The sequence below is a fragment of the Acidobacteriota bacterium genome (assembly GCA_016208495.1).
GTDB lineage: Bacteria > Acidobacteriota > Blastocatellia > Chloracidobacteriales > Chloracidobacteriaceae > JACQXX01.
In genome coordinates, this window is record JACQXX010000068.1 from 1 (window position 1) to 48,800 (window position 48,800).

At 51.0% G+C, this 48,800-nt stretch carries 37 protein-coding genes and 2 tRNA genes; 23 read left to right on the forward strand and 16 right to left on the reverse strand.

The features are described 5' to 3' along the window. Positions 1-130 precede the first annotated feature (130 nt). The 8 genes from HY774_12360 to HY774_12395 form a co-directional block, all read right to left on the reverse strand. Entirely contained in the window at positions 131-3,376 is a 3,246-nt protein-coding gene (locus tag HY774_12360; protein ID MBI4749277.1) for a lantibiotic dehydratase, read from the reverse strand. Positions 3,377-3,747: 371 nt separating this feature from the next. Then, on the reverse strand, positions 3,748-5,964 hold the full coding sequence (locus tag HY774_12365) for a peptidase domain-containing ABC transporter (protein ID MBI4749278.1): 2,217 nt from the start codon (positions 5,962-5,964) through the stop codon (positions 3,748-3,750). Then, entirely contained in the window at positions 5,957-8,167 is a 2,211-nt protein-coding gene (locus tag HY774_12370; protein ID MBI4749279.1) for a GAF domain-containing protein, read from the reverse strand. The genes HY774_12365 and HY774_12370 overlap by 8 nt, the downstream gene beginning before the upstream one ends. 187 nt (positions 8,168-8,354) lie before the next feature. After that, positions 8,355-9,638, reverse strand: coding sequence for a lanthionine synthetase C family protein (locus HY774_12375; protein MBI4749280.1), 1,284 nt, complete (start codon positions 9,636-9,638; stop codon positions 8,355-8,357). A 631-nt stretch (positions 9,639-10,269) separates the two neighbouring features. Further along, positions 10,270-10,341 (reverse strand) — tRNA-Gly (locus tag HY774_12380). A 161-nt stretch (positions 10,342-10,502) separates the two neighbouring features. Continuing rightward, a tRNA-Trp gene (locus tag HY774_12385) sits at positions 10,503-10,572 on the reverse strand. 203 nt (positions 10,573-10,775) lie between these two features. Next, positions 10,776-12,008 carry an SDR family oxidoreductase gene (locus tag HY774_12390; protein ID MBI4749281.1) on the reverse strand — a complete coding sequence of 411 codons (1,233 nt, stop codon included), beginning with the start codon at positions 12,006-12,008 and terminating at the stop codon, positions 10,776-10,778. A gap of 221 nt (positions 12,009-12,229) precedes the next feature. After that, positions 12,230-13,225 carry a hypothetical protein gene (locus HY774_12395; GenBank protein ID MBI4749282.1) on the reverse strand — a complete coding sequence of 332 codons (996 nt, stop codon included), beginning with the start codon at positions 13,223-13,225 and terminating at the stop codon, positions 12,230-12,232. A 369-nt stretch (positions 13,226-13,594) separates the two neighbouring features. Between HY774_12395 and HY774_12400 the strand changes: the two genes are divergently transcribed. After that, entirely contained in the window at positions 13,595-16,042 is a 2,448-nt protein-coding gene (locus HY774_12400) for an ABC transporter permease (protein ID MBI4749283.1), read from the forward strand. A gap of 337 nt (positions 16,043-16,379) precedes the next feature. Then, positions 16,380-17,588, forward strand: coding sequence for an NAD(P)/FAD-dependent oxidoreductase (locus tag HY774_12405; protein ID MBI4749284.1), 1,209 nt, complete (start codon positions 16,380-16,382; stop codon positions 17,586-17,588). A 37-nt stretch (positions 17,589-17,625) separates the two neighbouring features. Here HY774_12405 and HY774_12410 read toward each other — a convergent pair whose 3' ends face one another. Further along, a complete protein-coding gene (locus HY774_12410) occupies positions 17,626-18,402 on the reverse strand; it encodes a prephenate dehydrogenase/arogenate dehydrogenase family protein (protein ID MBI4749285.1) in 777 nt (258 codons plus the stop codon). A 185-nt stretch (positions 18,403-18,587) separates the two neighbouring features. Next, positions 18,588-19,241 carry a pseudouridine synthase gene (locus HY774_12415; protein MBI4749286.1) on the reverse strand — a complete coding sequence of 218 codons (654 nt, stop codon included), beginning with the start codon at positions 19,239-19,241 and terminating at the stop codon, positions 18,588-18,590. Positions 19,242-19,308: 67 nt separating this feature from the next. Between HY774_12415 and HY774_12420 the strand changes: the two genes are divergently transcribed. Beyond that, complete coding sequence (locus tag HY774_12420) at positions 19,309-19,746, forward strand: hypothetical protein (GenBank protein MBI4749287.1); 438 nt, start codon at positions 19,309-19,311, stop codon at positions 19,744-19,746. Positions 19,747-19,936: 190 nt separating this feature from the next. Continuing rightward, a complete protein-coding gene (locus tag HY774_12425; protein MBI4749288.1) occupies positions 19,937-21,718 on the forward strand; it encodes a sigma 54-interacting transcriptional regulator in 1,782 nt (593 codons plus the stop codon). A gap of 69 nt (positions 21,719-21,787) precedes the next feature. Here the strand turns inward: HY774_12425 and HY774_12430 are convergent, their stop codons facing one another. The 4 genes from HY774_12430 to HY774_12445 all read right to left on the reverse strand — a co-directional run bounded on the left by HY774_12430 (position 21,788) and on the right by HY774_12445 (position 26,062). Beyond that, positions 21,788-22,660 (reverse strand): glycosyltransferase, encoded by an 873-nt coding sequence (locus tag HY774_12430; protein ID MBI4749289.1) that lies wholly within the window; start codon positions 22,658-22,660, stop codon positions 21,788-21,790. Positions 22,661-23,058: 398 nt separating this feature from the next. Beyond that, positions 23,059-23,994 (reverse strand): glycosyltransferase, encoded by a 936-nt coding sequence (locus tag HY774_12435; protein MBI4749290.1) that lies wholly within the window; start codon positions 23,992-23,994, stop codon positions 23,059-23,061. A gap of 4 nt (positions 23,995-23,998) precedes the next feature. Then, entirely contained in the window at positions 23,999-25,063 is a 1,065-nt protein-coding gene (locus HY774_12440) for a Gfo/Idh/MocA family oxidoreductase (GenBank protein ID MBI4749291.1), read from the reverse strand. A 204-nt stretch (positions 25,064-25,267) separates the two neighbouring features. Then, positions 25,268-26,062 carry a carbon-nitrogen hydrolase family protein gene (locus HY774_12445; protein ID MBI4749292.1) on the reverse strand — a complete coding sequence of 265 codons (795 nt, stop codon included), beginning with the start codon at positions 26,060-26,062 and terminating at the stop codon, positions 25,268-25,270. A gap of 688 nt (positions 26,063-26,750) precedes the next feature. Here HY774_12445 and HY774_12450 point away from each other — a divergent pair. The 10 genes from HY774_12450 (at position 26,751) to HY774_12495 (ending at position 36,625) form a co-directional block, all read left to right on the forward strand. Next, positions 26,751-29,231, forward strand: a complete 2,481-nt coding sequence (locus HY774_12450; GenBank protein ID MBI4749293.1) for a TonB-dependent receptor — start codon at positions 26,751-26,753, stop codon at positions 29,229-29,231. A gap of 125 nt (positions 29,232-29,356) precedes the next feature. Then, positions 29,357-29,566 (forward strand): hypothetical protein, encoded by a 210-nt coding sequence (locus HY774_12455; protein MBI4749294.1) that lies wholly within the window; start codon positions 29,357-29,359, stop codon positions 29,564-29,566. 416 nt (positions 29,567-29,982) lie between these two features. Then, entirely contained in the window at positions 29,983-30,162 is a 180-nt protein-coding gene (locus HY774_12460; GenBank protein ID MBI4749295.1) for a hypothetical protein, read from the forward strand. Continuing rightward, positions 30,131-31,033, forward strand: a complete 903-nt coding sequence (locus HY774_12465) for a hemin ABC transporter substrate-binding protein (protein MBI4749296.1) — start codon at positions 30,131-30,133, stop codon at positions 31,031-31,033. Before HY774_12460 ends, HY774_12465 begins: the two co-directional genes overlap by 32 nt. After that, positions 31,030-32,112 (forward strand): iron ABC transporter permease, encoded by a 1,083-nt coding sequence (locus HY774_12470; protein ID MBI4749297.1) that lies wholly within the window; start codon positions 31,030-31,032, stop codon positions 32,110-32,112. The genes HY774_12465 and HY774_12470 overlap by 4 nt, the downstream gene beginning before the upstream one ends. Positions 32,113-32,264: 152 nt before the next feature. Further along, the gene (locus tag HY774_12475; protein ID MBI4749298.1) at positions 32,265-33,140 is read left to right on the forward strand and encodes a heme ABC transporter ATP-binding protein; all 876 of its coding nucleotides are present in this window, start codon (positions 32,265-32,267) and stop codon (positions 33,138-33,140) included. Then, positions 33,109-34,158, forward strand: a complete 1,050-nt coding sequence (locus tag HY774_12480; protein MBI4749299.1) for a hemin-degrading factor — start codon at positions 33,109-33,111, stop codon at positions 34,156-34,158. Before HY774_12475 ends, HY774_12480 begins: the two co-directional genes overlap by 32 nt. A 103-nt stretch (positions 34,159-34,261) precedes the next feature. Beyond that, entirely contained in the window at positions 34,262-34,930 is a 669-nt protein-coding gene (locus tag HY774_12485) for a TetR/AcrR family transcriptional regulator (protein MBI4749300.1), read from the forward strand. Between the two features lie 324 nt (positions 34,931-35,254). Continuing rightward, positions 35,255-35,707, forward strand: coding sequence for a DUF4281 domain-containing protein (locus HY774_12490; protein MBI4749301.1), 453 nt, complete (start codon positions 35,255-35,257; stop codon positions 35,705-35,707). Positions 35,708-35,830: 123 nt separating this feature from the next. Continuing rightward, a complete protein-coding gene (locus HY774_12495) occupies positions 35,831-36,625 on the forward strand; it encodes a hypothetical protein (protein MBI4749302.1) in 795 nt (264 codons plus the stop codon). A 120-nt stretch (positions 36,626-36,745) separates the two neighbouring features. Here HY774_12495 and HY774_12500 read toward each other — a convergent pair whose 3' ends face one another. Next, on the reverse strand, positions 36,746-37,213 hold the full coding sequence (locus HY774_12500) for a GNAT family N-acetyltransferase (protein MBI4749303.1): 468 nt from the start codon (positions 37,211-37,213) through the stop codon (positions 36,746-36,748). A gap of 494 nt (positions 37,214-37,707) precedes the next feature. Next, positions 37,708-39,159 (reverse strand): PLP-dependent aminotransferase family protein, encoded by a 1,452-nt coding sequence (locus HY774_12505; protein ID MBI4749304.1) that lies wholly within the window; start codon positions 39,157-39,159, stop codon positions 37,708-37,710. A gap of 165 nt (positions 39,160-39,324) precedes the next feature. Between HY774_12505 and HY774_12510 the strand changes: the two genes are divergently transcribed. From HY774_12510 to HY774_12550, 9 genes are all read left to right on the forward strand, one after another. After that, positions 39,325-40,317 (forward strand): EamA family transporter, encoded by a 993-nt coding sequence (locus HY774_12510; protein ID MBI4749305.1) that lies wholly within the window; start codon positions 39,325-39,327, stop codon positions 40,315-40,317. Positions 40,318-40,361: 44 nt separating this feature from the next. Beyond that, positions 40,362-41,141 carry a PhzF family phenazine biosynthesis protein gene (locus HY774_12515; GenBank protein MBI4749306.1) on the forward strand — a complete coding sequence of 260 codons (780 nt, stop codon included), beginning with the start codon at positions 40,362-40,364 and terminating at the stop codon, positions 41,139-41,141. Between the two features lie 23 nt (positions 41,142-41,164). Continuing rightward, a complete protein-coding gene (locus HY774_12520; protein ID MBI4749307.1) occupies positions 41,165-41,530 on the forward strand; it encodes a nuclear transport factor 2 family protein in 366 nt (121 codons plus the stop codon). A 392-nt stretch (positions 41,531-41,922) separates the two neighbouring features. Continuing rightward, complete coding sequence (locus HY774_12525) at positions 41,923-42,597, forward strand: hypothetical protein (GenBank protein ID MBI4749308.1); 675 nt, start codon at positions 41,923-41,925, stop codon at positions 42,595-42,597. 264 nt (positions 42,598-42,861) lie between these two features. Next, a complete protein-coding gene (locus HY774_12530) occupies positions 42,862-43,452 on the forward strand; it encodes a Spy/CpxP family protein refolding chaperone (protein ID MBI4749309.1) in 591 nt (196 codons plus the stop codon). A gap of 223 nt (positions 43,453-43,675) precedes the next feature. Next, positions 43,676-45,631, forward strand: coding sequence for a histidine kinase (locus HY774_12535; protein ID MBI4749310.1), 1,956 nt, complete (start codon positions 43,676-43,678; stop codon positions 45,629-45,631). Between the two features lie 51 nt (positions 45,632-45,682). Continuing rightward, positions 45,683-46,012, forward strand: coding sequence for a nucleoside triphosphate pyrophosphohydrolase family protein (locus HY774_12540; protein ID MBI4749311.1), 330 nt, complete (start codon positions 45,683-45,685; stop codon positions 46,010-46,012). 91 nt (positions 46,013-46,103) lie between these two features. Next, positions 46,104-46,721 (forward strand): hypothetical protein, encoded by a 618-nt coding sequence (locus HY774_12545; GenBank protein ID MBI4749312.1) that lies wholly within the window; start codon positions 46,104-46,106, stop codon positions 46,719-46,721. Positions 46,722-48,193: 1,472 nt separating this feature from the next. Then, positions 48,194-48,643 carry a hypothetical protein gene (locus HY774_12550; GenBank protein ID MBI4749313.1) on the forward strand — a complete coding sequence of 150 codons (450 nt, stop codon included), beginning with the start codon at positions 48,194-48,196 and terminating at the stop codon, positions 48,641-48,643. Positions 48,644-48,800: the final 157 nt, after the last annotated feature.

The following is a 48,800-nucleotide window of genomic DNA, read 5'->3' on the forward strand; positions in this document are numbered from 1 at the left end:
ACTGGAGAGAACGAACCTGTTCCCGGTGGTAGCTCCCAAAACCTCGCAACCACCGGCTATCCGAACGGCAGCCCTCCGGGATGCTCAATCCAAATGCCTGATTCCCAAAAGAAAACGGGAAGTTGATTTTTTACAGTCCCTTAGCGTGTTTGGTGCGTGTTCGTGCCAGTTGGGATTCATAGAACCGCGCCAGGAATTCATAGAGCACCAGCTCTTGTGGACGCTGTGCCGAACGAAGCAGACGATTCACAAACATATGAACATAACTCCTGACCAGTCCGACAATTGGAATGGACAACCGCCCAGCCTGTTCCGCCTGTTTCAATTCAGCCATGAGAGGTTTCAACCCGCCTGACCAGTCACGCAAAATGGCGATTCCGTCACCCAGCGGACCTTCCAGACTTCGGGAAGTGAGCAAACTTTCCAGATTCCTTTTTTCCTGCTGATAGTTAGCCCCAAGTTGATGTTTGAGCCCGGTTGTATCGGCTTGAAACTCCTCGCCAAAGGCTTGTCGGCTTTGCTTCATCACCCATTCTTTTTGGTGGATATCCAGTCCAAAATCCGTCAAAAGCTGGTCAATGCCACATACTGTAAGCTTCCATCTGACGTCGGCGCCTTCATCTCCAGAGAGGAGTTCAAGGAGCTTTAACACGGCCTGGCTTTCGACACCAAAGATTTGCTCCGCCAGCACCATTCCTGTTGGCCCGCCATATCGGTCTACTTCCCGAACATAGGTATCCAACTGAATCCGCCAAATACGGCCATCCTCCACCAGTGGGTTGAGTGCTTGCTGCAGTCGAGGGAAGGCTTCGGTCAAAAGCTGATCTGGACGGCCATGGAATCGAAGGCGCAAATGCCAGTCCGGATCGCCGTACCGAATAAAAAACCACCGGTCAATCACACCCGACTGCGTCAACTGGCAAACCACGTCCCGAAGGACCTCATTCAAAATACGATCAGCCGTGGCCGTTCCAGTATAGAGTTTGAGATAGAGCCATTCCGACCCAGGCGGGAAACGATATTGAATATCCATCGGAAGCGTTTTCGGTGCAGGTCTTTTGGGGAGCGCTGCTTCTGGACGACGCACAAAAGGAATGATCAGTTCGTTGGTAAAAGCACCCTCTGGCCCCCTGACTGATTGATTTTCCGGACCAGCCAGCATCTCAATGATTCTTGCACTGGACCGCTTTTTCACCAGGTGGATAAACGTCTCAATGCTGAGGATATTTTCCAGGTCAATGGGGAGTTGATTATCTCCATCTTCCAGCAGAATCAGGCGTGGAACCTGGCGTTTGGCTCGCCATCGTTGCACGGCCAGAAAGAGCTGGCTGCCTTTGTGCGGTGTCAATTCCTTTAACTCTGCCTGAGTGACAAGCCATCGGGCCTTTGAAAGAACCAGTCGCCCGATTGAAACCCGTGGCAGGAATGAAGATTGCTCTAAAATGCCCCAATTCCATCCCAAATAGGGTGTGGTGCTCTGGGTTTGAAGTAAACAGAGAAACCGATAGACCCCCAGGCCCTGTGAAAAATTATGGGCACTGGTCAGTCGGGGGATTACTTCACGCCCAAGCTTTTTAGAGCGCAAAATGACCCGCCCGCCTCTCACGGTCACGACAAGGTCCGTTACTGGAATCTGGTCGTCAGTTGGAACACCGGATTGTCCGAGGTACGGGATTTCATACTGGCGCAAAACAGGACGCGAAAGAATATTGCCCAGTCGTCCTTCAGGCAGGTGCACAACTTCGGCCAACACTGCATCCGGTCGTAAAGCTTCTTCAGCTCGAAGGTGGTCTTCGACAAACTGGTGCAGCACCGGGTCGGCATGACAAAACCGGCCCAGCATCCTGGCACCGGACGGGCCATAAGCGCCGTTTAACACAAGCTGAAAATCTCCCTGCTCGACCGCTTCGCTTGAAGCTCCCATCAACGTCACCATGACCGCAAGTGCATCCGGGAGGTGAGCCGGAGTCCGGGACTTGAAGTGTTCAAGATCGCTGGGTTTGAGCACAATTTCTTGTTTCCCCTGTGCCAGTGACTGCTCCACCATTCGGAGCAAAAACCCGTGTCGGTTCCGCCATTGGACGGTTTCACTGTCAGCCATTGGAGAAAGGATCAAATTTTTGAGAAGTGGCGCCGCTTCGGCTTTCGGGTTGTGTGCGGTTTGAAAACTGATGCCCAGTTCTTCGTCCAGTATTTCGAGCAACGGGATTTCCTGTCCTTCTTCATATCGGGCAGTAAATGCAGTTCGAAATTGAGCCAGGGGATCCTGCGCTGGTGGTTCCGCCATTCGATGCAAAAGATCAATTGCGCTGGCCACTTCGTCCAACACATTTTGCCCCAACCTCAAGGTGGTTGAGGGCTTCACCATATCAACTTGAAACAGTCTCGGCAGATCAACTTTGGCCGGAAGCACTTTCAGTTCACTGGCAATCGCCTGGTATTGCTTCGAGTCAACGCCTAAACCATCAGCATCAATCTGGTTTAACTGGACCTGTACCCGCTCCAGACATTCGGCAATATAGTGGGTAACCGGGTGCTGACGAACCTGATCCATCAAGCTATACATTAACTCAGGTCCGGTGATGGTGGGGCTCAGTTGCGAAACAAGCAACTGATTTTGAATGAGTTGACGGATGTACTCCTGGGCTTCTTCAACCAGAATTTCCGAATCCAGATCAACAATGGTTTGAGCCAGAACGTCAATCGTGGCGCCTTCCCTGGCTTTGGTGAGAACCGCCTCCAGATAGTCTGAAGTCTCAACCGCAACCAGAAAATAAGAGCGCACCCTGTTTTCCAATCGGGTTTCGGCATATCGGATTCGTCCTGCCAGCGAGTAGAGACTTGAATTCGGGTAGTACCGAAGGCGGTCAGCCAGTGCCGGATCACGTTCGAGTTCCCCAACCAGGGTATACAAATAATCCATATCCAGTCGGGTGTGCCGGTGATAGGTCGCCTGGCTGTCCAGGTACAGATGGGTTTCCTCCCCGATGGTGCCCACCGAACACCCGGCAAACAACCCAAATGGCGTGGGGCGACAGGTCATGCGCGAAAAATATCGGACCAGGGCACGTTCGATGCCCTGTCCTTTTTCACTATCCGGCGACTGAAGCCAGCGTTCATATGCCTGATCCATATTTGGTGAGGCGACAAATAACGCGTCGCGAATTTCCGGTCGTGCATAGACTGACTGAATTTGCTCTCTGAGTGATCGGCGGTCAGTCAACAGTGCCTGCTCCAGTTGACTCAAGTCCTCAGTTGATGCCGAGGCCGTCACTTTCTGGCTCCAGGAGAGGAATTCATCAAATGGCAACAGTGGGGTTCTCATGGCAAAGAACCCGGAATGGGCATAAGAAATTTTTGGTGTGGGTGTTGTCATAATATCAGTTTGTAGTCAGTAGTCAGTAGTCAGTAGTCAGTAGTTCACTAAGTACAAGTCCCCATAAATAAAGGGTGGAAATTCGGTTACTCCGAATTGGTTTTCGCCCGGATGGGCGCCGGAGAATAGCCGGTGGCAAGTGTCGCTTTGGACACGCGGCCACCGGAAAGAGTCGCCATCAATGGGTCGCGCCCGGATGGGCGCTGGAAGCTGGTTCGGGTCTCGGTTCCCGTTGGATTTTAGGTTTCTCGCTCAGCAGTGTGGTCCAGCGCCCATCCGGGCGAAAACCAATTTTCTCCCAGCGGGCGGTTGAATTTCATCCCTCTTTTATGGGGAGTTGTACTAAGTTTATTTGATTGAACTATGAGCGCTTATGCGGCTTCCTGCTCCATTTGAGCAGCAATTAATTGACTATAAATTCCTTCCTGGGCAAGGAGCTGTTCGTGTGTCCCGTGTCCCACAATTCGGCCCTGGTCCATCACCACAATCAGGTCGGAATCCATAATGGTACTGAGTCGGTGGGCAATCACGATTCGAGTGCACTTGAGCGTAGCCAGATTCTGGTGGACCTGACTTTCGGTGATGGTGTCGAGTTCGCTGGTGGCTTCATCGAAAAAGAGAATTGCCGGACGATTGACCAGGGCCCGCGCGATGGCGATGCGTTGGCGCTGTCCACCGGAAAGGGATGTGCCTCCATCCATGAGCAAGGTTTCGTACCCCATCGGCATCGCCAGAATATCATCGTGAATACAGGCCAGTTTGGCAGCTTCCATAATGGCCGGGAGGGGGAGGGTCGGATTGGCAATACCGATATTGGATCGAATTGAATCTCCAAAGACATAGGGACGCTGGGTGATGATTCCCAGTTGATTGCGAACCGAATGCAGATCCAGTCCTGAAAGGTCAGCTCCATCAAACAGAATGTGGCCTGAGGTAGGTTGGTAGAGCCCAAGCATCAATTTGGCAAGGGTTGATTTCCCAGCTCCCGAACGTCCAACCAGAGCTACTTTCTGTCCAGCTTGAATGTTGAGTGAAACGCCATCAACCACCAGCGGCGAGAGTGACCCATAGCGAAAGGAAACATTTTCCAGCGTGATGCGCCCGTGCAAGGCCGGTGCTCGCACAACCTGACTGAAATCCTGCTCGGGAGAGGTCTTGAGAACATCTTCGATTCGTTCGATATAGCTTCCTAAAACCTGAAACTGCAAACAGGTGGAAATCAAGGTTGAGAGCGGCCCCAAAAATCCAATCGCCAGTGCGTTGAGTGACAACATCGTTCCCAATGTCATGTGCCCATTCAAAACCTGCCCGCCGCCGACCCACAGAATAATCATCGGAGACGCTGTCCGGAGCGTGTTCATCAATGAGTCAACGGTCGCGCTAAATCGTCCGCGTTCGAGGGACACGTTCATTTCATCAACAAATAAATTTGACCAGCGTTCAATCGCCCGGTTTTCAACACCACTTGATTTCAAAGTTTCAATACCAGCCAATATTTGGACCACATACCCCTGGGTTCGAGCCTGCATCTGCAAATGTTGGGTCATCAGTTCCTGAGTGCGGTGGCGGGAAAACCAAAAGACCCCGACCTGCACCAGCCCCAGAGCCAGAACCAGCGCCCCCAGGGTTTGATCCGCAGTGAGCAGGATAATCAGGTACAGACTGACCAGGGCGCCATCCAGGGCGCCAGAAAGGGCTCCTGACGTCAGGATTTCGCGAATTGTGGCATTGCTGTTGAGCCGCATCATCAAATCGCCGGCTGATCGGATTTGAAAGTAGGCAAAGGGCAATCGAACCAGATGGTCAAGAAATCCAACTGTCATTTGGGTATCCAGGACCGTTCGCAGGTTCAGGAGCAAATGAGCCCGGATCAAGGACGATAAAAACGAAAAGAGAATCACCCCGCCCAATCCGATTCCGAGCACTTCGAGGAGATACCCATCACCTCGTGGGATGACCCGATCCACCAGAATCCCGGTGATGAAGGGTACCGCCAGGGCAAAAAATTGGATTAAGAGTGAAGTCACCAGCAACCTCGAAATCAGCCCGGAATGTCCCAAAACCCGGCGCACATATCCCCAAAAAACATTTGACTCCTTTTGCGAGGTCTGGAACTCATCACATGGTTCAAACTCAAGCACCACGCCGGTAAAAGATTTGTTAAATTGTTCCAGTGGTATCCGGCGTCTCCCCGAAGCTGGGTCAATAATATCAACTCCGGTTGTGCGCAATTTTTCAAAGACGACAAAGTGACTGAATTCCCAATGCAGGATCGAGGCAGGTTTTAAGTAGTCAAGATCTTCCACCTCAACTTTGACACCTCGACCACGCAACCCATACCAGCTCCCAGCTTCAATAATTGCCTGAGCATTGAGCCCATCCCGGTCAACCCCGGTGGCTTCCCGAATCTCATCAACCGATATCTGTTTGCCATGATAGCCAAGTACCATGGCCAGACAGGCCGCTCCACATTCAATACCCGTCAATTGCTGGATATAGGGAATGTGTTGTGGCTGAAACATTTGGCCAAGTTTGAGCAGGGCCGGGTATTGTGCTTTGAGTGAATCAACGGACTGAGGTTTATTCATGTGAGTTGTCAAAGAGGTTTTTGAGCCACGGGGCCAGGGTAAAGATGATCCGCTCCGTCCGAACCGGAACTTCCACCACGCCCTGCATGCCGTCATAGTAATCATAGATTTTCCCATCGGTGGTAAAAGTCGCTGAGGGAATCTGCCCACGAACCAGAATGACTGGTCCCTTCATTTCCAGGGTGTCGGCGATTTCCTGGCCCAGATAGCGCTTCATTTCATTGGGGCCGATGACTTCATCGCTGATGGATTCAATGGTGAGGTACTGATAGGCGTATTTGTAGCCGCTCGGTTCAAGCCGAAGGCTCGTGCCAGTTTTGAGCAGCGGGCGGAAATGGCCGGGTAAAATGGCAATCACCGACAGGCCCGGTTTTTCATCCGAAAGGGTCAAGAGTGATTCACCGGGTGACAGATGCTGGTTTGGGCGGACCCGAATATCGCGAATCACACCCGACCGTGGGGCTTTGACCAGCCGCGCTTCCAACTGACTTTCAATTGATTCCTTTTGAGCCCGAAGTGCGGTTAATTCCTGCTGAAGCGCTGGATTATTCGGTTCGCTCAGGCTTTTGGCCAACTGGACCTGGTATGTTTTTTGAACCTGCTCAAGGGCTGCTGCCTCCTGGTCGTCATAAAACCGCACCAAAACCTGATGGGCTTCCACTTTCTGGCCAGGTTGAACCTGAATGGATTTCACCATGCCGGCTGAAAGTGCGGTCAGATCCGTCCGGTTGTTGACCCGAACAATCGCTGGGCCCGTTGCATATTCATTGATTCGACCAACCGAGAGATATCCCACCCCGGTCAGAAATACCGTTACCAGCAACCAGTACACCCAGCCTACCCAGGCGGGTGACAATCGGAGAAGACTGCCCGTGTCCTTCATGCCTGCCGCATGGGCTTCAAGTGCCTGCTTCCGAAAGATCTCTTCAGATGGTGAGGTGGCATTTGACCGCCGGCGGGCTGAAAACGCCTCAAAGCGATTCTGGAGCATGAGTTGGGTACACATCGGCGCCAACTGGCTTGCCAAAAGATTCAGGATTTGAAACTGGTCATCCGTAAAGGCTGGTCGGTTTTCATCTCGAATCGCCACCAGTACGGCCAGAACTTCCCCTTGAGCATCTTTTACCGGTTCAGCTAAAAACGATTCCGTTCCTTTGCCCTGTGGATCATCCAGTTTGGGGTAATAGCGGGCATCACTCCGAACATCTTGTGTCAGGTGGATGGCTAACCCGGTTCCAGCAACATACCCAATCAACCCGATACTGGAGTCCCAATTTTGGGCATCACCTTCTCGCTGACCTGGAGCAGAGAGTTTTCGCTCTACGGCCTGATACATCCAGCACGCCGCCCGGTTGGCCTCAAGGAGTTCTTCAATCGCCTGAGTCGCCACCTGGCACAAATCTTCGGCACGGGTTTGCCGCATCAACCGCTGAACATGTGGTGCAATGTTCTGCATCTTGACTGCCCGCCGAACGAGGTCCAGTTCAAGCTGAAAATCAGACAGCACTGTTTTCCAATAAAACTTCACCGCACTGGCGACAATAGTCAAAAAGGTATCTGGCGCACCTGTATTCCTGAGGGTATAAAAGATTTTTCCCAGCTTTGCTTCAGCCATACCTTCTGAGGTGGAGTCATCCACAAGCAGAAGTTTGACCTCTCGATTGACCGGTGAATTGGCGCCATTCCAATGGGCAATACCGGAGTTGGAATGTTCCAGGCTGGCCTGATCAACAATGACAAGTGTAACTTCGTTGTTTTGGAGGATTTCTCCTGCCTCCTGAAGTGTTTGAATTGTTATCGGGAAATACTGATCCTTGAGGAGATTTCGAATCCAGGCCACCGTATCCAGATTCTCACTGACAACCAGAACTTTCGGCGGGTAGCACACCAAAAGCGGCTCAAGGTTTGACTCCTGTGATTCGTGATTGAGAAATTGAATTCCGGCCAGATGATAGTGAGGAACATCTGGTGAATAAATCCATCGAACAACGGCATTCAGACAAATTTGATTGGCAGCGAAGGAGCAATGATAGGTAACGGTCAGATTTTGGAGAGGAGTAATCTGAAGTTCGTCCTCAACGGGGATGGCGAGCACCATCCCTGCCCGGCTGATATTCCAAATCAAACCGGTGAAGGACTGTCCTTCTGAATCAATTTCAATCTGACACCTTAAAAGGCTTGAAATTTCAGGCCGCGCAATCATTTGTTTTTACTTTCAGATCAATATCGTGGGAGCGGCAGATTGACGCCGCTTTCACTCTCACCGATTTACGATTGAATCTCTGTTATACCAGTTTGTAGTCAGTAGTCAGTAGTCAGTAGTTCACTAAGTCTATTTGATTGAATTACTTGACTATTTTCTAATGCAAGGATTCCATTCCAAAATGGTATTACTTCAACCGTATAGAACCTCGTGGGGGAACAGACGCCAGCAGCAGGCGATCCCAGTCAGGTGTGACCGACGTTGTGGCCGCCAGCAAGGCCAGGCCAATTCCACTTGCTCCAGTCAGAAAATTTGGATCGGGGATCAACCCGAACTCACCATTTTCGGCTGGTAAGTATGAAAAGAACCCGCCAATTCCTTCTCCAGGCTGCCGCAGATGCAAGGTATGTTTAAACCACTGGCAGGCAGCCTGTTTTAGCCGGGTATTTCCCGTGGCCTGGTACATTCGATTCAACAAATGTGCCAGTCCAGCCGCACCATGGCAAAGGCCGGCATCTATAACGCCTGACTGGTCATAGGTCCGATTGGCGGCCTGTAAAGCAATTTCAATGGCCTGGTGCTCCCAGACAGATTCATCAACACTTCGAGCCGCCAGAAGCAAGGCGGTTGCAATTCCTAAATCGCCATAACACCAGGCAGTTCGGACCGGAGCTGCGGGTTCACCCGGTATCATCCACCCTGGAAAAATGGATTTTGATTGATCAGCCAGTTTCTGAGCCAGCATCCACTCCACGGCACCATCGAGTAATCGCTTTGCTCTTTTGACCTGATTTCCGGACTGACAGATTTGTCCAAGCAATCCGATTACACCAGGGACACCATGCGCAACTCCCAGATTGTAATAGCCTTGTGGATAGAGTTTCTGCTGGTTGGCGGTAAGCATTGTGGGTGTTGTAAACCAGGTAATTCCCTGGGGTGAAACCTGGGCCAGTCGTTCTAAATGACCCAGGATCAAATCGAGGCACTCCAGAGCAACCGGGCGTGATCCCCGCTCAAGGACATAGACGCCCAGGCCAACCAGCCCGCCAATCAAATCATAGGTCTTGTGCCAGTCGGGTTGGCTGAGATATTCAAGCAGTACCTGGTCAATTTCTTCATTGAGATCGGCGTCATTTTCAAGGCCAATTCCAAGATTCTGAATATGTTCCGCAACCCAGGCAACTTCGGTGAAACCACCATACAGTTGTTCGGTAAGTGTTTGAGTCGCTAAAATATCAATAGATTGGTCCAGCCAGTCCAACGCCAGTGATTGATTGGTCTGACTCGGAAATGATTTCGTCAAATACGCCAGAAAGAGTGCACTGCCCGCCTTGCGTGAAAAAGAACTTCCCTGAGACGGGGCAATCTGCGGGGCGGTCAGGTCAGCCACAATGGATTGGATGGCGTCCTGTGCCTGGGCATTGAGTTCCCCGTCGAGTATTGGCAGCCAGGTTTGGGTTAAGGTTTCCATAAGTAAAAAAGAATCAAGATTGTAATAAATCGGCGATTTCATGAGGCTGGCGGTAACAAAAATGTGCCACCAATTGGGTGGGCGGCTACCCTGCCAGTTCGCAGCTCAGGCTTGGAACGCACTTCGGCTTAACCAGAAACACGTATGACGGGTTCCCACCCACCCTGTTGTCATTAATTTTGCTTTTCCCTGGGTCCGGTTTTAGAAGGTTCCGGGGAAGCAATTTTCAGTGCAGAGAATAAGTGTATTGCACTCACCACAATAGCTAGGACAAGTCTCCGTTTCATGCGGAACACAAGTCTGACGAGGCGTGGTTCCACCACCCGCAACCTGCTTTAATTCAGAGCTTTGAAGTACTTTGATGGTTTCTTTTTTCAGGTGCAGCTTTTTGACGGTGTTGCGGGACTGGTTATTGGTATCGTTCGAATGCATGACAAGAAAACTCCTTCATAATGGTTAGATTGATGTGAAAATGACGTGAAAATAAACTAAGAGTGTTTTTTCATCGCCTGGCTGAGCGTAAGAGCTTTGACCGGGTCTAAGCCCTGTCTTTTCTCTGCTCGCCACTCAGTGACATCATTTCCGGATCCATTACAGGAAATTTTTAATAAATTCTCTTGCCTTGAAATGAGTGTGGCGGCGGGAATCGAACCCGCATCTCCAGCTTGGTGAACTGGTGCTCTACCTGTTGAGCGACGCCACTGGCGGCGGACCGAGTCGAACGGCCTCTCCCGGTATAGCACACCGGCCTCTTCCGTAGAGGTACACCACCATAATCTTTGATTTGTTTGCAGGGTGGCGGCGGGAATCGAACCCGCATCACCAGCTTGATGAGCTGGTGCTCTACCTGTTGAGCTACGCCACTGGCAGTGGGCCGAGTCGAACGGCCTCCTCCAGTTTTGGAGACTGGCCTCTTCCGAAGAGTTACACCACCAATCGCAAAATAAACGCTCAAATGTGTTTTCACAAGCCTTTTGATTTAAGGGAGTCGGATGGAAATATCATACCACCAGGGCTCAGGGCTTGGGGCTGAGGGCTGAAGACTTCGGGCTGAAAAATTGGTTTTATTTCATCCCTCATCCTTCATCCCTCATCCCTTCAATTGCCCCGAGCTTGCGAGTCTTCAGCCCCGCCTCATCACCACGGATGTTCTTTATAATCTTTGAGGAATTTGCCTTTGATTTTTTCTCCGGTGAGTTCAAAGGTATAAATTGGATCACAAATCCGGGCGGCGGCATCAACCCCATCAAGCGACGGCCCCAGGTCGCGCTCCTGCATCTCCATCGCACGTTGGAGCGGCTGCTGGAAGCTTACCCAACCGGGATCAACGGCATTCATCAAAATATCGCGACTGGCATATTCTTTCGCACAGGTTTTGGTAAACATATTGAGCGCCGCTTTGGCCATATTAGTGTGCGGGTGCTGGGCGCGTTTTTTTGGATGGCTGAAATTGCCTTCAACCGAAGTGACGTTGACGATGTATCTGGCTTTGGCCGGGCTGGCTTTGAGGAGCGGCTTTAACCGGCTGCACAGCAGAAACGGCGCCATGGCGTTGATTAAGAAAACTTCGACCAGTTCGACTACCGACACTTGATGATCCAGCAATTGCCAGCTATTGCGGCTTCTGAGATCCAATCCCTGTTCTGGGAATTCTGATTTATCCAGGAGTTCAGGAATTTTGGTTTCACTGTCCATTTTTTCATACAACTGGAGAATGGATACCAACCCTGAATTTGCACTCACCAGCGGGCCAAACATTGAATTGGGAACTGAGGTCATTCCGGTGGGGTGCTCTATCTGATAGACCAGATGGTTTGGGTGACCAGTCATTTTTTCCACTGTGAGCACCTTTTGGATTTCGGGTGGCAGGTCTGAATTTGGAAGGCACTCAAGTTTGAGTAGCGGGCGATACTGTTCGGGGTCCCGGCGAACGGTTTGAGCCGCGTTGTTTATGAGAATGTCCAGGTGCGGTGTGGCTTCAAACAGTTTGAGCAGAAGCCATTCGAGACTGCTCAACACCCGAAAATCAGCTCGCAGGATTCGCAACCGGGGAGACCATTCCTGAAAATCCGGCTCCAGGGCAAATTGCTGGGCGGCATTCCGGGTAAACCGGGTTGTTCCGTAAACGGTGGCGCCGTCACGGAGCAGTTTCAACGCCACCTGACGGCCAATTCCCACCCGCACACCGGTTACGAGTGCAATCCGACCCTGTAAATCAGCCCGCTGGTTACGTTTGGAAAGATTGAATTCGCCGCAAGCCGGGCACATCCGCCGGTAAAAATGGTGGATTCCAGCTAATGGGTTTCGGCAAATATAACAACCTGGAAGCTTTGGAGTTTTGTTATTTTCAGTTGGTTGATGATCTTTCAATGAAAAGACTCCTTGAATTCTGAATGACATCGAACTCATTTTCCCAACTCTCATCTTGACCGGGCAAGCCTTAAAACCGGCATCTGGTTTATGAAAAGAAGAAAGCCAGCCGACAATCTGTAAAAATTGCCGGCTGGCTTTTCGTTTCTCATCATTCGTCTTACAACTCACCTGCTCAGGCAGTGGTTCTGACTACTCGCTATTCGCTACTTCGCTGATTTCTAATTGCTCACCGATGGCGTGTCTTCGGTGTCAATCCCTGGAATGAGGTTTTCAACTCCCCAGTTGGTGCCATCAAAGCGGCGGATATACGCCCGATAACTGCTGTCGCCCTTGTAGGTGATATACAAATCTTTCCCCAGCCGGAACAGGCACGGGCCATCTGATGAATTCCCATCTGAAATGACCGCTTCTGATGTCCACTGGCTGCCATCGAGCCGTTTCCAATAGAGCCGCGAAGAAGAATCGCCTTTGTAGGCCAGAAAGACCTTGCGTTTATAGCACCCAAGTGTCGGTGAGCTATTGGTTCGGGCTTCTGGAACTTCGGTCTCTTCTGTCCAGTTTGTGCCGTTAAAGCTGCGGAAGAAGATGCGCCCCGAGGAAACGCCCCGATGCGCCAGATACAGGATGTTGTTGCAGACAGTGACCGATGGAGCCGCAAGCGAACCAGCGTCTGGAACCCGGTTTTCACTTGACCAGTTGGTGCCGTCAAACGTCCGGTAATAAACGTTGGTGCTGGACTGGCCTTTGTAGAAGATCATGAGTGTTTTTCGAAAAACCACCAGGGCGGGTGAATCACTGGTGGCGGCATCCGAAATACCCACCTCGGGATACCAGAATACGCCTTCTTTGTAGCGGAAGAAAACTTGATCGGAGTTAGTGCCTTTATAGGCCAGATAGAGTCGGTCACCCAGCGGCGCGACGTCAGGTGCCACATCGGTCAGGGCATCGGCCACCGGTTCGCTGGCGGACCAGAACGAGCCATCCCAGGTGGCGACTTGAACTCGCCGCTCAACCACCGGTTTATAAGCCAGATAGACACGGTTGACTTTGGATAGTGCGGTATCGTCAGGGCCTGGTTCATGCTCCGTTTGGGCCAGGGCCGGTGTAGGAACCGCCATCAATCCAACAATCAAAGCGGTCGCCAGAAGGTGAAGTTTTTGTTTTGAGGAAAAGGGGTTGAAAAGGGCCGAAAAAAAGGCGGCAAGGTGAATCATAGGTCAAACTCCAACGTGTTTTGATTGTGGCGGAAGGGAAAATCAGACCAACTGGATAGGTTTCAGATCCTAACGCCTGAGTTGCACAGGAAAGTTTTCCAGGATCCCGGCTGCAAAATAGGGGCATTTTGTCACCCTGTCACCCTGTCACCTTGTCACCCTGTCACCTTGTCACTTTCGCGTCCCTGGTTTGAAACAAAAGCATCCCACAACCGAACATTTCGTTACTGGCATTTTTTGACAAGCATCCCACCAGGCCGAGACTGTACTGGTTTATTGCGATCAGGCACAGGTGTTGCACAATACTCACGGCTTCCAAAACCACCTCACTCCTCAATCACAATCCCAATCTTTTTTGGAGATCCCGCCATGCACACCCTTTGGAGAGATATTCGCTACGGATTTCGCACGCTTCTCGCCCGACCTGGTTTTTTTCTGGCCGCCATTGTCACCATTGGCCTTGGAATTGGGGCCAACACGGCGGTTTTTAGTGTCATCAACGCTGTTTTGCTGCGCTCTTTACCCTACCCTGAGCCGGAACGACTGGTCATTTTGACTGAATCAACCGGGGCGGATGCCAAACCCGTGGCTTTTCCAAATTTTCTGGATTGGCGGAAGCAATCACAATCCTTCGAACAACTAACGGCTTATTCCGCGACCGACTTCACACTTTCAGGCATTGAACAGGCCGAACGGATTGATGGTGAACTGGTTTCAGATGGGTATTTTGATTTGCTGGGGATGAAAGCCGGGATCGGTCGAACTTTTTCACCCGAGGAAACCACTGTTCGAGGTACGCATTCGGTGGTGTTGATCAGCTACCAGAGCTGGAAGAACCGGTTTGGCGGCGATGTGTCCGTGCTTGGAAAAGTCATCAAGCTCAACGAAGTCCCCCTGACCATCATTGGCGTGATGCCCGAAAGTTTTAAAGGTTTTTCAGGTGCGGCTCAGGTCTGGGTGCCGATGATGATGCGGGATGCACTCTGGCCACAGGTTGCCAAATATGACTTTCTCGGCAATCGCGACATCCACTGGCATCGTGTGATTGGGCGATTAAAGCCTGCCGTGACAGTTGAGCAGGCTCACGGCGAAATGGAGCGAATTGGTGTTGGTCTGGCTCAAGCCTATCCAAAAGAAAATGCCAATCGCGGGATTTTTGTTTTTTCAGCCAAGGAACGGCTGATCGGCAATATCAGGCCAACCTTGTGGATGCTCTTCGGAGCGGTTGGATTCATCCTCTTGATTGCCTGTTCCAATGTCAGCAATTTGCTGCTGGCCCGGGCGGTGTCTCAAACCCAGGAAACAGCAATTCGAATGGCGCTGGGTGCCGCCCGAAGCCGGATTCTTCGGCAAATCCTGACTGAAAGCCTGATGTTATCGCTGGTCGGAGGCAGTTTAGGCGCCGTGATCGCCTATAGCGGCATTGATCTCCTGATCAAATATTTGCCGATTGAATTGCCGAAGTTCGCGGCGGTGCGGGTAGACTGGCAGGTGTTAGGCTTTACTCTGTTTGTTTCAACCGGCATCGGGCTGACCGTTGGTTTGTTTTCGTCACTGGCCCAGTCAAATCTCAACCTGACACAAGCCTTGAAAGAGAACCTCCGTGGGACCGGAACCGGCTCTCACCGACACCGGGTACGAAACATTCTGATTGTGGGTGAAATCGCGCTGGCGCTCATGCTCACGATTGGCGCTGGATTGTTGTTGAAAAGCTTTCAACAGTTGCAATCCACCAAACTCGGATTCAACCCCGATAACCTGGCGTTACTCAGGTTTGATGTGCCAGCCGAGGCTTACAAGGGAGATTCACGGCCCCTAGTCGGTCAGCGATTATTGGAGGCAATCAACCAGGTGCCGGGCCTGGAGTCAACCGCGATTACCTTCACGGATTTGTTTTTGTGGAATGGGATCAATCGGGGGTTTACCATTGAAGGAAAACCGGCGGTGCTTCCAAGTGAAGCCGACACCGTTTATTTTCATGACATTAGCCCAAACTTTTTCAACACCCTGCAAGTTCCATTTGTCGCTGGCCGGGATTTCACCCTGCAGGACAATCAACAGCAGCCGCTGGTGGCCATCGTGAGTGAATCATTTGCCCGGAGGTATTGGCCGGCGGGTGATGCGCTGGGGAAACGCGTGAAGTACGGTCCGGCTGATTCGAAACAAGCCTGGATTTCAATTGTGGGGATCGTTAAAGATGCCAAATATCAAGACCTTCGTGAAAATCCAGCCGAAAGTCCGGTGGTCTACGTCCCGTTATTGCAAAGCGAAGTTGTGGTCAGTCTCAATCTTGTCGCCCGAACTAAAGGTGACCCGGCGGGCGTGATGGCGGGCCTCAAGGAAGCCATTCGTCAATTTGATCCAAATTTGCCGGTGTACAATTTCACGACGGTTGAAGCCCGAATTTCCGATCAGGCTGGTGAAACCCGAGCCTACGCCTTTTTGATGAGCGCCTTTGCTGTGGTAGGCGTGGCACTGGCATTGATTGGAATTTATGGACTCGTCGCCTACGCCGTCACCCAACGGCAATATGAAATCGGGATTCGGATGGCCCTTGGGGCACAACGCAGTTCAGTGCTAAACCTCATTTTGACCAGCGGATTGCGATTATCGGTTATTGGGATTGCCATTGGAGTGGTGGGCGCCGTCCTGCTGTCTCGATTTCTCGCTACCTTGTTATTTGAGGTCAGTCCAACCGATGTGGGGACTTACGTGTTGCTCTCGGGTGGATTGATTGTGTGTACGGCCCTGGCCTGTTTGGTCCCAGCCTTGCGCGCCACCCGGATTGACCCGCTGCGTGCCCTCCGGTGTGAGTGAAGATTGAGGGGTTCGGGGTTCGGGGTTCGGGGTTCGGGGTTCGGGGTTCGGGGTTTCGAAAGGGATCTGGTTCAAAGCAACGGCGACTCTACACGATCTCGGTCCCTTTCGTCCTTTTCGTCCTTTTTGTCCTTTTGTCTTTTACCCTAAACCCTAAATCCCATTCGCGCCCGGATATTGGCGTGCAAATCAAAAAGTCCCCTGAATTTGGTTTACCTTGTGTTTTGAGTTTGTTTTCCATATTTTACGAATGCCTTTCCGTTTTCTCTGCCGTTTCCGAATCCTTTCGTCTCTATAAGCTCACACCATAACTCAAAACCCTGAGGTGAAATCCAGCATGTCAGCTTCAACAGATCATTACAAAATAGTCATTGTCGGTGGCGGTAGCGCCGGCCTGACCGTGGCTTCCCGTCTATCAAAAAGTATTGCGGGTCACACCGATCATCCCCAAATGGCTATCATCGAACCTTCAACCAAACATTATTACCAGCCACTCTGGACACTGGTTGGAGCGGGCGTTTTTCCAAAGGAAGTCACCGAACGCGAGGAGGCCGATTTCATTCCGCCAGGGACAAAATGGATTCATGACGGGGTGGCGTCCTTTTATCCTGAAGAAAATTATGTTGTGACCCAGAATGGAAAGCAGGTTGGATATGACTATTTGATCGTCGCTCCAGGTATCCAGCTTGATTGGGAGAAGGTAAAAGGCTTGAAAGAAGCTGTCGGCAAAAATGGAGTGTGCAGCAACTACTCTTACGGAACGGTTAATACGACCTGGGAAAACATCAAAGCGTTCCCAGGAGGCACGGCGATCTTTACCCAACCGCCACCGCCGTTTAAGTGTGGTGGCGCCCCGCAAAAAATTATGTACCTGGCCGATGATTATTTTCGTCAGTCGGGCGTCCGGGACAAAACAAAGATTATTTATGCCTCAGCCGCAGCAACCAGTTTTCAGGTGAAAAAGTATGCTGATTCAATGGATCGAGTCATTGCCCGCAAAGGCATTGAGACCAAATATCGTCATAATCTGATCGAGATTCGATCTGAGAAAAAAGAAGCGATCTTTCAGCATCTCGATACTCAAGAAATCGTCACGATGCACTATGACATGATCCACGCGACCCCGCCGCAATCAGCTCCGGATTTCATCAAGCGCAGTTCGCTGGCCAACGAAGCCGGCTGGGTAGATGTCAACAAAGAAACCTTGCAGCACGTGCGCTATCCCAACATTTTCAGTTTGGGTGATGCCAGCAGCCTGCCGACTTCAAAAACCGGGGCGGCCATTCGGAAACAATCTCCGGTTCTGGTGCGCAATCTGATAGCGATGATGCGTGGAAAGCCACTGCCTGCCCGGTACACGGGCTATACCTCCTGCCCACTTGTGACAGGCTATGGCAAGCTGGTGATGGCTGAGTTTGATTATGATCTGAACCCTCAGGAGAGCTTCCCCATTGATCAATCCAAAGAACGCCTCAGTATGTATCTCGTCAAAAAGTATGTGTTACCCGAACTCTACTGGCACGGGATGCTCAAAGGGCGGGCGTAATGAAAGTGGGCTGAAGCATTTGGATTGATTCAATTCTTCAGGCTTCATTCTTCGGGCTTGAATCAATCGAAGTGACAATCTCAGTCAGGCTTTTCAGAAAATCCCGGCGGATGGCTTCGGCAAAAGGATTCTCACGTTGGATGGTTTGAAAAAGCGCCTCGGAATCATTGCCAAGCAATTTTTCGATGTCCAGCAAATGGCGATAGGCAACCGTTTCAAGTTCGAGCTCAGGGATTTTGAGTGCGTGCATGGTTTTCCCAACCAGGTGGGTCAATGCCTGCACATACGCCATTGCCTGGTCATGCGCTTCGGGGCTTGTTTCAATCACTTGCAAGCCAAGCTGAGTCGAAAGGAACTCAGTAAAACAGGTAAATCGAGAGCTGCGCACCGGACAGCAGGCAATCTGCAATCCCTGAATTCCATGTTTTCCACTTTCAGGACCAAAGAGCGGGTGGGTGGCAATAATTTCAACCTCTGGGGGAAGATAGGACCTCATCAACTCAACTGGTTTGACTTTGACGGATGACACATCAAAGACCAGTGTCCCCGGAATAAAATGCGACCTGATCTCGTTGAGAACTCCCTCAAGAAACTGGACTGGTACGGCCAGACATACCAGCTCCTGAGCCAGGGCTTCCTCACGGGTTCCCCATCGAATACCCAATGAATGAGCCACCTGGGTCTGATCGGCTATGTCCCAAACTGAAATTGAAAAATATGGAGACAAGGTCCTGGCCATAAATTGACCAAAACTGCCAAAGCCAAGAATCCCAAGTGTGGTTGGGTGAGGTGAATGATCAGGATGATTGTTCATTGAAAAATCCCAGGATGTGGATTGAAGTCAGTCGTCAGTCGTCAGTCGTCAGTCGTCGAGTGTTGGGATTTTGAATTGCCTGTCAAGTGTGTTTGGTTCTATGTGTGTTATGCCACTTTGGAATGAAAGACTCGTGTTAGAAAACAGCCAACTAATTCAGCTAAATGAACTTAGCGAACTACTGACTACAAATTTTCAAGTTCAAGCCGGGTGGTTGGGCAAGTCACCTCCAACCACTCTCCCGGTGCCAAGGTTCCAAGCGACCAGGGGCCGATTTGGCTCCGGATCAACCGCAAGGTTGGCAACCCGACCGCCGCTGTCATTCGCCGCACCTGCCGGTTGCGACCTTCGCAAATGGTCAGTTTGAGCCACGAGGTTGGAATGTTTTTTCGCTCCCGGATGGGCGGCACGCGTGGCCACACCTCCGGGGGAGAAATCGCTTCAACCTGCGCCGGTCGCGTCATCCCATCCTTTAACCAAACGCCTGACCGTAGCTTTTCAATCTGCTCATTCGTCGGAAGTCCTTCCACCTGAACCAGATATGTTTTGGCCAGTTTATTTCTGGGATGTGCAATCAGGTGCTGGAGCTTCCCCAAACTGGTCAGGATCAACAGACCTTCGCTGTCATAATCCAGCCGCCCCGCTGGATAAATGTCGGGAATGGACAGGTAACGAGCCAGGGTCGTCTTCCCTGTATCATTTGAGAACTGGCTCAGGACCTGAAATGGTTTGTTGAGCAAAATCAATCGGGCTGAGGCGGGTCCACCCTTTTGAGGATTGGATCGAACTTGAGCCTGGGGAACTTTCATCCTGGATGAAACGGGTTTGCGAGCGTGCATGATGACAATTACGAACGGTGGAGGCATTTGAAATCAGTCAGGATTTGACTGTTCGCTTACCGTACCGATGAACAAACCTGGTTGGCAAGGCAAAAAAAGAGCGCCGGTGGAAAACCACCTGCGCTTGAGAGAGTCAACAATTGAGGAGACGGAAAGAAACAGTGCAATACGAGAATTCAAATACAGTGCAAAAAACGCGGCCCTTTCGGGAAATAAAAAATTCACTTCAAAAAGAATGTTTCGACTGGCTTATACGGGAAGTAAGGTACAGCCACCTGATCAACCGTGTAAGCCAGCGAAAAGAGCCCAGATCAAAAAACCGATTCAGGGAAGGCAATTCAAAAATCTAAGCGTTGATGATCTCATCTTGGGCAAACCTCGTGCCAGAAATTTCATACCAGAAATACTTTTCTTTCTAACACCAATAAATCGTTTATTTATTAAAGGTTACACTTTCTTCAAAGAACCTGCTGGAAGAGATACATCGCTGTTTTTTAACTTTTAGGTTAAAGTTATTCACCTTTTGGTTAAAATGTGGGTTTCGCTCGCGGGTCAAATTGAAGCCCAATTGTAATTTAACCTGGGACGTTAAAATTTAATTTAAAGTCAGTTTATCTACCTTCAGTCTCCGCTGGATACCCCGGCCTGCTGTCGAATAGCGAGCCCGCGATCCCAGTGAGTACCCAAACCTACCTATGCCCCCAAAAGTCGTAGTCATTGCCGGTCCCTTGCGTGGTGCCACCTATGAATTGAGTACACCGGAACTCCTGATTGGTCGGAGTTCAGCCTGTGGGATTGCGGTTTCAGATCCTCTGCTTTCGCGCCATCATGCCTGTCTGGCAAACAAAGAAGGCCAGATTTGGCTCATTGATCTCAACAGTCGGAACGGCGTTTTTGTCAACGGACTGCCGGTTCAAAAAAGATTGTTGAAAAATGGTGATCACGTCGTGATGGGCGGCTCATTTATGGTCTACTTAAATGAGGATGAATCATCTGACCCGGATGAAAAAAGTGGAGAGGCATCCCTCACCGCGACGCAAAGCCGGACTCGAACTGAAACCAAAGAGGACCTCTTTCCACAGATTGTGGCAACCGCCCTGGAATTAGTGCCAGCCGACCGCGCCGCCTTGTTTTTGGCCAACGAAGACCGTGGATTTTTACAATTTGCCTGTTCCTGGGATCGAAGACAGAGTTCACCCACGCCGTTTGAAGTTGATCCAAAAATTATTCACCAGGCATTTAGCCAGGCCAAACCGGTGGTTCACAATCAACTGGCCAGCTCGGGAATCATGCTTGGAAACGGGCAGATTCTAAACGCTCAACTCTGTGTGCCGCTCATTTCGCCAAAACCAATCGGAGTTTTATACCTCGATACCACCGATGAGCTGATTTCTTATTCACCACGCGACATCAAGCATGCCATGACCGTTACCGATCTGGCGGCGGTTGCCATCAAGCGACTCTGGAAATTCCGCCAGATGGTGGATGACCAGCGTAAGCTTCAAGCCGAACTGGACTCTCCGCGGGGAATGGTTGGTGAAAGCCAGGCCATGCAACACGTGTATCAGTTTGTCAACAAAGTGGCGAAAACCGATTCAACCGTTTTGATTTTAGGTGAAAGCGGCACGGGGAAAGAACTGGTGGCCCGCGAACTTCATGCCAGCAGCCCGCGCTCTAACCAGCCGTTTGTAGCGGTGAATTGCGCCTCGCTGGTGGAAAACCTGCTCGAAAGCGAATTGTTTGGCCATGAGAAGGGTTCCTTCACCGGCGCGATTGCGACGAAGAAAGGGAAATTTGAAGTTGCCGATGGCGGAACATTGTTTCTGGACGAAATCGGAGAATTGCCGCTTTCGATCCAGGCTCGGTTGCTGCGAGCCCTGCAAGAACGGCAAATTGATCGCGTCGGCGGGCTCAAACCCATCAAAGTCAATATTCGAATTATCGCGGCAACCAATCGCGACCTTGAAGGCCAGGTCAAACTCGGGAATTTTCGCCAGGACCTTTTTTTTCGACTCAATGTCCTGTCGGTGACCATGCCGCCGCTCCGTGAGCGCCGTCAGGATATTCCACTGCTGGCAAATTACTTTACCGCCAAATTCAGCCGGGATCTCAATCGAAAAATGGTGGGCGTAACGCCCGATGCACGACGCTACTTGATGAATTATGACTGGCCGGGGAATGTGCGCGAACTCCAAAATGCGATTGAACACGCCGTGGTTCTCGGAGGAGCTGATTCGATTCTGCCGGAAGATTTGCCCGAATCAATCCTTGAAAAAACGCCGGTCCGGCTAGAAGAACGATTCCATTACCACGAAGCCGTAACCAACTTTAAACGCCAACTGGTACAGGAGGCGATTTACAAAGCCGATGGAAACTACCTGACGGTCGCTGAAATGCTGGGTGTTCATCCAAACTATTTGTACCGATTGGTAAAAAACCTGGACCTGAAACTTCCAAAACCTGATTCGAAAGGCTGATTTGGAGTGCGGCGGCTTAACGTCGGTTTCAGATTCAAAAGCAGCGTCAAGTCACCACATTTCAATTATTTATTTCCTCCCGGCTTCAGCAAAAAAACCGGCGGCATTGGCAACCTGAGTCACCACCAAAAGCAGCGTTAAAACACAGGCTCTGGAGACTGGAAACCGTCTGAATGGGTAAAAAACCAGGCTCAAATAAAAAACTGGCGGTTCGATCCGAATTCGATAAAGATTGAGATTGGCTCTGAGCCGGTGATAACGAAAAGCGCCCCGTCCGTAACTGAAGTGTTGTCGCCAGAATTGGGAAAAGGTCAGGGAATGGTAATGATAAATAACGACTTCTGGCGCATACACCAACTGAAATCCGTGACGCTCCCACCGATGAGAAACTTCGCGGTCCTCCCCGGCTGACCGAAAAAAATTCACATCATCAAATCCTTTGATTTCAGCAAACTGTTGCAGTGAAACCACCATGTTATTGGAGGTAAAGAATCCTCCGGGGTGATGTTGGAGGTGGTAATACTCGTACAGATAATCTTGCAGTAACTGGCTGGCTGTCGAAAAAATATTGGTCGTCAGGCCATTGATGACGTATCCGCCAACCATTGACACTGGATTCGTTTTGACCCGCTCGGCAATTGTGCACAGCCAATTTGTTGCTGGCCGACAGTCATCATCGGTAAAACACAGGTATTTGCCTTGCGCCTTTTCCATCCCGGTATTGCGGGCCCGAGCTGGCCCCCCGCGTTTTTGCGTCACACAGGTCAAATTGAGTCTATCGGCAAACTGCAAAGCCACATCTTCAATCGGCGGGTCGCTTTCATCATCAACCACAATCACTTCAAACTGATCAGGCGGAAAATCAAGCCGAGTCAGTGATTCCAGACATTCGGCAAGATGTTGTGGCCGGCCATGGGTCGCGATAATGATGGAAAATTCCATTTGGAAAACCAAAAAGATTACAGTCAGTAGTCAGTAGTCAGTAGTCAGTAGTCAGTAGTCAGTAGTCAGTAGTCAGTAGTCAGTAGTCAGTAGTCAGTAGTCAGTAGTCAGTAGTCAGTAGTCAGTAGTCAGTAGTCAGTCAGTAGTCAGTAGTCAGTAGTCAGTAGTCAGTAGTCGAGTGTTGGGATTTTGGGATTTGTGTCAAGTGGATTTGGTTCTATTTGAGATATTTAGAAGCAATTCTTTTCAAGGATTCCAGGGATTCAACGATCCGGGTTTTGTCTACTGACTACTGACTTATCAACTACTGACTTAGGAGCAATTCTTTTCAAGAATTCGACGGATTCAACGATCCGGGTTTTGTCTACGGACTACTGACTACTGACTACTGACTGCTTTTACATAAAGCGATGCCGGTTAAACTCCAGATCCGCCAGAATTGGATTCGCCTGTCCGGGGCCAAATCCATAGCCAATCATTTCGCCAAACCCATCAACCCACAACAATAGAGCCATCGCCGGGAAAACTCCGAATGAAAGCTGACTGAGGTTTCCAGAGTCCTTCAAAAACCGACAAATCTTCAAAAACCGAACCAGGGGGATCAACGGTGCCAGGACAAAGTAGACGCCACGATAAAGCGGCGACATGGTTTTGGTTCGTGCCGCCGCAAACAAACGGCCACCATAAAATCTGAGCGGAATCGAGGCGCCAACCACGGCAAAATTCAAGTGGAGAATCTGGGCTTTCGGTTCAAGATAGAGTTGGAAGCCACGTCGGTGCAGGTCCCAATGCAGAATGCTTTCCGCATCCAGAAACCGTTCCAGTTGATCGCCATAGTCGAGCAGCACCTCGCGCTTGTATGAACAATTGTGGCCCGGCAGATGCGACATGGTTCTGGCGGTTGGAATATTAAACCACTCACTGTACTCAATCAGAAAATTGACCCAACTGATGATCGTTTGCGGATTGGCGTTTTTCAAGGTTGGGCCAACAGCGGCCCAGGGTTGTCGGTGAGCTTCAATTAGCGCAGTGGCCCATCCGTGACTGGGAAAGACATGGTCTTCGACAAAAACAACAATCGGAGCTTTCGCCGCTCGAACCCCCGCGGCCCGGCCTTTCGGCGTGGCATCCAGCATACCGACCTCAACCACCTGAAAACTGTGGAAGGCAGCCACGTCATCGAGGTTGAGATTCAGCCGTTCGCGTGACGGAGCAACCAGAATCAATTCAATCTGGTCGCACCCCTCCTGTTTGGTGAGGTGGCGAACAACCTTGCGAATTGACTCAAACGAATTGGGTGTAATCAGAATAGCTGATAGCGCAGGAATAGACATAAATTCAGTGTGTAGGGAAAGCAACTTCTGAAACGGAAACCATTTGATGGCCGGCAGCCGAAGCTTCAGCCGCAATGATGACCTTTAAACTGGTAAATCCATCTGAGAAGTCAGGAAAATCCGAAGTCTGACGGCGGATGGCTTGAAAAAAAATATTCAGCGCTTGCTGGTATGACGGTTCAAATCCAGGGTGAAGCAGTTTTTGCAGAATATAAGGTGTGCGACCAATCAACTGACCGGTCTGTTTTAGCTGTTTAAGCCGATATGAATCAAGCCGGGCATCGCGAAAATGGACATCAAAAGATCGGTACCGATCAACCGTGAGTTTCCCATGGCGTCCATAGATTTCAAAACCATCTTCATCCACAGCACTTTGCGAAAAAAATGACTCAATCGTGAGGCCATTTTCCAGGTGCAAAACCAGTGTGGCCGTATCAGCTTCGGCCCGGATGGACCGGACGGTGGCTGAAACCAGATGAATTTCCTGTTCAAAAAAATATCGGACCAGATCAACGTGGTGTGAGGCCAAATCAAGCAGCACGCCGCCACCGAGCTGCCGGGATTGCCGCCACTCTGGCAACGGGTGGCTTGAAGTCGAAAAAACACTTCGGACCTGGACCAGATCGCCGATTTTCCCTGATTGCAACAGACGTCTCAATTTCTGGTAGAGCGGATGAAACCGATAATTGTACCCGATCATTCCGATGAGACCTGACTGTTTCCAGGTAGCGAGTACCTGCTCCCCTTCTGCCCGGCTGGTTGCCAGCGGTTTTTCAAGGTAGACGTGTTTGCCCTGAGTGAGTGCATCAATCGTTGTTTGGGCGTGCAGGTGAGTTGGTAAACAAATCAACACTGCATCAATTTCAGCCAAAGCCAGGAGTTCCCGATAGTCTGCAAACGGCTTCGCACCGGGATAGCGAGATGCGACGCTGGCGCGTTGAACAGCGTCCGATTCCGCCAGCGCCGCCAGTTTTACATTCGGAAGACGGATAATATTCGGCAAATGAACCAGTTGGGCAATGGTGCCACATCCGATGAGCCCGAGGTTGAGGGTGGGTTGAGATGGCATATGTGAGGTTCGGAGTTCGGGGTTCGGGGTTTAGAAAAGACAAAGGGACAAAAAGGACATAAAGGACGAAAAGGATATAAATTCGAAACCCCGGAATCCAGAGTTCTCAATCCTGACCAGGTAACCAACTGACAAGGTGACAAGGTGATTTCTTTCATCCCTCATCCCTCATCCCTCATCCCTTCAGAAAACCCGGAATTGCCCCTACATCCGACGGTGCAACAAACAGGGCATTGCTTTGCGAATGCGGGCAAGGTGATTGGTGTCAATTTCAGCCATGATGAAGCATTCGCGATCTGGCGCCGTTGCCAGGACCATCCCCCAGGGGTCAATAATCATGGCTCGTCCATAACTGGCGCGTTTCGGAGTGTGCTGGCCAAACTGAGCCGGAGCAACGACATACACCTGATTTTCAATCGCGCGGGCCCGCAACAGAATTTCCCAGTGGTCTTTTCCAGTCTGAAGTGTAAACGCGGCTGGAATGAATAAAACCTGAGCGCCCTGGGCCGTGAGTTGGCGGTAGAGTTCGGGAAATCGCAGGTCGTAACAAATTGAAAGTCCAAAACAGACATCATCAATCGTGACCGTTACGGCTTCGTCGCCTGGCTCCACAAAGCGGGATTCTTCGAGCACGGTTCCATCGGGCAAGGTGACGTCAAACAGGTGAATTTTCCGATACATCGCCAGTCGTTTGCCATCCGGCCCAAAGAGCAGGCTGGTGTTAAAGACTTTTTGATTGGGGGCGGTTTCAGGAAAACTCCCCGCCAGCAGGGAAATGCCGTGTTTTTGAGCCAGTTGTTTGAGCCAGTCGGCCAGCTCTCCGTCGAGCGACTGGTGATATCCGATGTCTTCGCCTTCAGAGCGCAAATAGGCAAAATTTTCCGGAAGTGCCACCAGCGTGGCACCGCGGTGGGCGGCTTCGGCCACCAGTGACGCCACCCGGTTGAGATTAGATTCGACCTGATCAGTTGATCTGAGTTGGACCGCCGCAATGAGCATAGGAAGACCTGTTATAAATTATGAATTATGAATTAAGTGCCTTACCGAAAATTTCCAGACATTTTAACCACGAAACACACGAACGACACGAAAAGAATCAAACACTTACCAAATCCAATATCTCAGGAAACTTATGACAAGGTACTTATGAATGCAGGAAGCGTTAGGTATTTAACAAATCAAATAACTGAAGGTGAATGCTTTAATATTCATTTTTTCTATTAGGCTCTATTCTTTTGAATAGCTACTGGGATATCAAGCTATATTCATAATTCATAATTCATAATTGGTATTTGGGCAACTATGCCATTTCCTGGGCCGGGCTGCAAAAAATAGTCACACTCTGAAAAAGGGCTTGACAAAAATCAGTTCAAGTCATAGCTTGCTGGGGTTAGTTGAAAATGAATTTCAATTCTAGCAAAATCAAACCCAACCATCCTGCCAGGTGATTGGGGGTGATGGCGCACGGTGAAATCGGCATTGGCTTCACCGTGTGGACGTTCCTTCGTTGGTTGTTCTCCATAGCATGAAGCGAAAAGCCTCCGGTGCTGCCACACCGGAGGCCCTTTTTCGCCACTGCAGCTTCTGTTTGCGCATCCGCTCCCAGTGGCGCCGCCGATCATAGCACGCCACTGCGACAAAACACACACACCAGATTCTCTTTTGCGTCCTGTCTGAGGTGCTCCACATGTCGTTTTCTGGCTTTTTTGATCGGCGCAGCCCGCGTCGAAATTCGTTGCCTGTTCACCCTCTGGTTTGGCTCGGACTCACGGTCTGTTGCCTGATTTCATTCTCGCTGCCAATTCTGGCGACTCCTCTTGATGGAAAAGTTGTCGGCCAGATCAAGGATAGTACCGGAGAGCCCATTCCGGGTGCCACCATTGAACTCAAACCCTCCCTCGCCGGCTCAATTTTTTCCGGTGTGACGGATGTGTCAGGAGTTTTTTCGGTCGAAAATCTTGTTCCCGGACGCTACCTGGTCAAGATTTCACAACCTGGATTCTCAACTCGAACCACCGAGGTTGAAGTTCAGCCCGGCGATGCGACCCAGTTTGAAATCATCCTTACGCCGGGTTTGATCACGGAAACGGTCACGGTCACGGCGGCTCGAATCGAACTGGTCGCCCAGGATACACCGGTTCCCGTGACAGTCATTGACCGAACCCAGCTTGACCGCCAGCCGGTTGCGACCATCGGAGATTTATTCCGATCTTTACCCGGCGTCAGCACTGCCAGTGAAGGCCCCTTCCAGGTTCGGCCCCGGATTCGCGGCCTTGAAAGTAACCGGGTGTTGATCCTGGTTGATGGCGAACGCCTGAACCATACCCGCACCTCAACCTCCGAATCAGGCATTGAAATCGGACTGGTTGGCGTGGATCAAATTGAAACCGTTGAAGTTTTGCGCGGGAGTGGATCTGTTCTCTATGGTACGGATGCCCTTGGCGGCACCATCAACCTTATCACCCGCGATACCTTGCCACGCCAGACATCCGGGTTTCGGTTTTCCGGCGGAGTCAGCAGCTTTTTCAGTTCGAATGAAACCGGACGGCGTGGGACGGCTAATCTCGCCGGTGCCAGTCGCTGGTTTGCCTTCCGGGTGTCGCACACCCAGGACCGTTATGAAAACTACCACAGCGGCGAATTTATCAATGCGGCTGGAACCACGTTGCCGACGGAAGTCTTAAATTCCAATTATCACGGCAGCAATACGTCAGTGCTTGGAAAGTTCTTTTTCAATGACCGCCATTCGCTCAAAGCCGTTTATGACCGGTATCGAGCTGCCGATATCGGCGTTCCCAATGTAACAGGTGTTTTTACCGCCTTCTTTCCGTTTTCCAACCGCGAAAAATTCAGCCTGCGCTATGACGGACAGGACCTGACTTCGCATCTGGCGCATCTTTCAGCCAGATTTTACCGGCAAGATCAGGAACGCAATTTTACAAATCGGTTGCGAGTGCCCGGTTTTTCACAAGTGAGTGAGACGTTAACCGATACTGAATCAATTGGATACGACGTCCAGACCAACTGGATTTTCGGTCGAAAGACAGCCGTGACGGCTGGTTCAAGCCTCTTTCGCGATGAAAACCAGGATTCGCGAACCATCCAAAGCAGCTTTGGTCCAATTACCCAGACTGACACCTCGAAGAGTGTTCCGAATGCAACTTTTGCTGACTTTGCCCTCTTTGCCCAGGGAAGACACCAGCTTTCCAACCGGTTGAGCGTCACGGCGGGCATTCGTTTTGACCGCTTTCTGATTGATTCCGAGCGAACACCGGGATTTGATATCCCGCCGTTTTTCACGCCTTCTCAAATCGAAGATCTGGGGCTTGGCGGATTGGAAGACGGGTTAAATCTGACCAATACCGCCGTGAGTGGTGATGTCGGCGTGGTCTTCAAACCCGTAGACACCCTGAGCCTGGCTGCCCGAGTGGGGCGATCTTTCCGCGAAGCCAACCTCTTTGAGCGATTTTTCACCAATTTTGGCTCCGCTGAAGGCTTTGTGGTTGGGAATCCAAATCTGAAGGCTGAGTCGGGAATCAATTTCGACGTCAGTGCCAGGGTCAAGACTTCGTTTTTGGCCAGCTCCATCACCTATTTCAACAACAACTATGAAAATTTCCTGAGTAGCCGTCAGGCGATTGACCGCAATGGCAATCCCATTACAGTGAGTGCCGGGCCGGGCCGCCCGCCGATTTCAGTCTTCCAAAGCATCAACATCGGGGAAGCCCGTATTCAAGGGTTCGAAGCTGATTTTGAAGCTTCCCGCCCGGTTGGCCGCGGCTTTTTGGTGCCATTTGGAAATTTGAGTTATCTGCGTGGCACAAACAAACAAACCGGTAATCCACTCGACTTTATCAGCCCGTTTCGGTCGCTGATGGGCCTGAGATACCACGATGCCAAAGACTGGTTTTGGGCCGAATATTCAACCCGAATTGTTACTACCCAGGATCGCCTCACCGCCTCGTTCAAACAGGGCAACGGTGGAAATGAGCCAGGGTTTGTAACGCACGACATTCGGGGCGGTATCAACTTTACCCGTGAACACACCCGGACAAGCATCGTGCTCGGCGTGACCAATCTTGGGAATCGTGCCTATAACGAACAATTTGTCTTCGCCCCAGCCCGTGGCCGGAGCTTCACGCTGGGCGTAAACTTCCGATTTTTCTAAGTTCCCCTCACACGATAGTACTTTCCTTCAGCGTGTTCGTGGGAAACGCGCCCATCGGAGGTCATTCCGAATGGAACATGCCTCCGATGGCCTTTGTTTTGAAATATTGATGGAGATTGACTTGTATGACTTACCACCCGACATCGTTACGCGGTTATTGTTTTCAATGTATCGAAGGCCACGTTCATCTCAAATGGGACAACGTCGTGCTTTCTTTTTCACCCTCGGAATTTTCCTGTCTGGCCCAGTTGGTCAAAGCAATGGATACCCGGCTTCGCGAGCATGAACCAGTGCTGGCGGCGCTGCCCGGCGAAGTAAGTTCATTGCCAATGTAGGAATAGGGGCTGAACAAACCAGGGCTCAGGGCCTTGTCATTACCCAAATTTTTTTAACTTGTCTCTAACCTCAGCTCATTCAAAGAGTTACTGAAATCATTTTTCGGTTGTTGTCTCAGTTGACCACTGATTGTCCTGAAAACCCTTGAATTGAGAATCAACAACTTACGAAGATGATTGAGGCCAATTTTGGAGAACTGAAAAAATTTGGGTAATGACAAGGCTCAGGGCTCGGGGCTGAAGACTCGCAAGCTCGGGGCTGAAGAAAACGGGTTCCAAACCCTGAGCCCAATGTCTTCAGCCCGACTTTTTCAGCCCGAGTCAACTTTCCCCAGGAGGAATATATGATTCGCCAATCATTCTCTTTTTTTTCTGTTCAAAGTCGCTGGCTCAAGAGCGAGCATCCCCGAATTTATATGAGTGAAACCGGCCGGGTTCATATCGAAACCGACCACACCCGGACGTCGCTTTCATCCGAGGAATTTCTCGCCCTGGTGCGCTCACTGGTAAAATCGAAAGGAAACCCTGGAAACAATGGTTACTGGAATCCGCAAGCCTCACTCTTTGACTCTTTTTCTCTGCGCCCTGGTTCTTAGTTTGATTTCTGGATGTCGGACAAACCAGCCATCCGCGCCAGTAACGGCAGGTTCGGTCAAACCACCTCCAGGCGTAATCAATACCGAACGGATTGTAACGATTGGGGCCAGTATTTCTGAATCGGTCTGTGCGCTGGGAAGTGAAAAACAGATTGTCGGCGCTGATGATACCAGCCAGTTTCCTGACAGCGTTGCCCGCCTGCCAAAAGTTGGCTACCAGCGGACATTACAGCCAGAGGGGATTCTCTCGCTGAAACCAACCGTGGTGATGGTTTCTTCCGAAGCCGGTCCAGTCGAAACGTTTGAGCAAATTCGGCGCGCTGGAGTTCCGGTTTTTGTTATTCCATCGGACTACAGCGCGGAAGGTGTCAAAAACAAAATTCGCCAGATTGGTCAACTTCTCGACAAAAAAGCCGCCACCGAAGCACTGATTTCCCGGCTGGATCAGGAATTCTCCGCCGTGGTCAGCCTTGCCAGTCAAAGTTCCAGCCACCCGAAAGTTCTTTTTTTCTATTCACGTGGCCAGGGAGCCCAGATGATTGCCGGAACCGAAACCCCGGCGGATGCGATGATTCGCCTGGCTGGCGCCGAGAACGCGGTCAAGACATTCACCGGGTATAAACCAATGACTCCCGAAGCAACGGTTGCGGCCAACCCGGATGTGATTTTAGTCCCCGCCAAAACGCTGGAATTGATGGGTGGCGTCGAGGCGCTGATTCAGCTTCCTGGAATTGAACAAACCGAGGCCGGAAAACACCGTCGGGTGGTGGCCGTTGATGACGCTGAGTTGCTGGGATTCGGCCCCCGAACGGCTGGCGCGCTCAACCGGCTGGTGAAAGAATTTCATCCTGAATCAGGGAAACAGCCATGAGTGCTCAGGATGTTGGGCTCAGAATTCGAAAAAATGACCGGTTTCCATACTGGCCGGTCATTGGTGGACTGGTATGCTTGCTGGTACTCGTTGGGTTTGCGGCACTTGGCGCGGGGGCGGTCCATCTTTCGTGGACGCAAATCATTGATGTTTTCGCAAAATACCTTGGGCTCGCCGGCGGCGAATTGAGTCTTTCACGCCAGGAAGAAATCGTGCTGGTTTCAATCCGACTGCCGCGAATTGTGGTCGCGATGGTGATTGGCGCCGCTCTGGCACTCGCAGGTGTTGCCACCCAGGGGCTGTTTCGAAACCCGCTGGCAGATCCGGGCTTAATCGGCGTTTCCAGTGGGTCTGCCCTTGGCGCCGTGGTGGCCATTGTGGCGCATACCAAAGTCCGCATGTTCCTGCCGGAGATTTCAGGTATCGGCCTGCCGATGCTGACCGCTTTTATCGGCGGATTGCTCGTTTCGATCATTGTCCATCAGGGAAGCATTCGCCAAAACCAGCCGTCAATGTCCCGAATGCTCCTGGTCGGCATTGCGGTCAATGCCCTGTGCTCGGCTATTACCGGATGGCTCACCTTTCAAGCCAGCGAAGCCCAGTTGCGGTCAATCACTTTCTGGAGTTTGGGGAGTCTGGCCAATTTAAACTGGAACATCACGCTGATTTTACTGGCTGTGTCACTTCCGGCAGCCGTGATGGTCGTTCGGTGCGCCCAGCCTTTAAATGTGCTGCTGCTCGGGGAAGCCGAAGCCCATCACCTCGGAATCAACGTCCGGTATATAAAACAAACCGTCGTGATGGCAACGGCGCTTCTGGTCGGTTCAAGCGTTGCTGCCGTCGGGATGATTGCCTTTGTCGGACTGGTGGTTCCGCATCTCGGTCGGCTTCTGGTTGGACCGCACCACCGGATTTTATTTCCCGTGGCGGCCTTGATTGGTGCGGTTTTGCTCCCAGCCGCTGATATTCTGGCCCGGACGGTCATTGCACCGGCTGAACTTCCGATTGGAATCGTGACCGCCGTGATGGGAGCGCCGTTTTTTCTGTGGTTGATTTGGAAAAATGATCGCGGATTGTGAAGTTTGGGGTTCCGGGTTCCGGGTTCCGGGTCTTCGAAGAAATTGTTTTTATGTCCTTTATGTCCCTTTTGTCCTTTACGTCCTTTTCTCGAAAACCCCGAACCCCGAACCCCGAACCCCGAACCCCGAACCCCGGAAGCGGAAAGGTCACTATGCTATTACAGGTTGATTCCGTCAGTTATCAGGTCAATGGCATATCAATCCTCAAAGATATTTCCTTGCGCGTGGAGGCCGGGCAGTTGCTTGCCGTGATTGGTCCAAATGGCGCCGGGAAATCCACACTGTTTCGTCTGGTGTGCGGAGACATCGAGCCAAATCAGGGACTCATTCACATTGGCGGGAAATTGCTTGACGAGTGGACACCCGGTGCTCTGGCCAAAATCAGAGCTGTCCTGCGCCAGCAAACTATTCTGCAATTCCCGTTTACCGTTGAGGAAGTCATTTCGCTCGGATTGTCGCCGTATCATCACGAACTGACCCACGCCGACAAACAATCCATCATTGAAAATATGATTGAGCTGGCTGAAATCAGTCATTTGCGGCATCGGAGCTACACGACACTCTCCGGCGGAGAACAGCAGCGAACCCATTTCGCCCGCGTTCTGGCACAACTCTGGCCAGCTATCGGCACCGTACCGGTGTTGCTGCTGCTCGACGAACCGACCGCCAGCCTCGATTTGCAGCATCAACATCACGTGCTTTCGATTGCCCGCCAATTGACCCGGCTTGGGGTTGCGGTGGTGGTTGTCGTTCACGATCTCAATCTGGCGGCACAGTATGCCGACCATATTGTTTTATTTCAAAAAGGAGCGGTGGTGGCTGCCGGGACACCCGGTGAAGTCTTGACGAAGCCCACGCTTGAGCGCACGTTTGGAGTTACAGTCGAAGTCACATCTCATCCGACTCGCAATTCGCCACTCATTGTGCCAACCGGTGCTGACCGACAACCGCTTCAGGTTCAACCGCTTTCTGAAAAATTTGTCAAAGGAGTTCGATATGAGTGTTTCAATGGTATCGCAGCCGACTGATCTCAAAGAACGGTGGGCGGAGTTTCGCAAAAATAATCCCAAGGTTCGGATCCGCGATGCGGCGGAACAACTTGGCGTCAGTGAAGCCCAACTGGTGGCCACCGGCTGCGGTGAAACCGCAACCCGCCTCGAAGGCACCTGGAGTGAAATCCTGGATGCCGTCTCACCCATTGGCCGGGTGATGGCTCTGACCCGCAATGAACACGCGGTCCACGAGAAAAAAGGGCTTTACCAGGGCCTGGAAACCACCGGGCAGGTCGGGTTGGTTCATACCGAAGGCATTGACCTGCGAATCTTTTTTTCACGCTGGAAGCTGGGATTTGTTGTTTCGGAAGATTCCGGACAGGCATTTATGCGCCACAGCCTTCAGTTTTTTGATCAAGCTGGAACGGCGCTTCACAAAATTTTCCTGCAGCCGGAGTCAAACTTCGCGGCGCTTGATGAATTAGTGAAACGGTTTCGGTCTGAAGACCAGTCGCCGGTGCAGGTTGTTGAACCGGAAACCACATCCAAAACCATTCGTCCAGACGCTGACATTGATGTCAGGGGACTGCAAGAAGCCTGGTACACCTTAAAAGACACCCACGATTTCTTTGGCATGCTCCGCGCGTTTGAAGTCGAACGAACCCAGGCGTTCCGACTTGTCGCGGCTGATCTGGCCAGACCGGTTTCGACCCAGAGTGCCCGCCAGGCATTGACGCTGGCTTCAGAGCGAGAAGTCTCAATTATGGTATTTGTCGGAAATCCGGGAATTATCCAGATTCACACAGGACAGGTTTCCAAAATTGTGCCCTATGGCGACTGGATCAATGTCATGGATCCAGATTTCAACCTGCACCTGCGCGAAACCGGGATCGCCAGCGCGTGGATTGTTCGCAAACCCACGCTCGATGGAGACGTGACCTCACTTGAACTTTTTGACCAGGACGGCAACAACATCGCGTTGTTCTTTGGCGAGCGAAAACCCGGCAAGCCGGAATTACAATCGTGGCGCAACCTGCTTGCCGACATAAAATAGCGGCAATGGGCCGTCTGGAGTTTTACCGTTCTAAAAATTTTGGTTGACAAAATCTGGTAACGTATCTACCTTAGTTAACACTGTTACCTAAGGTAGATACGTTATGAATGAAAGCATCTCCCCTCGAAAATTGACTCGCCAGGATCGTGTCCGCCAGGCCAGCCAGCACCGACGCGAACAACAACGCGATCAGATTCATCACCTGATTCTTTCGACGGCGGCTGAACTCTTTCTGGCCAGTGGCTATGAAGGATTTTCGCTTCGCAAAGTCGCCGAACAGATTGGATACACCCCAACCACAATTTATCGCTATTTTGACGACAAAGACGATTTGTTGCTGGCCATTGTCCTGGAAGGCTTTCAACAGTTTGAAGCCGCGCTCAAATCAGCCAGTGACGCCCAACCTGACCCATTGCTGCGGTTGATTGACCTTGGTCGCGCCTACGTTCAGTTTGGGCTGGCCCACCCGCTCCATTATCAATTGATGTTTATGCAGCGGGCCGATTTGTTGTTTCGGAAACGCGTTGATGAAGCGGCCCCGCCTGGAAATTCATTTCTGGTGCTCCAGAACGCCGTCCAGGCAGCACTGGATGCGGGTGTTATCAAACCCGGAGACGTCAGAATTTACAGTTATCTTTTATGGACCACTGTTCACGGTATCGTCGCGCTGGCGGTAACCGAGCACCATTATGACACCAGTTTTGCCAACGAACTGACTGAAACCTCACTCCATGCCGTGATTGAAGGAATTCGTTTGGTTCATAGTCAGTAGTCAGTAGTTGATGAGTCAGTAGTCAGTAGTCAGTAGTCAGTAGTTGATGAGTCAGTAGTCAGTAGACAAAACCCGGATCGTTGAATCCGTCGAATTCTTGAAAAGAATTGTTCCTAAGTAACTCAAATAGAACAAAATATACTTGACAGATAATTCAGAAACCCAACACTTGACTACTGACTACTGACTACTGACTACTGACTACTGACTACTGACTACTGACTACTGACTACTGACTACTGACTACTGACTATAGATTTTTTGCTATTTAGTTAACGGTGTTATTTTAAATAGATCTGTTTAATTTCAGGAGCCAAATTTCGTATGGAACAACTTTTCGCCTTGAGCGGATACACGGTGTTGCCCTTCTGGGCGTTGATGATGTTTCTCCCGAAGTGGAAATTCACCGAACGCGTGATGCAATCCCCACTGGTGGCCGCTTTACCGGCTGTGATGTACCTGGTCTTGATTGCTCCCAAAATACCAGTTGTTTTTCCGATTGTGGCTCAACCCACCTTGAAATCGGTGATGCTGTTGCTTGGGTCTGAAGGAGGCGCAACGGTTGGCTGGATTCACTACCTGGCGTTTGACCTGCTGGTTGGTCGGTGGATTTATCTGGATAGCCGCAATCGCAAGCTCTCCCCATTTTTGATCTCGCCCATCCTCTTTTTTACCTTGATGTTTGGTCCGATTGGCTTTGTCGCCTATCTGGTCACGATTGCCATCCATAACCGGCTGGCCCCTGAATTTCAAACCCAACCGTTTGGCGCTCATTGAAACGAAAGGTGTTTGACTATGTTAAACCAATTGAAATCAGATAGTTCAGTTATGAAATCATCCTCCGGTTTATCGTTTTCAGAATCAAGTTTGACTTCCTCCTTGGGATCAGGAGTTCAACCTATGATTGAGACTCTGTTCTCGATTGCTCAGCGCAGCCCGGTCCTCTTTTATTCAGCGGTTGGGTATTTCGTGCTGGCTGTCATTTTTCTTGGATTGATGCCGTTTGAAACCCGGCACGTCATGGGGATTAATGCCTGGATCAAACCTTTGAAATTTGCGATTTCCATCGGAATTTTTTTGGCCACGCTGGCATGGCTGCTCCCATACTTTCGATTTTCCGCCCAGGCTGAAAGCCGGTATGTTTGGATAACGTGGGGCTTGTTTGCGCTTGAAACGGTGATTCTTACGGTTCAGGCGGGGCGCGGCGTGCAATCTCATTTCAATATTACTTCGCCAGTGAATGCACTGCTGTTCAACGTGATGGGAATCGCCATTACCATCAACACCATTCTGGTCGGATACCTGGCCTGGAAAGCTTTTCAGGACAACCTGAGTCTTCCTGCCGGTTTTTTGTGGGGATTGCGATTGGGCCTGCTACTGTTTGTCGTTGCCAGCCTCGAAGGATTTGTGATGGCCAGCCAGCTTGCCCACAGCGTCGGCGTGCCTGACGGTGGACCGGGCCTTCCACTGGTGAACTGGAGCACCCGTGGCGGAGACCTCCGAATTGCCCATTTCATTGGCCTTCACGGCTTACAGGCGCTTCCACTCATCGGAATTCTATTTGACAGGTTCTTTCCAAATTCAAGTTCCCGTCTGGCCGGAAAATTGACGATTCTAGCAAGTTTTGGGTACTGGGCTGTGGCGTTGGGACTGTTTGCCCTGGCCATGTTTGGCATTCCACTCATTCGCCGGTGATGAGGAAAGGGCTGAAAAAAACAGGGCAATCGAAGGGATGAGGAATGAAGGATGAGGGATGAAATAAAACCAATTCTTCAGCCCAATGTCTTCAGCCCCAGGCCCTGAGCCCTGGTTTTTTCAGCCCAGGTTCCGTTCAAAAAACCGGCTCAGCGGATCAGGTTTGTACTCACGGAAAGGCTCGATCTCGCGGTAGCCGTTTTTTACATAGAGGCTAATCGCTTCAGGTTGATGAATACCCGTTTCAAGCTGCAGGGTGTGAATGCCTGCTTCACGAGCCGTTTCCTCAATCGCAGCCAGAAGTTTTTTCCCAAGCCCCAAACCACGCTGGGTTGGATCAACATACATTCGCTTCACCTCGCCAAAGCCTGGCGCCGTCCGCAACAACGCCCCACACCCAACCGCTTTTCCGTCATATCTTGCCACCAAAAGCGTCACCGCCGGATCATTTAAGGCGGAAATTGAAAGAAGGTGGTTGCTCTCAGCCGGGTATAAAGCTGTGAGATATTGGTCAAGTTCTCGAATCAGCCTGATGACTTCGGGAGAGGTGGCTGATTCAACAGCAATGGATAGTTCGAAAGCTGGCATAAGATGTGGTTTGTCAAATTTGGTGAAATCAATCTCACTCAACGCAGCTCGGAGTTCTTCAAAAGTCCTGAAGTTCCGAATCTGGTCAGGTGAAAAAATGAGTTGAAGGTGGCCACTCTCAGGTTTAAACAAAATTGCTGGATACACAATTGACTGCCGATAGGCTGATTCAAACTCATCTTTGTGAAGGATTTCAAGCCTGAATGGACTGGTCTTGAGAAATTCTTGAAACGCCTGGGTGGGGCCAAAATGATGATGGGTTAATGCGCACAAATGACGGGGGTAGGTCGCATAAGCGCCAGGATAAGAAAGCCCGTGCCCTTTCCGTTGGTATTGAATGACGTTCTTGTCGGGCTTGGGTCTCGTCCTGGCCGTGACCGTGGGCTTCGCACCACGGCTATTACACGACGACCCTACGGGCCTGAAATCCTTATCCTGGCGCTTATGGGGGTAGGTCACGGGAGACAAGACCTCCCATACATCCTGTCACTCTGTCACCTTGTCACCCTGTCAGCAAGACTGGCCAGCCCGCCGACGGTTTCAATCGCACGTTGGGTTGTTTCCGACCATCGCTGACCAAAACTGAGCCGAACACAATTCTGATATTTTTTTGATGGGGAAAACATCACCCCTGGCGCAAGGCTGATTTTGTATTCCAGGGCACGATAGTGAAGTTCAAGCGTATCAATACTTTCTGGAAATTCCACCCACAGGACAAACCCACCGTTCGGACGGGTTACTTTTGTTCCAGGTGGGAAGGACTGGTGAATCGCCTGCCTGGCCGCATACAGATGCGAGGCAAAATGTAGTCGTAACTGGCGCAAATAGCGTTCATAGCCGCCATTCTTCAAAAATTCGGCCACCACCATCTGTGGAAGCGTCGCCGTGGCAATGGTGTTCATTCCTTTGAGGCGCTCGACCTGGGCCCGGAATCTCCCTGGTGCCGTCCAGCCGATTCGATATCCTGGGGCCAGGGTTTTGGAAAATGACGCGCAGAGCAAAACCAATCCTTCTTGATCAAACGCTTTGCACGTTTTGGGACGTGTGGTGCCAAAGTTCAAGTCGCCGTAAATGTCATCTTCAATCAATGGAACACGGCGTTTGGCCAGCATTTCAACCAGCCGTTGTTTTTTGGCATCCGGCATACAGCTTCCCAGTGGATTATTGAAATTGGACATCACCAGACATGCGGCAATGGATTGCGACTCAAGGACTGTTTCAAGTGCATCCAGGCAAATCCCGTCAGTTGGGCTAGTTGGAATTTCAAGTGCGCGCATGCCAAGATTTTCAATCACTTGCAAAACACCGTAATAGGTCGGGGATTCAATCGCAATCGTGTCGCCGGCTTTGGCAACCGCTCGCAGACAGAGGTTTAAAGCTTCGATACATCCGTTGGTGACAACGATATCGTCGGCTGACAGATTGCCACCCCAGGTCAGTGACCGGAGGGCAATTTGCCGCCGGAGTTCAGCGTTTCCGGCAATCAATTCATATTCAATCGTGCGTTTCGGCGACCGACGAACTACATCCATCAGGGTTCGATTCAGCCGATTGACCGGCAGCAGATCGGAACTTGGGCTGGCGGCACCGAGTTGAACCAGATCCGGTCGGCGCATGGCCGCCAAAATTGACCCCACCAGATCATCTACGTTGACCGATGTTGCTACCGCTGATGGGCTGGTCCGATTGGGCGTAGGTGGCGATCCCTTTGAAAGCATCCGGACATAAAATCCGGACCGGGGTCGTGATTCGATCAATCCTTTGTTTTCCAAAAGGAAATATGCCTGGAACGCAGTTGCCATACTGACCCGGTGCATTTGCGAGACTTTGCGAACCGATGGAACGCGCTCTCCGGGGCGCAATACACCGTCTTCGATCAGGCGCTCAATTTTTCCAGCGACCTGTTCATATAAATGGGCCTGGGTCTGCAGTGTCAGAGATTCCATGGCAAGTGTCCTTTTGCAACCAAATGTAAAAGCGGCGTCAAGCCGCAGCACTCCATATATCGTAGCCTAAAACTGATCTGGTGGAAAGATGGCAAAACTGAATCTGTTCTGGTCGCTTCAACTACGGTAGAGTTTCGACAGTTCACAAGTGAAAGTTGAAAAACCATGCGAAAAGACACCATGTCATTTGCCGTTGGGCATCCGTTACCGCCAGTGTGGATGCTGGTGGCTGCCTTTGCAGCCGTGTACATCATCTGGGGGTCAACCTTCCTGGCCATCTTATTTGGGCTGGAAACAATTCCTCCGTTTTTGATGGCCGGAACCCGATTTCTGGTGGCGGGCGGCCTGCTGTTTGGTTGGGCGCAACTCAACGGCGCTGGCTGGCCAACCCTGGCCCAATGGCGAAGCGCGGCGGTGCTCGGCGCCGCCATGTTACTAATCGGGAATGGTGCCGTGGTCTGGTCGGAACAGCGTATTCCAACTGGAATCACCGCCTTGCTCATTACCACTGAGCCATTGTGGATCGTGCTGCTCGAATGGGTGATGGAAAAGCAGCGCCCGACGGCCCTGACCTGGGGCGGCCTGGTGCTGGGCACGGTTGGGACAATTGTTCTGATTGGGCCGGGTGTGTTTCAGGGTATGTCAGACGTTGATCTGCTGGGCGCCGCCGCAGTGACCATCGGGGCGCTTTCCTGGGCTGCCGGCTCACTCTATTCGGCACGGGCTGAGATGCCAGCCTCACCAACCTTGAGCACCGGGATTCAAATGCTGGCGGGTGGGGTGTTTCTGTCAATCTTCAGCCTGATGATGGGCGAATGGACTCATTTTGAAGTTGCCAAAGTTTCGCTCAAGTCAGTGCTGGCACTTGGGTATCTGGCGGTGTTTGGCTCCATCATTGCTTACACGGCTTATGTCTGGCTGACCCGAGTCGCACCACCAAGCCGCGTAGCCACCTATGCTTATGTCAACCCGATTATTGCTGTTTTACTCGGATGGGCGGTGTTAAACGAACATATTTCATTTCGAACCATGTGTGCGGCGGCCATGATGATTACCGCCGTGGTGTTGATTACTCTCGGCAAACGAACAGTAGCGAAGCAGAAAATAATTGAAGAGACGACCGTGGATGAAAAATCACTGCCGGAAGCTGCCGTGTAACCAAAGCGGCGTCAAGTGGGCCGCACTCCAAACTGAGGAAATGTATGAAACTCAAAATGTTCCAGGTTGATGCGTTTACAAATCGGTTGTTTGGCGGGAATCCAGCCGCCGTGGTGCCGCTTGAAGACTGGCTGAGCGAGGCCACCATGCAGGCCATTGCGGCTGAAAATAACCTTTCGGAAACCGCCTTTATCGTGCCCGAAGGCAACGATTTCGGGTTGCGCTGGTTTACCCCAGCCGTTGAGGTTGATTTGTGCGGTCACGCCACGCTGGCCACCGCGCATGTGATTTTTACCGAGCTTGATCCGAGTCGCGAAGTCGTTCACTTCCATACGCGAAGCGGAAGGCTGACCGTGACACGTGACAGTGACCGGTTGAGTATGGATTTTCCATCACGAAAACCAGTCCCGGTCGAAGCCCCGCCCTCGCTGATTTCAGCCCTCGGTGCGCAACCAGCCGCGGTTTTAAAATCCCGTGATTTTTTTGTGGTATTTGAAACCGAAGCCGAAGTTCGTGCCCTCACGCCTGATTTCCCTGCCCTTGGGCGGCTTGATACGCTCGGCATTATCGTCACCGCCAAAGGTGATACCGTTGATTTTGTCTCGCGCTTTTTTGCCCCCTATGCTGGCATCAACGAAGACCCGGTCACGGGTTCGGCTCACTGCACATTGATCCCCTACTGGTCAGAACGACTTGGGAAAACCAGTCTCCATGCCCTGCAGGTTTCCCGCCGGGGTGGCGAATTATTTGTGGAAGACCGTGGCGAACGGGTCAAAATTTCAGGAAATGCGGTGACGTTCCTGCGCGGTGAAATCGAATTTTGAGATATCCCACAAAGGATAAACTGATGGTAAAGGATTCATATGTGGACACATTTGCTCGTGATTGGATTGATTCTTGGAACCAACATGACCTTGATCGGATCTTGACGCACTACACTGAAGATGTGGAGTTTTTTTCGCCCAAGATTGTCAAAATCTGGGGTGACCCGTCAGGCCGAATTGTTGGAAAATCAACCTTGCGGAACTATTTTGCAAAAGGATTGGCCGCACAGCCAAACCTCAAATTTGAACTCGTTCAGGTCTTTGTCGGCATCAACACGGTGACGCTGCTTTATGTCAACGCGGCTCAGATTTCTGTGGCTGAAACCATGGAACTCGACGAAACCGGGAAAGCCCGCCGGGTTACTGTTTGCTATCAAAATGAAGAATGATTGGTCAGTACCACCTGCTCACGCGGGTGGTACTGACCAATTTCCCGCCTGCGTCCTTTTCTGGACAAATTTTTCGATTCTTGCCAAATTACCCGCCACCATTTTTACAATTCACGTCACCCTGGAGACTTTTAATCCTGGAAAGTACCCTTCGCGGACGTCTTTCCCAGGATGATTGCGGTTTCACTTTACTGCGCGGAAGTGTGTGCCGTTCAATCAAGTTTGAGCTGTCAATCAGATTGACCACCAGCTTTGACTTTGTTGAATCTCAGATCTGTAACCAATTCATCAGTCACAAGTTGTGTCAACTTGACCGGTTCAATGCTTTATTTTCTCAGGGGACTTACCTTTTTTCGACATGATTTTTTTCTTGTCCAAAGGAGACTTCAGCAATGAACGAACAACAGTCCCGTTTAATCAATTCAGAAGTATCAGCCGTGTGGGATCTCAATCGTGAAGAATGGGATACCGTTGCCAGACAGTGCAAGCCAGTGTTTCTTTCAGGAATCGAAATTGCCGTGACCTCTGGTTTTTTTGCGACCGTAGTGCTGATTTTTGTTGGCATTGTGGTCGTCTTGCTGTACTTGATTGGCGTCAATACACCTGGAATTGGATTCACACTTGGCGCGGGGGCGGCAGTTTGGGTCGGTACTTTTTTGGTCACCGGTCTGATTATTTGGGCGGTTGACTTTTTTGAGAACCTGTTTGCTATTCGTCCAAAGGTTGGTGAACCACCGCATTGTGTGGTCTCAACCGAAGGGTTGATGGTGGGCAATCGGTTTTATTTTTGGAATAAGCGCGAAGACCGTCGCTGGCATCCGTACGCCTTCCACCATGCCTTCGCCATGTTTGACCCAACCAGCCAAGAGACTGGAGTGAGCGCGCTCCAGGTTTGGGTAACCCACTGGTTTGGCCTCAAACGGATGGTGGTTCCAGTTCCCAGAGACCGGCATCGTGAAGCCACACGCCTTATTTCCAACCTCAATAAGTACATCAAACACGCCCCAACTGAAACCATATCTTTCTCAATCCCCCAGCCATCCAACTCAGGAAAACACACTGCCTGACAGGCGATTTGGAAATTTGGCACGGTCTGCCGCACAGCGGGCGGATAGCCTGGAACCCAGGTGGTACAGGCAATTCACCCGCTTTTCTGTTTGAACACCAACCGCTCGTCGTTCCCATTCCGTCATTCGGCATTTGGAACCGGTCACTCAACCCAAAGCCTGCTCCTTGCCGGCCAGACCGGCGTACTGTACGACTGCAAGCTTAACCAGGAACAAGGCTTGCCGTCGAAAAACCTCGTAAGAAAAACAGTAAAGGAGCATCGTATGACCAACCAAACTTCACCTTCCACCACCTTGTTTACCCGTTTGTCCTGGCTTCAAAAAACAGCCGTAGCCACACTCATCATTGGATGTTTGAGCTTTGGGGCCCTGGTGGCTGATGCCTACGCCCAGCCGGAACGCGCCAGAGAACGCCGAGAACGTGTGTTGCAGGGATTTGACCCGCAAGTTTTGATGAACGTTTTAAAGATTCGACAGGAAGTCGAGACCATTCGAACTGAAGTCAACCTGACCGATGACCAGAAGGCTCAGGTTCGCGCGATAGTTGAGGCAACCGCCCCCGAGGCCAAAGCCCTTCGGGAATCATTGCGGAGTTCCCGCGAAGCGGTCAAAACCCAGCTTGTGACAAACCCCAGTGACACTGCGGCGCTGGATGCACTGGCCAAAAATATCGCCGCCACGGAATCAGACCTGGTGCAGTTGCGGGTCTCCACGATGGGAAAAATTGCATCTGTCTTGAGCACCGAGCAACGTCAGACGATTGCCAAAGGCGCCACCGAAATCCGCTCGCTGGCTGACGAAATCAAAACAACGGTGCGGAAAAACCACCCGGAACTTCCCCTGGATTTGTTTTAGCGAACGCGAAGGAGCGAAAAATTCAGTTTTTCCTTCGGTTTGATCGCTTTCCCTCTCCACCAAACCTTTTCAAACGGAAACCAGTCCACGCTGCCAGAGAATCGAGAAACTGGCTATACTGCGCCATTGATGCTTTCTCCAGCGTGGTTTTCCTTTGCCAGCCGGATTCCCGCCGGTTGGCAATTTCCGTTTTGCAAAAGCAGGGTGGTTGATGTTTGCTGAAATGTCATTTTTATTCTTGAGCATCGGTGTGTTGCTTTCAGCCACTTTGTTATGCGGCATGGCGGCGATTTTGGCTCGTGGGGAGCCATCAACCTCGCCTTCGAGCCGAATTCTTCCCTGGTTGCTGGGCCTGGGAACGGCCTGGTATCTGACCATGGCGGGCCAATATGCCATTTATCCGGTTCTGGATGAGCTGGTGAAAGACCACAACCGGGTGATTCCCGCCGGGTTGCTCCGCCCGGCATTGTTGTTATTTTTGGCTGGACTGGCCCATTGTTACGTTTCAGAACTCCCGCCACCAACCCAGCGAAAAATTCCAATCTGGCTCATTTATCTTCCAACCTTGACCATCCTGATGATTCTGGCGGGCTTTCGCCTGACCAGTCAGTATTATTTTCGGGTCGCCGGGCCATTTCGAGTTGAGTCAAAGCCAATTTTGCTCATGGTGCTCGGGATTGTATTGTTTGATCTGGCAATTGTGATGTTCTGTCACTGGCAATTGACCAAAAGTGCCCGGCGGTCACTGATTTGGCTTGGAATTGGCGGGCTGGAAGCGCTGTTACTGTACTTTTCGTTTCATCAATGGCCTAGAGTTCTGGCTGAGAGCAGCTCCTATTATGATTTGTTGAGCATGTTGTTGCCAATTCCACTGACACTCTGGCTCGCATACAATCGGGCGCGGTACCAGTTTTTTGATGTCTTTATCAAAAACGGCGCGGTGGTGCTGGCGATTGGGTTGGCCATGGGACTTTCGATCAGTGCGGGAATTTTCTATTTTCAGTGGTTTTTTCCAAATGCTTTTTTTCAGGAACGGGATGTAACACCTGCCGCGCTGGTGCAGTTTTGTTTGGGATGTACTTTTCTTTCGGTGCCGCTGGTCACGGTGGTGATTCGGTGGCGACCACGACTGGATGCCTGGGTGGATTTGGTTTTGTTACGCCGGCCAGGATATGCTCAGGCATTCAAGAAACTCCTCCCGTTGCTTCAGCAAGCAACCGACGAAGCCTCCGCCATTGACCGGGTGTGTGCTCACCTGACCGAAGTCATGCAGGCAAATCGGGTTGAATTTGTGCCTGACACCACGCTTGAAGCTGGTTCAACAACTGACATCAGTCAGAATTTTGGCGGCCTGCCGGAAATGAAATCAGAGGTGCTGACGGGAGATCAATATTTCGGCGTGTTGCACGTGGTTGGCAGTTCCCAGGGACTGCGGTATTTGAGTGAAGACGTTATCTATTGTGACCGGGTGGCGGGCCTCCTCGCTGGTATGTTGTTGACGCTGCGCACCCAGGCGGAACGAACCCGCGAACTCCACCAGGCACAACAACTTCGCGAACTGGCCAATCAGGCCCACATCCGGGCCTTGCAAGCTCAGATCAACCCACACTTTTTGTTTAACTGCCTGAACCTGCTCAATTCGCTGGTTCGCACTGACCCGGAACGGGCGCGAGCCTTGATGCAGCGACTGGCGGCGGTGTTTCGATACACCCTGGATAGCACCCGGAAAGAAACCGTCACTCTGGCTGAAGAACTCAAATTTGTGGAAGACTACCTTGAAATTGCGCGGGCCCGGTTTGGCAACCGGCTTTCGACCAGTATTGAAATCGAAGCCAATCTGCACAACACACAGGTGCTACCAATGCTGGTTCAGCCGCTGGTTGAAAACGCGCTCCATCATGGCATTGAGCCCAAAGTCGGCCCGGCCCGGCTGGATATTCGGGCTTTTTCTGAAAATGGGTCAGTCGTGATTGAAGTGGCCGATGATGGAATCGGGTTTGCCGCCAAAGATCTTTCCCAGACTGGTCAGGCCAATTCAAAAAACCCGGAGTCCCACGCCGGTATTGCTCTGGCCAATATCAATGATCGCATGAAAAGCCAGTTTGGGACGACGCTGACCATCCAGAGCCAGCCGCACATCGGCACCAAAGTTGAGTTGCGCTTCCCTGGGCAAGTGTGAAAACTGGCGAGGTTTTTTCATTCAATTCAGTCTTTACATTGGGAAAAACTCATGGATTTTAACGAATATCAAAAACAGGCGCTGAAAACCGCGATTTACCCGAATTTAGGCGCCAACCTTCAGTATCCGACGCTTGGGTTATGCGGCGAAACCGGCGAAGTGGCCGAACTGGTCAAAAAAAGCATTCGCGACGAAGGCGGCGAAGTCTCACCCGAACGCCGTGAAAAATTGATCAAGGAACTGGGCGATGTTCTCTGGTACTGTGCCATGCTGGCGCACGAGCTTGGCATCCCGCTGTCAACCGTTGCCGAGGAAAATATGCAGAAGCTGGCTGACCGACAGGCTCGAAATAAAATCAAAGGCGACGGGGACGAGCGATGAGGAGTTGGGGCTGAGGGCTTGGGGCTGAAGAAATCGGGCTGAAGAAATCGGGCTGAGAACTTCGAAATGAGAGCTAAAATTACTTGTCACCCTGTCACCTTGTCACCTTGTCACCTTGTCACCTTGTCATTTTGTCACCCTGTCACCTTGTCACCCTGTCACCTTGTCACCTTGTCACCCTGTCACCCTGTCACCTTGTCACCCTGTCACCTTGTCACCCTGTCACCTTGTCACCTTGTCACCTTGTCACCCTGTCACCCTGTCACCTTGTCACCTTGTCACCTTGTCATCCTGTCACCTTGTCACCCTGTCACTCTGTCATTCTGTCACTTTTCCTTTTTCCCATTCTCTTTTTTCCTTTAAAGTGCCAGCCGCCAATCCAAATTTTCATCCCAGGCCAGTGGCGCATTTTTTGTCCAGAGAAGGGATTTTTTATGTTCCGACACCAATTTGTGATTCAACCAGCCTGGTGGTATGCGATTGCCCTCAGTGTGATATGCCTGGCCAGCAACGGAGCCATCAGCGCTCAGACCGATTTCACGCCCGGGCAAATCCAACCGAAAATCGTGTGCCGGGAAAATGCCGAGCACAGCTATGCGCTCTACCTGCCGAAAGCCTACACCAAAGAAAAAAAATGGCCGATTGTGTATGCCTTCGATCCTGGCGGAGACGGCTCGGCTCCGGTTCAACTGCTGCAGGAAGCGGCTGAAGACCTTGGGTATATCGTGGTTGGCTCAAACAACTCGCGCAATGGATTTAATATCCCGATTTCAGAAATTGTCCGGCTGTTTTGGCGTGATACCCGCGAACGTTTTTCAATTGATGAAAAACAGGTCTATACCGCTGGCATGTCGGGGGGATGCACCATTGCCTCAGCCATTGCCCGATTGAGCAAAGGTGAAATCTCAGGCACCTTTATGGTCGGTGCCCCGTTGATGCAGGATTTATCGGAAAGCAAAGAGCTTTCGTTTATTGTGTTTGGTTCGGCTGGAAACGCTGACTTCAATCATTTCCACGTGCGTGACCTGATTGAAAAACTTCAGAAAAATGCCGTGACCTGTACTTTTGTACCGTTTGACGGAACTCATGGCTGGTGCGATAAGCAAACCGCCCGCCGGGCACTGGAATGGTTTGACCTTCAAGCCATGAAATCTGGCCGCAAACCCAAAGATGACGGATGGCTTACGGCTTATTATGAAAAACACCTGACCGAAGCAACCGCCTTAGAAGCGGCAGGTTCGGGTGGTGCGGCGTACTGGCAACTGATCAATCTCAAACGTGATTTTGCCGGTTTGAAGCCCGCAAACGAACTGGACCCAAAAATCCAGGCCCTGAAAACCACCAGGCCAGTTCAGCAATGGTTGAAAGATGATGAAGAATTGCGCCGCCGCCATACGGCCAAAATGCAGGAGTTTTCGGCACTCTATCCAGGTTTGTTTGATCAAGAAGCCCAGTTTGAAACCTTTTCCGCGATGCTTGGGCTGATTTCGCCCTTGAAAAAACAGGCCCGGGATGAAAAGCCTTCCCTTTCCCGAACCGGCGCCCGCATGGTGCTTGAACATTGTTTTGTCATGATGTTTGAAGAAGGCATGCGGTATTTTACCGGCGCGGAATATCGCAAAGCCATTACCTGCCTTGAAATCGCGGCTGACATCCAACCTGCCGCCCAGGGCGCCTGGTACTCCATTGCCTGTTCCTATGCTGAGCTTCGCGATACCAAACGCGCGGTCAATGCCTTGAAAAAAGTCTCTGAATTAGGCCCTGTCAGACGCACCGTGGTTGAAACAAACAAACACTTCGCACGCATTGCCAACGAAGAAGCCTTCCAAAAATGGCTGGCTTCGCTCGATCAACCCGCTCCTGAATCCAAAAAGAGTGATAAAAAGGGGTGAGCGAAACGGACTGTAATACCAGTTTGTAGTCAGTAGTTCGTAGTCAGTAGTTCGCTAACTTCAATTGATTGAATTGCTTGACCGTTTTCTAATACGATCATTCCATTCCAAAATGGTAAGTACCTTGTCATAAGTTTCCCGAGGATATTGGGTTTGGTAAGTGTTTGATCTTTTTCGTGTTTTTCGTGGTTTTCGTGGTTAAAATGTCTGGGAATTTTCGGTAGGGTACTTATAAGGTGAATGGATGGCAGATGATTCTGATATTTTTTTCAAAGGAGAACGTTCCCATATGCTCCGTAACTGTTTGCTGATACTGGCTTTGTTTTCTTTTTACCTGGTGATTGCCCAACCGGTCGCAGCGCAAAAACCTGCCACGAAACAAACCATTGTAACGGCAGCCCAGGTCAACGGCACATGGGAATCCAAAACCGGCACCTTCAAGATCCTGGCCTTAGGAAACCAGCAACTCAAGGTCGAATTTCAAGGCTTTTATGAATACAAAACCGAATATGGCCCCATGGCGAATATCGGTGAGGGGCGAGGAATTGCCTTTATCGAAGGGGACACAGCCATCTTTCAACCCGAAGATGCCGATGAGAACGACCAGATCACGCTCAAATTCACCAAAGGCAAGCTGATTGTCACCCAGGAAGGAACGTGCGGGTTTGGCCTCAACGTCACCGCCGCTGGAACCTATCGAAAAGCCAGCCGTCAGAAACCCTCTTTCCAAAATGAGTAGCGAGTAGTCAATCTAAAAAAGAGCTAGAATAGTTCTTGAATTTTATATTTTGTTGCTATATAAAGCTATGTATGAATATATACAAACCACGCGAATTTGGCGCGTTAATCGGGCGGGCAGTGATTACGTTACAGAGTTGGGATCGGAAAGGGATATT

Bases quoted from the DNA above. Each gene is read 5' to 3' on its own strand.
- HY774_12475 (MBI4749298.1), top strand. From the start codon at position 32,265: ATGCTATTACAGGTTGATTCCGTCAGTTATCAGGTCAATGGCATATCA.
- HY774_12550 (MBI4749313.1), top strand. From the start codon at position 48,194: ATGCTCCGTAACTGTTTGCTGATACTGGCTTTGTTTTCTTTTTACCTG.
- HY774_12460 (MBI4749295.1), top strand. From the start codon at position 29,983: ATGAGTGAAACCGGCCGGGTTCATATCGAAACCGACCACACCCGGACG.
- HY774_12445 (MBI4749292.1), bottom strand. From the start codon at position 26,062: ATGCTCATTGCGGCGGTCCAACTCAGATCAACTGATCAGGTCGAATCT.
- HY774_12535 (MBI4749310.1), top strand. From the start codon at position 43,676: ATGTCATTTTTATTCTTGAGCATCGGTGTGTTGCTTTCAGCCACTTTG.
- HY774_12510 (MBI4749305.1), top strand. From the start codon at position 39,325: ATGCGAAAAGACACCATGTCATTTGCCGTTGGGCATCCGTTACCGCCA.
- HY774_12490 (MBI4749301.1), top strand. From the start codon at position 35,255: ATGGAACAACTTTTCGCCTTGAGCGGATACACGGTGTTGCCCTTCTGG.
- HY774_12420 (MBI4749287.1), top strand. From the start codon at position 19,309: ATGAACAAACCTGGTTGGCAAGGCAAAAAAAGAGCGCCGGTGGAAAAC.
- HY774_12405 (MBI4749284.1), top strand. From the start codon at position 16,380: ATGTCAGCTTCAACAGATCATTACAAAATAGTCATTGTCGGTGGCGGT.
- HY774_12365 (MBI4749278.1), bottom strand. From the start codon at position 5,964: ATGAATAAACCTCAGTCCGTTGATTCACTCAAAGCACAATACCCGGCC.
- HY774_12395 (MBI4749282.1), bottom strand. From the start codon at position 13,225: ATGATTCACCTTGCCGCCTTTTTTTCGGCCCTTTTCAACCCCTTTTCC.
- HY774_12525 (MBI4749308.1), top strand. From the start codon at position 41,923: ATGAACGAACAACAGTCCCGTTTAATCAATTCAGAAGTATCAGCCGTG.
- HY774_12495 (MBI4749302.1), top strand. From the start codon at position 35,831: ATGATTGAGACTCTGTTCTCGATTGCTCAGCGCAGCCCGGTCCTCTTT.
- HY774_12450 (MBI4749293.1), top strand. From the start codon at position 26,751: ATGTCGTTTTCTGGCTTTTTTGATCGGCGCAGCCCGCGTCGAAATTCG.
- HY774_12455 (MBI4749294.1), top strand. From the start codon at position 29,357: ATGACTTACCACCCGACATCGTTACGCGGTTATTGTTTTCAATGTATC.
- HY774_12400 (MBI4749283.1), top strand. From the start codon at position 13,595: ATGCACACCCTTTGGAGAGATATTCGCTACGGATTTCGCACGCTTCTC.
- HY774_12375 (MBI4749280.1), bottom strand. From the start codon at position 9,638: ATGGAAACCTTAACCCAAACCTGGCTGCCAATACTCGACGGGGAACTC.
- HY774_12410 (MBI4749285.1), bottom strand. From the start codon at position 18,402: ATGAACAATCATCCTGATCATTCACCTCACCCAACCACACTTGGGATT.
- HY774_12530 (MBI4749309.1), top strand. From the start codon at position 42,862: ATGACCAACCAAACTTCACCTTCCACCACCTTGTTTACCCGTTTGTCC.
- HY774_12415 (MBI4749286.1), bottom strand. From the start codon at position 19,241: ATGCACGCTCGCAAACCCGTTTCATCCAGGATGAAAGTTCCCCAGGCT.
- HY774_12470 (MBI4749297.1), top strand. From the start codon at position 31,030: ATGAGTGCTCAGGATGTTGGGCTCAGAATTCGAAAAAATGACCGGTTT.
- HY774_12425 (MBI4749288.1), top strand. From the start codon at position 19,937: ATGCCCCCAAAAGTCGTAGTCATTGCCGGTCCCTTGCGTGGTGCCACC.
- HY774_12485 (MBI4749300.1), top strand. From the start codon at position 34,262: ATGAATGAAAGCATCTCCCCTCGAAAATTGACTCGCCAGGATCGTGTC.
- HY774_12370 (MBI4749279.1), bottom strand. From the start codon at position 8,167: ATGATTGCGCGGCCTGAAATTTCAAGCCTTTTAAGGTGTCAGATTGAA.
- HY774_12430 (MBI4749289.1), bottom strand. From the start codon at position 22,660: ATGGAATTTTCCATCATTATCGCGACCCATGGCCGGCCACAACATCTT.
- HY774_12440 (MBI4749291.1), bottom strand. From the start codon at position 25,063: ATGCCATCTCAACCCACCCTCAACCTCGGGCTCATCGGATGTGGCACC.
- HY774_12360 (MBI4749277.1), bottom strand. From the start codon at position 3,376: ATGACAACACCCACACCAAAAATTTCTTATGCCCATTCCGGGTTCTTT.
- HY774_12500 (MBI4749303.1), bottom strand. From the start codon at position 37,213: ATGCCAGCTTTCGAACTATCCATTGCTGTTGAATCAGCCACCTCTCCC.
- HY774_12520 (MBI4749307.1), top strand. From the start codon at position 41,165: ATGGTAAAGGATTCATATGTGGACACATTTGCTCGTGATTGGATTGAT.
- HY774_12540 (MBI4749311.1), top strand. From the start codon at position 45,683: ATGGATTTTAACGAATATCAAAAACAGGCGCTGAAAACCGCGATTTAC.
- HY774_12515 (MBI4749306.1), top strand. From the start codon at position 40,362: ATGAAACTCAAAATGTTCCAGGTTGATGCGTTTACAAATCGGTTGTTT.
- HY774_12480 (MBI4749299.1), top strand. From the start codon at position 33,109: ATGAGTGTTTCAATGGTATCGCAGCCGACTGATCTCAAAGAACGGTGG.
- HY774_12435 (MBI4749290.1), bottom strand. From the start codon at position 23,994: ATGTCTATTCCTGCGCTATCAGCTATTCTGATTACACCCAATTCGTTT.
- HY774_12505 (MBI4749304.1), bottom strand. From the start codon at position 39,159: ATGGAATCTCTGACACTGCAGACCCAGGCCCATTTATATGAACAGGTC.